Annotated in this window: 55 protein-coding genes and 2 tRNA genes (1 of these 57 running past the window's edge); 27 read left to right on the forward strand and 30 right to left on the reverse strand. The window is 64.3% G+C overall.

All coding sequences use genetic code 11. The annotated features are described in order from the left end of the window. The first annotated feature begins 81 nt into the window (after positions 1-81). Positions 82-987 carry a hydrogen peroxide-inducible genes activator gene (locus VSX77_RS00625; protein ID WP_338425748.1) on the forward strand — a complete coding sequence of 302 codons (906 nt, stop codon included), beginning with the start codon at positions 82-84 and terminating at the stop codon, positions 985-987. Between the two features lie 356 nt (positions 988-1343). On the opposite strand, the gene VSX77_RS00630 is transcribed toward VSX77_RS00625, so the two are convergent. Genes VSX77_RS00630 through pgsA form a run of 3 tightly spaced genes read right to left on the reverse strand, consistent with a single transcriptional unit; the run spans position 1344 to position 2622 of the window. Continuing rightward, positions 1344-1796 (reverse strand): molybdenum cofactor biosynthesis protein MoaE, encoded by a 453-nt coding sequence (locus VSX77_RS00630; RefSeq protein ID WP_338425749.1) that lies wholly within the window; start codon positions 1794-1796, stop codon positions 1344-1346. Continuing rightward, positions 1793-2050, reverse strand: coding sequence for a MoaD/ThiS family protein (locus VSX77_RS00635; RefSeq protein WP_338425750.1), 258 nt, complete (start codon positions 2048-2050; stop codon positions 1793-1795). The genes VSX77_RS00630 and VSX77_RS00635 overlap by 4 nt, the downstream gene beginning before the upstream one ends. Next, on the reverse strand, positions 2050-2622 hold the full coding sequence (gene pgsA / locus VSX77_RS00640; protein ID WP_338425751.1) for a CDP-diacylglycerol--glycerol-3-phosphate 3-phosphatidyltransferase: 573 nt from the start codon (positions 2620-2622) through the stop codon (positions 2050-2052). Before pgsA ends, VSX77_RS00635 begins: the two co-directional genes overlap by 1 nt. Positions 2623-2752: 130 nt before the next feature. On the opposite strand from pgsA, the gene VSX77_RS00645 reads away from it, so the two are divergent. Beyond that, on the forward strand, positions 2753-4048 hold the full coding sequence (locus tag VSX77_RS00645) for an MFS transporter (RefSeq protein WP_338425752.1): 1296 nt from the start codon (positions 2753-2755) through the stop codon (positions 4046-4048). A 3-nt stretch (positions 4049-4051) separates the two neighbouring features. Here the strand turns inward: VSX77_RS00645 and leuC are convergent, their stop codons facing one another. From leuC to VSX77_RS00665, 4 genes are all read right to left on the reverse strand, one after another. After that, positions 4052-5464, reverse strand: a complete 1413-nt coding sequence (gene leuC, locus VSX77_RS00650; RefSeq protein WP_338425753.1) for a 3-isopropylmalate dehydratase large subunit — start codon at positions 5462-5464, stop codon at positions 4052-4054. 8 nt (positions 5465-5472) lie between these two features. Then, positions 5473-6768, reverse strand: coding sequence for an acyl-CoA dehydrogenase family protein (locus VSX77_RS00655; protein WP_338425754.1), 1296 nt, complete (start codon positions 6766-6768; stop codon positions 5473-5475). A gap of 142 nt (positions 6769-6910) precedes the next feature. After that, a complete protein-coding gene (locus VSX77_RS00660; RefSeq protein WP_338425755.1) occupies positions 6911-8254 on the reverse strand; it encodes a phosphotransferase family protein in 1344 nt (447 codons plus the stop codon). 167 nt (positions 8255-8421) lie between these two features. After that, positions 8422-9315, reverse strand: a complete 894-nt coding sequence (locus tag VSX77_RS00665; RefSeq protein WP_338425756.1) for an EamA family transporter — start codon at positions 9313-9315, stop codon at positions 8422-8424. 147 nt (positions 9316-9462) lie between these two features. On the opposite strand from VSX77_RS00665, the gene VSX77_RS00670 reads away from it, so the two are divergent. After that, entirely contained in the window at positions 9463-10230 is a 768-nt protein-coding gene (locus tag VSX77_RS00670; protein WP_338425757.1) for a helix-turn-helix transcriptional regulator, read from the forward strand. Positions 10231-10245: 15 nt separating this feature from the next. On the opposite strand, the gene phhA is transcribed toward VSX77_RS00670, so the two are convergent. Further along, a complete protein-coding gene (gene phhA, locus VSX77_RS00675) occupies positions 10246-11085 on the reverse strand; it encodes a phenylalanine 4-monooxygenase (RefSeq protein ID WP_338425758.1) in 840 nt (279 codons plus the stop codon). A gap of 121 nt (positions 11086-11206) precedes the next feature. Between phhA and VSX77_RS00680 the strand changes: the two genes are divergently transcribed. The 4 genes from VSX77_RS00680 to kynU all read left to right on the forward strand — a co-directional run bounded on the left by VSX77_RS00680 (position 11207) and on the right by kynU (position 14586). Continuing rightward, a complete protein-coding gene (locus tag VSX77_RS00680; RefSeq protein WP_338425759.1) occupies positions 11207-11746 on the forward strand; it encodes an Lrp/AsnC family transcriptional regulator in 540 nt (179 codons plus the stop codon). A gap of 64 nt (positions 11747-11810) precedes the next feature. Then, the gene (locus tag VSX77_RS00685) at positions 11811-12728 is read left to right on the forward strand and encodes a tryptophan 2,3-dioxygenase (protein ID WP_338425760.1); all 918 of its coding nucleotides are present in this window, start codon (positions 11811-11813) and stop codon (positions 12726-12728) included. Further along, complete coding sequence (gene kynB, locus VSX77_RS00690; RefSeq protein WP_338425761.1) at positions 12725-13351, forward strand: arylformamidase; 627 nt, start codon at positions 12725-12727, stop codon at positions 13349-13351. The genes VSX77_RS00685 and kynB overlap by 4 nt, the downstream gene beginning before the upstream one ends. Further along, positions 13351-14586 carry a kynureninase gene (kynU, locus tag VSX77_RS00695; protein ID WP_338425762.1) on the forward strand — a complete coding sequence of 412 codons (1236 nt, stop codon included), beginning with the start codon at positions 13351-13353 and terminating at the stop codon, positions 14584-14586. The genes kynB and kynU overlap by 1 nt, the downstream gene beginning before the upstream one ends. 131 nt (positions 14587-14717) lie before the next feature. Here the strand turns inward: kynU and VSX77_RS00700 are convergent. Then, a tRNA-Trp gene (locus VSX77_RS00700) sits at positions 14718-14793 on the reverse strand. 94 nt (positions 14794-14887) lie between these two features. On the opposite strand from VSX77_RS00700, the gene VSX77_RS00705 reads away from it, so the two are divergent. Both VSX77_RS00705 and VSX77_RS00710 read left to right on the forward strand, forming a co-directional pair. After that, entirely contained in the window at positions 14888-15832 is a 945-nt protein-coding gene (locus tag VSX77_RS00705; RefSeq protein WP_338425763.1) for a DMT family transporter, read from the forward strand. Continuing rightward, a complete protein-coding gene (locus VSX77_RS00710) occupies positions 15829-16461 on the forward strand; it encodes a glutathione S-transferase family protein (protein WP_338425764.1) in 633 nt (210 codons plus the stop codon). The genes VSX77_RS00705 and VSX77_RS00710 overlap by 4 nt, the downstream gene beginning before the upstream one ends. Positions 16462-16521: 60 nt before the next feature. Here the strand turns inward: VSX77_RS00710 and VSX77_RS00715 are convergent, their stop codons facing one another. From VSX77_RS00715 to VSX77_RS00730, 4 genes are read right to left on the reverse strand one after another with little or no spacing between them, the layout of a single operon-like run. Then, the gene (locus tag VSX77_RS00715; RefSeq protein WP_338427179.1) at positions 16522-17262 is read right to left on the reverse strand and encodes a 3'(2'),5'-bisphosphate nucleotidase CysQ; all 741 of its coding nucleotides are present in this window, start codon (positions 17260-17262) and stop codon (positions 16522-16524) included. Positions 17263-17264: 2 nt separating this feature from the next. After that, complete coding sequence (cysN, locus tag VSX77_RS00720; protein WP_338425765.1) at positions 17265-19166, reverse strand: sulfate adenylyltransferase subunit CysN; 1902 nt, start codon at positions 19164-19166, stop codon at positions 17265-17267. Continuing rightward, a complete protein-coding gene (gene cysD, locus VSX77_RS00725) occupies positions 19166-20218 on the reverse strand; it encodes a sulfate adenylyltransferase subunit CysD (RefSeq protein WP_422397257.1) in 1053 nt (350 codons plus the stop codon). Before cysD ends, cysN begins: the two co-directional genes overlap by 1 nt. Continuing rightward, positions 20151-21053, reverse strand: a complete 903-nt coding sequence (locus VSX77_RS00730) for a LysR family transcriptional regulator (protein WP_338425767.1) — start codon at positions 21051-21053, stop codon at positions 20151-20153. Before VSX77_RS00730 ends, cysD begins: the two co-directional genes overlap by 68 nt. A gap of 100 nt (positions 21054-21153) precedes the next feature. Between VSX77_RS00730 and VSX77_RS00735 the strand changes: the two genes are divergently transcribed. The 7 genes from VSX77_RS00735 to VSX77_RS00765 all read left to right on the forward strand — a co-directional run bounded on the left by VSX77_RS00735 (position 21154) and on the right by VSX77_RS00765 (position 27921). Beyond that, entirely contained in the window at positions 21154-22323 is a 1170-nt protein-coding gene (locus VSX77_RS00735; protein WP_338425768.1) for an isovaleryl-CoA dehydrogenase, read from the forward strand. Further along, the gene (locus tag VSX77_RS00740; RefSeq protein ID WP_338427180.1) at positions 22323-22670 is read left to right on the forward strand and encodes a hypothetical protein; all 348 of its coding nucleotides are present in this window, start codon (positions 22323-22325) and stop codon (positions 22668-22670) included. The genes VSX77_RS00735 and VSX77_RS00740 overlap by 1 nt, the downstream gene beginning before the upstream one ends. Continuing rightward, positions 22667-22960, forward strand: coding sequence for a hypothetical protein (locus VSX77_RS00745; protein WP_338425769.1), 294 nt, complete (start codon positions 22667-22669; stop codon positions 22958-22960). The genes VSX77_RS00740 and VSX77_RS00745 overlap by 4 nt, the downstream gene beginning before the upstream one ends. After that, entirely contained in the window at positions 22957-24555 is a 1599-nt protein-coding gene (locus VSX77_RS00750) for a carboxyl transferase domain-containing protein (protein WP_338425770.1), read from the forward strand. Before VSX77_RS00745 ends, VSX77_RS00750 begins: the two co-directional genes overlap by 4 nt. 5 nt (positions 24556-24560) lie before the next feature. After that, positions 24561-26402 carry an acetyl/propionyl/methylcrotonyl-CoA carboxylase subunit alpha gene (locus VSX77_RS00755; protein WP_338425771.1) on the forward strand — a complete coding sequence of 614 codons (1842 nt, stop codon included), beginning with the start codon at positions 24561-24563 and terminating at the stop codon, positions 26400-26402. A 132-nt stretch (positions 26403-26534) separates the two neighbouring features. After that, complete coding sequence (locus VSX77_RS00760; RefSeq protein WP_338425772.1) at positions 26535-26981, forward strand: MaoC family dehydratase; 447 nt, start codon at positions 26535-26537, stop codon at positions 26979-26981. 88 nt (positions 26982-27069) lie between these two features. Then, the gene (locus tag VSX77_RS00765) at positions 27070-27921 is read left to right on the forward strand and encodes an HpcH/HpaI aldolase/citrate lyase family protein (protein ID WP_338425773.1); all 852 of its coding nucleotides are present in this window, start codon (positions 27070-27072) and stop codon (positions 27919-27921) included. Between the two features lie 99 nt (positions 27922-28020). On the opposite strand, the gene VSX77_RS00770 is transcribed toward VSX77_RS00765, so the two are convergent. From VSX77_RS00770 to hisI, 5 genes are all read right to left on the reverse strand, one after another. Further along, entirely contained in the window at positions 28021-29511 is a 1491-nt protein-coding gene (locus VSX77_RS00770) for a phospholipase D-like domain-containing protein (RefSeq protein ID WP_338427181.1), read from the reverse strand. Positions 29512-29557: 46 nt separating this feature from the next. Beyond that, a complete protein-coding gene (locus VSX77_RS00775) occupies positions 29558-31360 on the reverse strand; it encodes an acyl-CoA dehydrogenase C-terminal domain-containing protein (RefSeq protein WP_338425774.1) in 1803 nt (600 codons plus the stop codon). Positions 31361-31432: 72 nt separating this feature from the next. Beyond that, positions 31433-31858 carry a MerR family transcriptional regulator gene (locus VSX77_RS00780; protein ID WP_338425775.1) on the reverse strand — a complete coding sequence of 142 codons (426 nt, stop codon included), beginning with the start codon at positions 31856-31858 and terminating at the stop codon, positions 31433-31435. A 66-nt stretch (positions 31859-31924) separates the two neighbouring features. Then, the gene (locus VSX77_RS00785) at positions 31925-32458 is read right to left on the reverse strand and encodes a hypothetical protein (RefSeq protein WP_338425776.1); all 534 of its coding nucleotides are present in this window, start codon (positions 32456-32458) and stop codon (positions 31925-31927) included. Further along, a complete protein-coding gene (gene hisI, locus VSX77_RS00790; RefSeq protein WP_338425777.1) occupies positions 32445-32825 on the reverse strand; it encodes a phosphoribosyl-AMP cyclohydrolase in 381 nt (126 codons plus the stop codon). Before hisI ends, VSX77_RS00785 begins: the two co-directional genes overlap by 14 nt. 142 nt (positions 32826-32967) lie before the next feature. Here hisI and purF point away from each other — a divergent pair, with 142 nt between their 5' ends. Genes purF through VSX77_RS00805 form a run of 3 tightly spaced genes read left to right on the forward strand, consistent with a single transcriptional unit; the run spans position 32968 to position 35610 of the window. Beyond that, positions 32968-34425, forward strand: coding sequence for an amidophosphoribosyltransferase (gene purF, locus VSX77_RS00795; RefSeq protein ID WP_338425778.1), 1458 nt, complete (start codon positions 32968-32970; stop codon positions 34423-34425). Between the two features lie 4 nt (positions 34426-34429). Then, positions 34430-35164: an SDR family NAD(P)-dependent oxidoreductase gene (locus tag VSX77_RS00800; protein WP_338425779.1), complete on the forward strand. Its 735-nt coding sequence runs from the start codon at positions 34430-34432 to the stop codon at positions 35162-35164. A gap of 59 nt (positions 35165-35223) precedes the next feature. Continuing rightward, complete coding sequence (locus VSX77_RS00805) at positions 35224-35610, forward strand: hypothetical protein (protein WP_338425780.1); 387 nt, start codon at positions 35224-35226, stop codon at positions 35608-35610. Positions 35611-35645: 35 nt separating this feature from the next. On the opposite strand, the gene VSX77_RS00810 is transcribed toward VSX77_RS00805, so the two are convergent. The 5 genes from VSX77_RS00810 to VSX77_RS00830 form a co-directional block, all read right to left on the reverse strand. Continuing rightward, entirely contained in the window at positions 35646-36815 is a 1170-nt protein-coding gene (locus VSX77_RS00810; RefSeq protein ID WP_338425781.1) for a serine hydrolase domain-containing protein, read from the reverse strand. A 19-nt stretch (positions 36816-36834) separates the two neighbouring features. Next, on the reverse strand, positions 36835-38115 hold the full coding sequence (locus VSX77_RS00815; protein ID WP_338425782.1) for a cyclopropane-fatty-acyl-phospholipid synthase family protein: 1281 nt from the start codon (positions 38113-38115) through the stop codon (positions 36835-36837). 78 nt (positions 38116-38193) lie between these two features. Beyond that, entirely contained in the window at positions 38194-39150 is a 957-nt protein-coding gene (locus tag VSX77_RS00820) for a metal-dependent hydrolase (RefSeq protein ID WP_338425783.1), read from the reverse strand. 12 nt (positions 39151-39162) lie between these two features. After that, a complete protein-coding gene (locus tag VSX77_RS00825; protein WP_338425784.1) occupies positions 39163-40200 on the reverse strand; it encodes a 2-oxoacid:ferredoxin oxidoreductase subunit beta in 1038 nt (345 codons plus the stop codon). After that, a complete protein-coding gene (locus tag VSX77_RS00830) occupies positions 40197-42062 on the reverse strand; it encodes a 2-oxoacid:acceptor oxidoreductase subunit alpha (protein WP_338425785.1) in 1866 nt (621 codons plus the stop codon). The genes VSX77_RS00825 and VSX77_RS00830 overlap by 4 nt, the downstream gene beginning before the upstream one ends. A gap of 184 nt (positions 42063-42246) precedes the next feature. On the opposite strand from VSX77_RS00830, the gene VSX77_RS00835 reads away from it, so the two are divergent. Both VSX77_RS00835 and VSX77_RS00840 read left to right on the forward strand, forming a co-directional pair. Further along, positions 42247-43194: an alpha/beta hydrolase gene (locus VSX77_RS00835; protein WP_338425786.1), complete on the forward strand. Its 948-nt coding sequence runs from the start codon at positions 42247-42249 to the stop codon at positions 43192-43194. Then, positions 43191-43667 carry an RNA pyrophosphohydrolase gene (locus VSX77_RS00840; RefSeq protein ID WP_338425787.1) on the forward strand — a complete coding sequence of 159 codons (477 nt, stop codon included), beginning with the start codon at positions 43191-43193 and terminating at the stop codon, positions 43665-43667. The genes VSX77_RS00835 and VSX77_RS00840 overlap by 4 nt, the downstream gene beginning before the upstream one ends. Here VSX77_RS00840 and VSX77_RS00845 read toward each other — a convergent pair. Continuing rightward, positions 43628-44263 carry a uracil-DNA glycosylase gene (locus VSX77_RS00845; RefSeq protein WP_338425788.1) on the reverse strand — a complete coding sequence of 212 codons (636 nt, stop codon included), beginning with the start codon at positions 44261-44263 and terminating at the stop codon, positions 43628-43630. The genes VSX77_RS00840 and VSX77_RS00845 overlap by 40 nt on opposite strands. A 23-nt stretch (positions 44264-44286) precedes the next feature. Between VSX77_RS00845 and folK the strand changes: the two genes are divergently transcribed. Continuing rightward, complete coding sequence (gene folK, locus VSX77_RS00850; protein WP_338425789.1) at positions 44287-44808, forward strand: 2-amino-4-hydroxy-6-hydroxymethyldihydropteridine diphosphokinase; 522 nt, start codon at positions 44287-44289, stop codon at positions 44806-44808. 42 nt (positions 44809-44850) lie between these two features. Next, positions 44851-44926: transfer RNA gene (locus VSX77_RS00855), tRNA-Lys, on the forward strand. Positions 44927-44965: 39 nt separating this feature from the next. Here the strand turns inward: VSX77_RS00855 and ligD are convergent. From ligD to VSX77_RS00870, 3 genes are read right to left on the reverse strand one after another with little or no spacing between them, the layout of a single operon-like run. Next, on the reverse strand, positions 44966-47470 hold the full coding sequence (gene ligD / locus VSX77_RS00860; protein ID WP_338425790.1) for a DNA ligase D: 2505 nt from the start codon (positions 47468-47470) through the stop codon (positions 44966-44968). Next, entirely contained in the window at positions 47457-47591 is a 135-nt protein-coding gene (locus VSX77_RS00865) for a hypothetical protein (RefSeq protein WP_338425791.1), read from the reverse strand. Before VSX77_RS00865 ends, ligD begins: the two co-directional genes overlap by 14 nt. Then, positions 47591-48466, reverse strand: a complete 876-nt coding sequence (locus VSX77_RS00870) for a Ku protein (protein ID WP_338425792.1) — start codon at positions 48464-48466, stop codon at positions 47591-47593. The genes VSX77_RS00865 and VSX77_RS00870 overlap by 1 nt, the downstream gene beginning before the upstream one ends. A 227-nt stretch (positions 48467-48693) precedes the next feature. Here VSX77_RS00870 and VSX77_RS00875 point away from each other — a divergent pair, with 227 nt between their 5' ends. The 4 genes from VSX77_RS00875 to VSX77_RS00890 all read left to right on the forward strand — a co-directional run bounded on the left by VSX77_RS00875 (position 48694) and on the right by VSX77_RS00890 (position 53742). Continuing rightward, positions 48694-49068, forward strand: a complete 375-nt coding sequence (locus tag VSX77_RS00875; protein ID WP_422397258.1) for a BlaI/MecI/CopY family transcriptional regulator — start codon at positions 48694-48696, stop codon at positions 49066-49068. After that, positions 49068-50786 (forward strand): M56 family metallopeptidase, encoded by a 1719-nt coding sequence (locus VSX77_RS00880; RefSeq protein ID WP_338425794.1) that lies wholly within the window; start codon positions 49068-49070, stop codon positions 50784-50786. The genes VSX77_RS00875 and VSX77_RS00880 overlap by 1 nt, the downstream gene beginning before the upstream one ends. Positions 50787-50899: 113 nt before the next feature. Next, complete coding sequence (locus VSX77_RS00885; RefSeq protein WP_338425795.1) at positions 50900-51646, forward strand: hypothetical protein; 747 nt, start codon at positions 50900-50902, stop codon at positions 51644-51646. Then, complete coding sequence (locus VSX77_RS00890; protein WP_338425796.1) at positions 51643-53742, forward strand: TonB-dependent receptor plug domain-containing protein; 2100 nt, start codon at positions 51643-51645, stop codon at positions 53740-53742. The genes VSX77_RS00885 and VSX77_RS00890 overlap by 4 nt, the downstream gene beginning before the upstream one ends. A 79-nt stretch (positions 53743-53821) precedes the next feature. On the opposite strand, the gene trxB is transcribed toward VSX77_RS00890, so the two are convergent. The 3 genes in view from trxB to VSX77_RS00905 are tightly spaced (at most 8 nt apart) and all read right to left on the reverse strand, a layout consistent with a single transcriptional unit that may run on beyond the window. Then, positions 53822-54787 carry a thioredoxin-disulfide reductase gene (trxB, locus tag VSX77_RS00895; protein ID WP_338425797.1) on the reverse strand — a complete coding sequence of 322 codons (966 nt, stop codon included), beginning with the start codon at positions 54785-54787 and terminating at the stop codon, positions 53822-53824. Positions 54788-54795: 8 nt separating this feature from the next. After that, on the reverse strand, positions 54796-55410 hold the full coding sequence (locus VSX77_RS00900) for a peroxiredoxin-like family protein (protein WP_338425798.1): 615 nt from the start codon (positions 55408-55410) through the stop codon (positions 54796-54798). Next, positions 55407-55767 carry the final stretch of a hydantoinase B/oxoprolinase family protein gene (locus VSX77_RS00905; protein ID WP_338425799.1) on the reverse strand. Its footprint extends 1439 nt past the window's final position, so 361 of the gene's 1800 nt are visible here — the last part of the coding sequence; the start codon falls outside the window, past its right edge — the gene reads right to left on this strand; its stop codon occupies positions 55407-55409. Before VSX77_RS00905 ends, VSX77_RS00900 begins: the two co-directional genes overlap by 4 nt.

Here is a 55767-nt window from a genome sequence, read left to right on the forward strand (position 1 = left end):
CACGCGATGCGACCATATTGGCGGCGAATTTTAATCGCCTGACTTGTTCAAAATCGCTCGACAGATCACTATATTCGATCAATGCAAAACTACCTGCCCTCGCTCAAACAGATGCAATATCTCGTCGCGCTCCACGAGCACGGCCATTTCGGCCGCGCCGCAGATGCCTGCAACGTCACCCAATCGACGCTGTCGGCGGGCATCCGCGAGCTTGAGACGCTGCTGGGGCAAACGCTCGTCGAGCGCACGCGCCGCGTCGTGCGCTTCACCGCGCTTGGCGACAAGATCGTCGAAAAGGCGCACCGCGTACTGCGCGAGGCCGAAGAACTCGCCGACATGGCTGCTGCGGCCGCCGCACCGCTCGTCGGTGAATTGCGCATGAGCGTGATTCCGACGATCGCGCCGTTCCTCCTCCCCGACCTCCTCCCGCGACTGCGCAAGGAGCGCCCGTCGCTGAAGCTGTTCCTGCGCGAGGAGCCGAGCGCGCAGGCGTGCGAATCGCTCCATCACGGCGCCGTCGACTGCGTGTTGCTCGCACTCCCTTATGCGTGCGGCGACGTCGAGAGCGAGAATCTGTTCGACGACGCGCTGTTCGTCGCCTTCCCCGGCGATCAGTCCGAAAACCTGCCTGCGATGGTCAGCGCCGACCAGATCGATCCCTCGCAAATGCTGATGCTCGAGGATGGCCATTGCCTGAAGGACCACGCGCTCGCCGCGTGCAACCGCCCCGAATTGCGCGCCGGCGCGCGGATGATGGGCACGTCGCTGCATACGCTGGTGCAGATGGTCGATAACGGCCTGGGCATCACCATGCTCCCCCAGATGGCGATCGAGGCGGGCATCCTCGACCACACCGACATCGACACGCGCCCGCTCGATTCGGACCATGACTGGCGCACGATCGCGCTGGTATGGCGCAAGGGCAGCCCGCGCGCCGACGAATTCCGGATGCTCGCCGACATTTTTCGCAAGCATCAGGCGCGGTAGCGGGGTCGGGTTTGGACCAAACCTAGCCGTCGCCCCCGCGCAGGCGGGGGCCGCTGTCGGTTTACGCAGCGGCGCAGGAAAAGGCCGATTGCGGCCCCCGCCTTCGCGGGGGCGACGGTTTATTGAACGTTCGCTCCCCACCCCAAACCGGACACCCAAAAAAACCGCTGTCCTACATGACCCCGCTATGCCAGCCTTCACTCCTGTCCTTTGACAAGCTGGATAAGGCCAGTCGCGACGGCATGTATCGTTGCGGAGGGCACAGGCTCGCATATGCCCGCCGGACATGGCAAACCGGGCGCCGCACCAGGCTGACTTTTACTGACCTTTGGAAGCGTTCCGGGGCCGCTCGGCCTTTATTCCCCGCCCCGGTCCCAGCGCGCCGCGCGATCGCGATCCCCCGCGCGCTCCTCGACCCACGCGACGCGCCCGTCGGCAAACGTCTCGCGTTTCCACAGCATTACGTCGGTTTTCAGCCGGTCGATCAGATATTCGCACGCCGCCAGCGCCTCTGCGCGGTGACGGCTGCTTGCGAGCACGAGCACGATTGTCTCGCCCGGCGCCATCGCGCCGACGCGGTGGATCAGGGTCAGCGCCCCCAGCTTCCAGCGGTCGACCGCCGCGTGCGCCAGGCCCGCAAGCCCGGCCTCGGTCATCACCGGATGGTGCTCCAGAAACAATTCGGTCAGGTCGTCGTCGCCGCGCACGCGTCCGATGAAACTCGCGCTCGCGCCATGTCCGCCGGCATCGTGCAGGTCGAACTCGGTGCCGATCTCGATCGGCGTCGTCTGGACGAAAACGCGGATCATCCGCCCGTCACGGGCGGAAACAGCGCGACGTCGCGCGCGCGCGCCAGCGGTGCATCGGGGCCCATCATCACCCCGTCGATCGCGGCGCGAATGCGGTGCGGTTCGGCAAAGGCCGCGGCGCCCCGTTCGTCGCGCGCCGCGAGCCAGCCGAGCAGCCCTGCAACGTCGGCGATCGCGGGCGGCAGTTCGACCGTCTCGGCGGCGACGCCCATTCGCTCGCGGACCCAGGCGAAATAGGACAGGTCGAGCCTCATCAGTCCATATGCTTCAGGCCGACGCGCAGATAGTCCCAGCCGGTCACCAGCGTCAGTACCGCCGCCCCCCATAGCGAAACCAGCCCGACGGCCTTGATCCACGCCATCGCGGGCAAGGCCCCCGCAAAGATGAGCGCGCCAAAGGCGACGAGCTGAAACGCCGTCTTCCACTTGGCCAGCTGCGTCACCGGCATCGACACCTGCAAGGTCGCGAGGAATTCGCGCAGTCCCGACACGATGATTTCGCGCAGCAGGATTACCAGCGCCGCAATGACGTGCCAGCCGTCGATGTCGCGCGTGAAGACGAGCAGCAGGATCACCGCCGCGATCATGATCTTGTCGGCAATGGGGTCGAGGAAGATGCCCAGCCGCGACACGGTGCCGCGCGCGCGTGCAACATAGCCGTCAAAATAATCGGTAATGCCCATCAGGCAGTAAAGGCCGAAGGCCAGCGCATAATCGATCGGCTTGGGCTGGGGCGAACCTTCCGTCACGCCCGGCCACAACAGGAACAGCAGGATGGGAACCGCCAGGATTCGCGACAGCGTCAATATGTTCGGAAGGCTCAGCATGATCCCCGTCGACATGGCTGGTCAAAATGATCTTTGACCAGCGCCGCCCTAGCCGATAAGCCCCCCGGGCGACAAGCTGTTGCCCGCGAAATGCGTGCGAACCGACGATGCTGAAAAGAATGGACCACGCATGACCGGCTCCTTTGCGCTATTGAAGCAACGCCGGTTCCTCCCCCTTTTCGTCACCCAGCTGCTCGGCGCGTTCAACGACAATCTGTTCAAGAATGCGATGGTGCTGTTCGTCGTTTATGGCGTGTTCAACAGCGAGGAACAGGAAACGCTGTTCAGCGCGGTCGCGACCGGCGTTTTCATCCTGCCTTTCTTCCTCCTGTCGGCGCTCGCGGGACAGCTTGCCGACACGCGCGACAAGGCGCGAATCATCCGCATCGTCAAATTCTGCGAAATCCTCATCATGCTCGTCGGTGGTGCGGGCCTGGTCCTCGCCTGGCTCGGTTATGCGGTGCATCTGATCGCCATCCCGCTGATGATGCTCGCGCTGTTCGCGATGGGGGTCCACTCGACCTTCTTCGGCCCGATCAAATATGCGATCCTGCCGCAGCATCTGGAAAGCGACGAGGTGCTCGCAGGCACCGGGCTGGTCGAGGCAGGCACCTATATCGCGATCCTCGCCGGGACGATCCTTGCCGGGGTGATCGACGTCGAATGGGCCGCGCTCGGCGTCGTGCTCGTCGCCGCGATCGGTTATTGGACCGGGCGAAAAGTGCCCCCCGCGCCGCCCGAACATGCCGAAACGGGCATCGACTGGCATATCATCCGATCGTCGATCACGCTGGTCAGCGCGACGCTGCATATTCCGCGCCTTTTCCTCGCAATCCTGTCGATCAGCTTTTTCTGGACGATCGGCGCGGTGCTGTTCATCCAGTTCCCGCCGCTGGTGAAGAATATCCTTCATGCCGACAAAAGCGTCGCCAGCCTGTTTCTCGCCATCTTCTCGATCGGCATCGCGATCGGCTCGGTTGCGGTCAACCGCCTGCTGAAGGGTCAGGTTTCGGCGCGCTACAGCCCCGCCAGCGTGATCGTCATGGGGCTGTTCGTCGTCGCCTTCTATTGGGTATGCCGCAGCTGGGAGCATGATCCGTCGGGGGCGATGTATGGCATCGGCGGCTTTCTGAACCACGCCGACGTCATCCCGTTGCTCGCCGCGCTGCTCGGCATCGCGATCAGTGGCGGCATGTTCGTCGTCCCGCTCTATGCCTTTCTCACCACCACGGTGCCCAAGGATCAGACCGCGCGCACGGTCGCGGCGAACAATATCGTCAATTCGGGCGCGATGGTCGTCGGCTCGCTACTCGCCATGGGCCTCGGCCTCGCGGGCGTCGGAGTGGTCGATCAGCTGTTGATGAGCGCCGCGATGTGCCTCGTTTCGGCCTGGCTCGCGGTCAAATTGCACCGCGCCTGCGACTAGGGGCTAGCCCAGCATATCGGGCGAGGCGATCGCGCCCGCGATTGCGCTGGCCGCGGCAAGCGCCGGGCTCATCAGATGCGTCCGCCCGCCCTGCCCCTGCCGGTTTTCGAAATTGCGGTTCGACGTCGCGGCACAGCGTTCGCCGGGCGACAAGCGGTCGGCGTTCATACCCACGCACATCGAACAGCCCGGCTCGCGCCAGTCGAACCCGGCATCGCGGAGCGTCGCGGCGATGCCCTCGGCCTCCGCCTGCCGCTTGACCAGTCCCGATCCGGGGACCACCATCGCGCGGACGTGCGGCGCGATGCGGCGACCGCGCACGACGGCAGCGACCGCGCGGAGATCCTCGATCCGGCTGTTCGTGCAGCTGCCGATGAACACGCGGTCGAGCCGCTGTCCGGCGATCGGGCTGCCCGGCGTCAAATCCATATAGGCGAGCGCGCGGGTGGCCGCGGCGCGCGCGTCGGGATCGCCGAGCGCCGCCGGGTCGGGGATGCGCCCGTCGATCGGCACAACCTGCGACGGGTTGGTGCCCCAGCTGACCATCGGCCGGACGTCGCACGCATTGATCCGCATCTCGCGATCGAACATGGCGTCATTGTCGCTGGCGAGCGCCTTCCAGCGCGCAACCGCCGCGTCCCACGCTGCACCATCGGGCACCGCCGGACGGCCGTTCAGATAGGCAAAGGTCGTGGCGTCGGGCGCGATCAACCCCGCGCGCGCGCCCATTTCGATGCTGAGATTGCAGAGCGTCATGCGCCCCTCCATCGACAGCGCGCGCACCGCCGTGCCCGCATATTCGATGACATGCCCGCCCGCTCCATCGACGCCGATCGTTCCGAGCAGGTGAAGCGCCAGATCCTTGGCCTGGACATGCGGCGCCAGCGCCCCGTCGACGGTTACGCGCATGTTGCGCGCGCGGCGCTGGCGGATCGTCTGCGTCGCGAGCACATGCTCGACCTCCGACGTCCCGATGCCGAACGCGAGCGCGCCGAACGCGCCATGGGTCGAGGTGTGGCTGTCGCCGCAAACGATCGTCATGCCCGGCTGCGATCGCCCCTGTTCGGGGCCGACGACATGGACGATGCCGCCGCGCGGATCGCCCATCGGGAGATTTTCGATGCCGAAGCGGCGCGTGTTCGCGACCAGCGCCTCGAGCTGCGCGCGCGCCTCGGCGTCGGCGACGCCCGCCGGGCCAAGCGCCTGCCCCGCGGTGGGCACATTATGATCGGACAGCGCGAGCGCGCGTTCGGGGCGCCGCACCGGCCGTCCCGCCGCTGCAAGCCCCGCAAAGGCCTGCGGCGAGGTCACCTCGTGCAGCAGGTGCAGGTCGATATAGAGCAGCGTCTCGCCATCATCCTCCGCGACGGCGTGCGCATCCCATATCTTGTCGTACAGCGTGCGGGGCTGGTTCATCGGGCGCGTCAGATCCGCCCCAGCGTCTCGCGCCGCGGACCCAGATAGCCGAAGAGATAGGCCGCAACCTTGCGCATCTGAATCTCCTCGGCGCCTTCGGTGATGCGATAGCGGCGGTGGTGGCGATAGATATGCTCAAAGGGCTTGTGCCGCGAATAGCCGATGCCGCCGTGAACCTGCATCGCCCGGTCGGCGGCTTCGCAGACGAGGCGGTTCGCCCAATAATTGCACATGCTGACCTTGTCCGACAGCGTGCGCTCGATCTCCTTGTGCGGGGTGTTGTCCATGTCCCACGCGGTCTTGCGGATCAGCAGGCGCAGCATTTCGGCCTGTGTCGCCAACTCGACCAGCGGGAACTGGATCGCCTGATTCTTCGCCAGCGCTTCGCCAAAGGGTTTGCGCTCCCTTGCGTAGCGGACACTTTCCTCGATGCAGTAAACCGCCGCGCCCAGCGAACTCGCCGCCTGACGAATACGGTTCTGGTGGACGAAGCTCTGCGCAATCGACAGACCGCCGCCCTCGGGCCCCAGCCGCGCGCTGTCGGGCACCCACACATCGGTGAAGCTGACGCGCGGATGGTCGGTCGGCATGTTGAAGGTCCAGAGATATTCCTCGATTTTGAGCCCCGGCGACGGATTGGGGACGAGCAGGCATGTTATACCTTTCGCGTCGCCGTCATTCCCGCTCGTCCGGCAAAAGGTCGCGCAATGCGTCGCGACGTGCATCCCCGTCGTCCACATCTTCGCGCCATTGATGCGCCAGCCGTCGACGCCGTCGCGGGTTTCGCGCACCGCGCGCGTTTCCATATGCGTCGCGTCGCTGCCATGGTCGGGCTCGGTCAGGCCAAAGGCGGTGCGGCGCTTGCCTTCGAACCCGCCGAGGATGAATTCCGCCTTCTGTTCCTCGCTCGTCGCGAACTGTTCGAACATTTCGACGAAGGGGAAATTGCCGACGATACTGTGCTCGTTCTGCAAATCATTGTGCAGGCCCAGTCCCTTGGCGGCGAAATGTTCGCGGATCACCGCCATCCACAAATTGCTGCCATCCTTGCCGCCATATTTCTTCGGCGCGGAAAAGCGCCAGTGCCCCGCGGCGTCGGCCTTGCGCGTCGCGGCGCGCAGCAGTTCTTCCCACTCGTGGCGCGGCAGACCCTGATTGTCCCAGTCGGTGCGGCTGTGCTCGCGGCGATGGTCGAAAAAGCGGATATTGTCGTCCGCCATCTCCAGCGGCTTGATCTCGGTCGCGATGAAAGCGTCGAGTTCGTCCAGATAGGCCTGCAAATCGGCCGGAACCGCAAAATCCATCGTCTCTCTCCTGATCGTTACTTGTTTTCCCAACTCCGTTTGCCCTGAGCTTGTCGAAGGGCCGTTCTTTCTTTGCAGCGTCGAAAGAAAGAACGGTGCTTCGACAAGCTCAGCACGAACGGAAAAAGGGGACCCTGATTGCCTAATCGCCCCATTCTTCCTTCGCGCGGGACATTGCGGCATATTTCGGGCTGTCGACCGCGCATTTGTCGAGCACCGCGCGGCGAAGCTTTGCGAGCAAGCCGGGGCGCGCGAGCGTCGCGGCGCCCGACAGCAATTCATCCGCCAGCGCCTTGTCCTCGGCGCGCGTTCCGGCATCGAGGTCGCGCAGCACGATACCGAGCGCGTTCATCGCAACCACCGCCTCGAACTTGGCATGACCTGCCGCGTGCGGCTTGATCGCGCCTTCGATCCAGTCGCGCACCGCCTGCACCATCTCCCGGTTCGTCGGCTCGCCCGTCGGAGCAGGCGCGGCGGGCTGCGATGGTGGAAGCGGATGGGCGCGCTCGGCTTCGGGCGCCTCCGCCTCCAGCAGGCGGATCAGGTCCAGTTCCTGTTCGGCGGTGCGCCGCCCGACGACGACGCGCTCGACCGTGCGGTCGGCGCCGCTGCGCCAGGCCTCGCCCATCTGAAGGCAGCCCAGCGCCCACCAGAGCGTGCGATAGACCAGCCAGAAACGAAACCGGTCGCGATCGACGGGGCGGCCGCCCGCCGCTTCATAAGCGGCAAAATAATCGTCGACACTGCCAAGCCCGAACGCCGGCTTGTCGAGTCGGCCGAACCGCCACACCGTCATGCAACCAAAGGCCAGATCCTCGTGCGCGTCGCCGAGATGCGCGAGCTCCCAGTCGAGCACGGTCGCCAGACCATCGGCGTCGACCATGATATTGCCCATGCGATAGTCGCCATGGACGAGCACGGGATCGGCGGCCGCGGGAAGATGATCCTCGCACCATTTGATCGCGAGCGCGATCACCGGGCGGTCGCCGCCATAGTCAAGGAAGCGCGCTTTCAGCGTCGCCAGCGCCTCGCGCGTGTCCATATGCGGGATTGCCGGCGGGATTGTCGCCAGCGGCAGCGCGTGGATATGCGCCAGTTCGCGCCCCAGGTCGGCAAGGAGCGACGGCGGCGGATCGGCAAGGATTGCCGCGGGCGCCACCTCCGCCATCACGCGGCGCATGACATAGCCGGTACCAAGGCCGTCGGCATCGCCCAGCACGCCGACGACTTCGGGTGCCATCACCCCGCCCGTCCGCGCCGCGATCACCAGCGCGGCCTCATCGGCATGGCCAAAGGGGCGATCGGCCATATAGGCCGCCGACGGCGCGCGCCGCAGCACATAGGGTGCGGTGCGCCCGCCGCATCCCCATTCGAAAGCCCAGCTTTCCATATTCGCGCCGCCCGACAGGCGCGAAAGCGCGGAAAGGTCCCCCTCCCCTGCGAATCGCCGCATCGCCGCCGCCAGTTTTTCCGGAAAATCATTCATGCCCGCATCCCCCGCCGCGTGCGTTCAGACCATTCCGAAAATTCGCGCATTTGCAATCCCCGCGGGTCCAACCTGTCGCTTCCGACGGGCAGGATCCATTACTTAGTATTCTAATTATATAGAATGAACCGCGCGCGGGCAAGGGCTGCAAAGGTGGCGCGGTCTCGTCAGGGCGGAGGCTCGGCCACGGCTTCCTCTCGCGCCCCCGCCGCGGCGCCGATCGACGAGACCATGATGAGGCCGATCGCCAGCCATTGTGCTCCCGACAGCAATTCGCCGAGCAAAACCACGCCAATCAGCGCGCCGACCGCGGGTTCGGCGCTCAGCAACGTGCCGAACGTGCTGGGTGACAGGCGGCGCAGCGCGACCATCTCGAAACCATAGGGTATGGCGCTCGACACGAGGCCAACCGCGAGGCCCAGCGCCAATATCTCGGGCCGAAGCAGTGCCGCGCCCGCCTGGACGATCCCCACCGGGGCGGCCAGAACCGCCGCAACGACGGTGCCTGCCGCGGCCGCGGCGGGTCCATGCTCCACCCCCGCACGCTTGCCAAGCAGGATATAGGCTGCCCAGCAAACCCCCGCGAGCAGCGCCAGCGCCACCCCGCGCCAATCGAGCGCGGCGGCACTGTCGCGTAGCGGTAGCAGAAGGAGAAGCCCGGCCGCCGCAATCGCGATCCAGATGAGGTCGCTACGCCGGCGCGACGTAAACACCGCCACCCCCAAGGGTCCGATGAACTCGATCGCGATCGCGATGCCCAGCGGGATATAGGCGAGCGCGTGATAGAAGCTGAGGTTCATGACACCCAGCACGGCGCCATAGACAAGGATCGATCGCCAGCCACCGCGAAGGTCGAGCCGCCATGGTCGCAGCACGATCGACAGGAGCAGCGCACCGAAAACAAGGCGCAGCGCGGTCGCACCCGCGGGTCCGACGAGCGGAAACAGATTCTTGGCAAGCGCCGCCCCGCCTGTGACCGACACCAGGCCGATGAACAGGGCTCCTATCGCGAGCAGGTCGATACGGCCGGACGATGGGGGGTTAGCCGGGGAAATAGTCATCGATACTCGCTGTCATTGCAGGGCGCCTCGTTAAGCGGTCCGACATCGCGTGGGAAGCCGCCTGTTTGTCACAAAATGTCGATGCCGCGCCGCGAACGGGAATTTTCGGTTGCAGCCGAGGGTCTTGCCGGGCCAAGCTGTGGCCCCATGGCCCGCAAACGCATCGTTACCATCTCGCCCGAAATCACCTGCTTCATCGGTCGCGGATCGTGTGATCTGGCGGCGCTTCCGGCCGATCCGCTGATCCTGGGCTTCGGCGACATCGGTGAGCCCGCCGTCAGCGTGATGACGCCAAGGGCGCTCGACATCGAAGCGCATGACGACCTCGTCATCCTGGCGATCAACCGTGCGGCGTGCCGGCGACTTTTCGGCCTCGTCCCGAAGGCAAGCGGCCGCTGGTATCTGCCCGCCGATCTGCGCGGCGTCGGACGCGCTGTTGTGGCGGTCGAAGGCGACGGCGAGTCCGCCACGCTGTTACGGATTGCGCGCAGCCTGGAACTGCTTTGCCAGCTGTTTTCGGCGCTCAAGGCCGGACGCATGGTCGAGGCGCACGGAACCACCACGCTCAGCGAACGCGAGATTGCGCTGGTCGCCGCGGCGCACGAACTGGTGCTCGAAGGATGGCAGGACAAGCTGACAGTCGACGGCATCGCGCGCCGCTTCGGGCTGGGCAAGGCCAAGCTGACGCGGGGGTTTCGCGAACTTTATCAATGTACCGTCGCCGAAGCCGTCAGCGAACGCCGCCTCGAAAATGCGCGGCAATTGCTGGCGCAGAGCGACCTGCCGGTCGCCGTCATCGGCTATCGCAGCGGCTATACCAGCAACGCCAGTTTCACCCGCGCCTTTGCGCGACGATTCGGAATGGCACCGACCGAGCTGCGGCGCCGCGCGAATGACCGACACGGCACCGCATAAATGATCCGCGCACGCTCACGCGTCCAGCAAGACAGGCCTGTCGCCCGGACACGCCGCCCCAGGCGCGAACAGGGGGGCATCCCGCAGGCGCTGGTACACGGGCTCAAAGTCGGTTTCGGCGGTCACCTCGAGCAGATGATCGAAGCTCTCGATGACGAAATAGGAGCGTTGAAATTCGTCGAACAGATAGTCGGTCTGCATCACCCGTTCGAGATCGAAGGCGATCCTGCGCACATCCGGCGCCGTGACCGCATGAACGGCCTCGCTGATGCTCGATAGCAGCCCGGCACCGAAAGCACGCAAAGTGCCATGCTCCTGAATCAACCCGAACTCGACGGTATGCAGATAGAGCCGGCCCAGCGCATCGATCGCCCGGCACCGCTCGGCCTTCACGCCCGCTTTGCCATAGGCGACAAGAAACTCCGCAAAAATCGGATCGGTCAGCATGGGCAGATGCCCGAACAGGTCGTGAAACATGTCCGGCTCTTCCGAGTAATCCAGCGACTCCCCCGATCGCAGGAAATTCGCGGCGGGAAAGCGGCGCTCCGACAGGTGCGCGAAAAAGGCATCGTTCGGGATCACGCCGGGAACCGCCACCACGTGCCACCCCGTCGCGCGCGCGAGACGCGGGTTAAGTTCGTCAAAATCGGGAATCCCGGGCTTTGACAGTCGCAAAATATCCAGTCCGGTGAGGAAAGCATCGCAGGCCAGGCCGTCCAGCGCTTGCGACTGTCGCTCCACGAGCAGGTCCCAGGTGCGGTGTTCGGCATCAGTGAACTGGGCCCAGTCCTGCGGCATCGTCCAGTCGGCGGCCACACCTTCAGGGGGCCTTTCGTAAACATGCGACGCCGCCATCATCAACTCCTTCCCGGTCGGCGCAACCATAGGGCGGGTAGCGCAAAACATTGTCCCGAAGGCGGCGAAAAATAGCAGGAACTTCAGCACAATGTGCTATGGCGTGGACGCTATAAGGATGATGTTCCGGAAAAATCGGCAAAACTCGCCGAATGACCTGATTTACGGCGGCGCCGGAGAGGACGCGATGGACAGGATCGACTGGAAGATATTGGGCGAACTGGAAAGCGACGGCCGCATGTCCTTCGCCGACCTCAGCGACCGCGTGGGCCTGTCCAAATCGCCCTGCTGGTCGCGCGTGCGCGAACTGGAAAATGACGGAGTGATTCAGGGGTTCGAGGCGCGCATCAATCCCGCCGCACTGGGCCTCGTCGTGCAATGTTATGTCGCCGTCCGGATCAGCTTCGAGGCGCACGAGGCTTTCGAGGCGGCGGCAATTGCCCATCCCGCGATCATCGAATGCCATACGACCGCTGGCGACAGCGACTATTTGTTGCGCGTCTTCGCCCGGTCGGTCGAGCATATCGACGAATTGTTGCGGCACGACCTGTCGAAGCTTCCGGGCGTGCATCGGCTTTCGACCACCGTCTGCCTGAAAACGATCAAGGCGCGCGCGTCGCTTACGCAATGGGCGGCGGCGCCCGCCCAAGGATCGCAATGATGGGGATCGCAGGCGGCGGCGAGATCGCGGCGATCCTCTCGTCCTGCATCGAATGGGGAGCCGAATGACGATCCGCAAATACACCGAGGATGGTGTCGAGACGTTCGAGGCCCAGATCGACGGCGAAACGATCCAGTGGGACAAGGGGCTGTCCTATGCCCGGCACCTGCAAACCGAACGGCTGCTCTCGTCCCAGATTCCGGTTTCCGACAAGCCGGACGAAATGCTCTTCATCATCATGCACCAGACGATGGAGCTGTGGTTGAAGCTGCTCCTGCACGAAGCGCATCTGGTATTGGATGCGCTAAAAAGCGACGACCTCGACCATGCGGTGAAGACGCTCGACCGGATCGCGACGATCCAGCGCCACATGATCCACAGCTGGGAAGTGCTGGCGACGCTGACGCCGCACGATTTCCTCACCTTTCGCGGGTTTTTGCGCAAGGCTTCGGGGTTTCAGTCGCATCAATATCGTGAGCTCGAATTCCTGCTGGGTAACAAGCGGGAAGACCTGCTGCTCGTCCACGCCGACGAACCGGCGGTCCATGCAAGGCTGCTCGCGGCGCTCAACGCACCATCGCTTTATGACGAGATGCTGCGGCTGCTCGCACGCCGCGGCTTCGCCATTCCCGCCTCGCATCTCGATCGCGACTGGAGCCGCCCTTACGTTCCGGCCGACGCAGTCGAGGATGCCTGGCTTACGATCTATTCCGATGTCGAGGCGCACTGGGATCTCTACACGCTCGCCGAAAAGGTCACGGGGCTGGAATATTATTTCCAGGAGTGGCGCTTCAAGCACATGAAGACGGTCGCGCGGGTTATCGGACAGAAGATGGGAACGGGGGGCTCCTCGGGCGTCAACTATCTCGTCAAAGCGCTGAACCTCAGCTTTTTCCCTGAACTCTGGTCGATGCGGACCCGCATGGCCGCGGCCAAAGAGGGTCCAACCTACGCCAACGCTCCAGCGGGATCGGTCCTGTGAGGATCTGGGACATATCGCAAATCCTGCGCCCCGGTATGCCGCTCTGGCCCGGCGAGCCGCCGGTCGTCGTGCGCCGCGTTGCCGAAATCGACGACAAATGCCCGGTGAACATCGGCGCGATGGAGACGCCGCTGCACGCGGGAACGCATGCGGACGCGCCGTTTCATTATCATGCCGCGGGCGAATCGAGCGCCGAAAGCGCGCTCGCCCCCTATGTCGGTCCCTGTATTCTGGTCGACGTACGCCACGCGCGCGGCCGGGTGGAGAGCGGCGACATCGAGTGGGAAGCCCTATCCGGGTTCGAACGCATCCTGTTTCGCACTTACGATCGCTTTCCAACCGACCGTTGGGATCCCGATTTCACCGCGATCGCGCCCGACGTGATCGCGCGCCTGCGCAGCAATGGCGTGCGCCTCGTCGGCACGGACGCACCGTCGCTCGATCCTCAGGAATCGAAGACCATGGATGCCCATCACGAGATCCTCGCGGGCGACATGCGCATATTGGAGGGTCTCGTGCTCGATGGGGTGCCGGGTGGCCCCTATGAGCTGATTGCCCTGCCGCTTAAGATTGCCGGAGCCGACGCGAGCCCCGTGCGTGCCATTTTGCGGGAGTTGCTTTGATGATCCAGGAATTGGCGGACATCGCGGCGCTGGATGCGCAGGATCCGTTGCGCGGCTTTCGCGACGCGTTCCAGCTTCGCGAAGGGCTGATCTATGTCGACGGCAATTCGCTGGGGGCGGCGCCCCGCGCCACCGCCGAGCGGCTTGCCAGAACGGTGACGCAGGAATGGGCGGACGGGCTCATCACCTCCTGGCTGGGCGCCGAATGGTCGACCGCGCCGCAGCGTATCGGCGACAAGATCGCGTCGATCATCGGCGCCGATCCGGACGAAGTGATCGCGGCGGATTCGACATCGGTCAATATTTTCAAAGCGCTAACCGCCGCCCTGTCGTTGCGGCCGGAACGCGGCGTGATCCTGTCGGAGAGCGGCAATTTCCCGACCGACGTTTATATGATGCAGGGGATCGAGGCGTTCAGCGGTGGCCGCGTGCGCGCGCTGACCGTCGATCCGGAGACGGTCGTCGACCGGCTCGACGACGACGTCGCGGTGCTGCTGCTCACGCAGGTCCACTACAAATCTGGCCTCATCCGCGACATGGCGGAGGTAACGCGCCGCGCCCATGCAAAGAATGTGCTGGTCGTCTGGGATCTCAGCCACAGCGCCGGCGCGATCGAGGTCGACCTGAATGGCGCAAACGCCGATTTTGCCGTGGGCTGCGGCTATAAATATCTGAATGGCGGCCCGGGAGCGCCGGCTTTCCTGTTCGCGGCGCGCCGCCATCATCAGGCGCGCCCGGTCCTGTCGGGCTGGTTCGGCCATGCCAGTCCCTTCACCTTCGAAGAGGATTACCGGCCCGCGGAAGGGATAACCCGCTTCCTGTGCGGCACGCCGCCCGTTCTGGGACTCGCCGCGCTCGAGTGCGGGGTCGACCTGTTGAACCAGGCCGACATAGGGGACGTCCGCCGCAAGTCGATCGGACTGAGCAAGCTTTTCATCGAACGCATGGAGGCCCGCTGCGGCGAATTCGGCTTTCGACTTGCAAGTCCGCTCGATCCCACGCTCCGCGGCAGCCAGGTCTCCTATAGCCATCCCAATGGCTACGAGATCGTCCAGGCACTCAAGGCGCGCGAGGTCATCGGCGACTTTCGCGCGCCCGACGTCCTCCGGTTCGGCTTTACCCCGCTGTATCTTCGATACGCCGATGTTGTCGAAGCGGTCGAACGGCTGCGCGAGATCTGCCTGACGCGCGCCTGGGACAGGCCGGAATATCGCGTGCGCGCGGTCGTAACCTGAAAGGACCGGATATGATCGACCTGCGCCGATCGAAGGTCGCCGCCGTTCAGGACCGCGCCGGTCTTTCTCGAAACCGCCGCCACCGTCGACAGGCGTGGGCGCTGATCGGCTAACGCTTCTGGAACCCGGCCTGGCAGGGGCAGCAGGACTCGAACCCGCGACCCTCGGTTTTGGAGACCGATGCTCTACCAACTGAGCTATACCCCTAGGCCGGAGTGCGCCCCTAGCCCGATTGGCGTGGCGGGGCAAGGGGGATGACGGCTTGCGCGTACGGGCGGGGCTGATATGCGCTTGAGAGCTCATGAAAGCCGCCCGTCCCCTCGTCTCAGCCGATGGCCCGCCGCAGCATTATCTCGGCGGTATCGCGCTTCGGTTGCTGGCGATGGTCAGCCTTTCCTTCATGTTCGTGCTCGTCAAATATATCGATGCCGCGGGCGTCCATATCGTCGAAAGCCTGTTCTGGCGGCAGGCGCTCGTCCTGCCCGTCCTGCTGGCCTGGGTGATGGCAACGAGCGGACTTACGTCGCTCAGGACGCGGCGCATCGGCGCGCACGCGCGGCGTATGGTCATGGGGCTTGGTGGCATGGCGTGCAATTTCGGCGCGATGATCCTGCTGCCGATGGCCGAGGCGACGACGATCAGCCTGTCGGTGCCGATCTTTGCCGTGATCTTTGCCGCCCTGCTGCTCGGCGAAGTCACGGGGTGGCAAAGGTGGAGCGCGGTGATTGTCGGCTTCGTCGGCGTGCTACTCGTGCTCGATCCGCTGGCAAGTTTTGCCGGCGGGTTCAGCGGCGAGCATGGCACGGGCACGCTCGTCGCGCTGACGGGCGCTATCATGACCGCACTCATCACTATTGCGGTGCGCGACCTTGGCCGCACCGAAAATGCCGCGACGATCGTTTTCTGGTTCAGTTTTTTATCGTTAATCCCGCTCGGCATCGCTCTGCCCTTCGTCATCACGCCGCACGACACGCGCGAATGGCTGTTGCTCGCCGGGCTCGGCTTCCTCGGCACGGTCGTGCAGATGTCGCTGACGGGGGCTCTGCGGCTGGCGCCCGTGTCGGTCGTGATCCCGATGGACTATTCCAGCCTGCTATGGTCGATCGCCGCGGGCTGGTGGTTCTTTGGCACCTTGCCCGCTGACACGACGTGGATCGGCGCGCCGCTGATCGTCGCGTCGGGGCTCTTCATTGCCTGGCGCGAGCATCGGCGCCATATCGACCGGCCGAAGGAGGTTGCCGCATGACGCGTCCTGTCCTTTATCACTGTCCCGACGCTCGTTCGCTCCGCTGCCTGTGGGCGGCCGAGGAAGCCGGGATCGATGTCGATCTTCGCTTGCTCAAATTTCCGCCGCGCGCGTTCGAGCCCGATTACCGCGCGGTGAACCCGCTGATGACCATCCCCGGCTGGATCGAGGACGGCCGATTGATGACCGAATCGGCCGCAATCTGCGAACGCATTGCCGAGGGAACGCCGCTGGAGGTGCGACGCCACGAGGCGGATTATTGGGATTATCGCAACTGGCTGCACCGCAGCGACGCGACGCTGACCTTCCCGCTCGCAATCATGATCCGCTACACGCGCGTCGAGCCCGCGGAGCGGCGACTGCCCCAGGCTGTTGAGGATTATAAAGCCTTCTTCGGCGGCCGAGCCAAGAGCATCGAGGCGGCGCTGTCCGACGGGCGCGAATGGCTCGTCGCGGGACGCTTCACCATTGCCGACATCGCGACCGGCTACGCCGCCTTTCTTGCGACGACGCTGGGTGCCGACGATGTGCTGGGCGATGCGACAAAGGCGTGGCTGGCCCGATGCATGGCGCGCGACGGATTCCGCCGCGCCCGCGATCGACAGGCTGCCGTAGCAAACGGAACCTGATGCAACGAAAAGCGCTTCCGCCCACGGCAAGGGCCGGATCGACGAATCCGCTATCGGTCGTTAGCCGCCATACTCGCGCGCCAATCGCAACACCGCCTCCGCCAACTCCATGCGGCAGATCAGCAGGTCGGGAAGATAGGTGTCGCTATTGTTATAGCGCAGCGGCGATCCATCGGCGCGGCTCACGTGCAGCCCGGCCGCCGCGGCCACCGCGGCAGGCGCGCAATTGTCCCATTCATATTGGCCGCCGGTGTGCAGATAAATGTCAGCCTCGCCGCGCACGACCGCCATTGCCTTCGCTCCCGCCGACCCCATCGGAACCAGCTCGGCGCCCAGATTTTCGGCAACGAACACCGCTTCCGCGGCGGGGCGCGTGCGGCTGACCAGCATCTTTGGCGGGTCGTTCGGCGGTGCCAGCGGCGGCGGTGATCCCGAGGTAAGCGTCACGCCCAGCCCCGGCAGCGCCACCGCACCGACCGCGGCAATGCCGTCGATCGCCAGCGCGACATGCACCGCCCAATCGCTCCGCCCCTCGCCATATTCGCGCGTGCCGTCGAGCGGATCGACGATCCACACGCGCGACCGGGCGCAGCGTGCGACATTGTCTTTCTCCTCTTCGGAAAGGAGCGCGTCGTCCGGCCGTGCCGCGCGAATTTCGCGGCATAGCATCGCATTCGCGGCCTCGTCGCCCGCCTGCCCCAGCGCCTTGCCTTCGAACTCGCCGCGCGCGCGCAGATCGAGCAGGATTGCTCCTGCCGCTGCCGCGAGCCGTTGCGCCAGCTGTTCGTCGCTTTCCATCATGGTCACCCTAGCAGCCGATCGACGATCAGGTCCGCCGCGGCTTCGGGCGACATTGCCGTCGTGTCGATACGAATTTCGGGATTTTCGGGCGCCTCATAGGGGCTGTCGATCCCGGTAAAATTTTTGAGCTGGCCGCTGCGCGCCTTTTTATAAAGGCCTTTGACGTCGCGGCGCTCGGCTTCCTCCAGCGGCGTGTCGATAAACACCTCGACAAACTCGCCCTCGGGCAGCATCGCGCGCACCATCTCGCGCTCGGCGCGGAATGGCGAAATGAAGGCGGTGATGACGATCAGTCCGGCGTCGGTCATCAACTTCGCGACCTCGCCGACGCGGCGGATATTTTCGATCCGGTCGGCCTCGGTAAACCCCAGATCCTTGTTCAGCCCGTGGCGCACATTGTCGCCGTCGAGCAGGAAGCTGTGCCGGTTCATCCGGTGCAGCTTTTTCTCGACCAGGTTCGCGATCGTCGACTTGCCCGATCCCGACAGGCCGGTGAACCACAAAAGCGCAGGGCGCTGGTTTTTCAGGTTGGCGCGCATATCGCGGTCGATGTCGCTCGCCTGCCAATGGACATTCTGCGCGCGGCGCAGGCTGAAATGCAGCATCCCCGCCGCAACCGTCGCGTTGGTCAGCTTGTCGATCAGGATGAACCCGCCGAGCGTATGATTATCGGCATAGGCTTCGAAAACGATTGGCTTGTCGGTCGAGATTTCGACGACGCCGATCCCGTTCAGTTCCAGCGTCTTGGCCGCCAGATGGTCAAGCGTGTTGACGTTGATCTCATATTTCGGCGCCTGCACCGTCGCCGACACGCTCTGCGTCGCGAGCTTCAGCCAATAGGCGCGGCCGGGGATCATCGCCTCATCAGCCATCCAGACCAAGGTCGCCTCGAACCGGTCGGCTGCCTCGGGCGGATTGTCCGCCGCGGCGATCACGTCGCCGCGCGAGCAATCGATTTCGTCCGAAAGTGTCAGCGTCACCGACTGTCCCGCGACGGCCTCGGGCAAGTCGCCGTCGAGCGTGACGATGCGCTCCACCGTCGTCGTTTTGCCGCTCGGCAACACGCGAACCGCGTCACCCGGCTTGACCGAACCGCCCGCAATCTGCCCGGAAAAGCCCCTGAAATCGAGATTAGGACGATTAACCCATTGAACAGGAAAGCGAAAATCCGAATTTACATCACGCTGCGCGCCAACTTCGACACCTTCCAGATGCTCGATCAGCGCCGGTCCCTTATACCAGGGCATATTCGCCGACAGCGCCGTGATATTGTCGCCCTTGAACCCCGAGATCGGGATCGCGGTAAAGTCGGTAATGCCGATCTCACTCGCAAAGGCGCGGTAGGAGAGCAGGATGCGCTCGAACACCGTCTTGTCGTAACCGACGAGGTCCATCTTGTTCACCGCGAGCACAATATGCTTGATGCCGATCAGGTGCGCGAGAAAGCTGTGCCGCCGCGTCTGCGTCAGCACGCCCTTGCGCGCGTCGATCAGGATGACGGCCAGGTCGGCGGTCGAGGCGCCGGTGACCATGTTGCGCGTGTACTGCTCATGTCCCGGCGTGTCGGCGACGATAAACTTGCGCTTCTCGGTCGTGAAAAAGCGATAGGCAACGTCGATCGTGATCCCCTGCTCGCGCTCGGCGGCGAGTCCGTCGACGAGCAGCGCAAAGTCGATCTCCTGCCCCTGCGTGCCAACGCGCTTGCTGTCCGCTTCGAGCGCGGCAAGCTGATCCTCGAAGATCATCTTACTGTCATAAAGCAGCCGTCCGATCAGCGTCGACTTGCCATCGTCGACGCTGCCGCAGGTGATGAAACGCAAGAGCGACTTCTTCTCATGCCCCGAGAGATAGGCGTCGATGTCCTCGGCGATCAGCGCGTCGGTGACGTAAACAGGATCGGCCATCAGAAGTACCCCTCCTGCTTCTTCTTCTCCATCGATGCGTCGCCGCCATCCTTGTCGATGATGCGACCCTGCCGTTCGCTCGTCGTCGTCAGCAGCATTTCCTGAATGACTTCGGACAGCGTTGCCGCCTCGCTCTCCACCGCACCGGTAAGCGGATAGCAGCCGAGCGTGCGGAAACGCACCGAGCGGAGGACCGGCGCCTCACCCGGCAGCAGCGGGAAGCGATCGTCATCGACCATCAACAGCAACCCGTCGCGCTCGACCGTAGGTCGCGGCGCGGCGAAATACAGCGGAACGATCGGGATATTTTCGCGCGCGATATATTGCCAGATGTCCAGCTCGGTCCAGTTCGAGATCGGGAAGACGCGGATGCTTTCGCCCTTCGCCTTGCGGGCGTTGTAAAGGTTCCACAGCTCGGGCCGCTGCTTCTTGGGATCCCAGCCATGGCTCGCAGTGCGGAACGAGAAAATCCGCTCCTTCGCCCGGCTCTTTTCCTCGTCGCGGCGCGCGCCGCCGAAAGCGACGTCGAAGCCGTGGAGGTCGAGCGCCTGTTTCAGTCCCTCGGTCTTCCACATGTCGGTGTGCAGCGGGCCGTGGTCGAACGGATTGATCCCGCGCTCCTTGGCCTCGGGGTTCTGATAGACAATGAGCTCCATGCCGCTTTCCGCGGCCATCCGGTCGCGCAATTCGTACATCGCCTTGAATTTCCATGTCGTATCGACATGGAGCAACGGGAACGGCGGCGGCGAGGGATAGAAGGCCTTGCGCGCGAGATGCAGCATCACCGCGCTGTCCTTGCCCACGCTGTACAGCATGACGGGCTTGGCCGCATCGGCCATCACTTCGCGCATGATATGAATGCTCTCGGCCTCGAGCCGGTCGAGGTGGGTCAGCGTATCGGTCATTCCCTGCCCTTGCCGCCCCTCTATAATGCGATCAAGCTGTAAGGCCTTTTGACGATGCAAGCCAGACTTGTGAAGTGGGTCATATGGCAGCGTCGACCTTTGCGTGCCGCCACTCGGCTGCAATCGCGCCAATCGTTTCACGCGCATGGGCAAGCCGCGGTGTGATTTCTGGCAACGACGCCCAGGCGGGATCGGCGATCAGGCCTAGCTCACGGCGAAAGTCGTACCCCGCGACCTTCAGCGGCACGATCCCGTCAATCGCCAGCGATACCGGCGCGGTGGTGATGCCGATGCCCGCAGCAACCATCCTGAGGCAGCGATCATCGCTTTCGCTGCGTAGCGCGAAACGCGGGCGCACGCCATGGCGCGTGAAAAAACGGCTCGTCGCGACCAGAAATTCGCACGAGCGGCGTGCGATCATCGTCTCGGCCGCCAGTTCATCGGGCGTGACCTCGATCCGGCCGACAAGCGGATGATCGGCGGCAACGAACATCGTCAGCGGCTCGTCATAGAGCGGCGTGACATGATCGCCGCGCTCACCGGGACGCAGGCCCGCGATCGCCATGTGGATGCGCGCGCTTCCCAGCGCGGCGCGAAGCTCGGCATCGCTGCTTTCGACGATCTCGATCGCAAAGCTCGGGCGCAGCGCGGCGACGATCGCCTGCAACAGCTCGCCGGGCATCGACCGGATGACGCCCAGCTTCAGCTCGGCCGCCTGCCGGTCGCCGGTGCGGCCGAAATCGTCCGCCGCGCGAAATCCGCGGTCGAGATCGCGCGCGATCGGCAGAAAACGCCCGCCCGCCTCGGTCAGGCGAATCTGGCGGCGGTTGCGCAGGAACAGCGGCGTGCCGACCAGCCTTTCCAGCTCGGCGATCCCTGCCGACAGCGCCGGCTGGGTGACGCGGATGCGCAAAGCCGCCTGCGTGAAGCTGCCCGCATCGACGACGGCGAGGAACTGCCGGATATGCGCGCGTTTAATCATAGATTTTACTTATGCTAAACCGCGAGTGCTTTCAATTTCCATATGCTAGGATTTTGATGCACTATCCCGGACCATCCGGCCCTCGATCGACAGGTAACCCATGCGCGCCACCCCCGATTTCGACTTTGCCCTCGGTGAAACCGCCGACATGATCCGCGAAACCACCGCCCGCTTCGCCGACGAACAGATCGCGCCGCTCGCGGCAAAGGCCGACGCGGACGACTGGTTTCCGCGCGACGAGCTGTGGACGGCGATGGGCGCGCTCGGCCTGCACGGCATCACCGTCGAGGAGGAGTTCGGCGGCCTCGGCCTCGGCTATCTCGAACATGTGATCGCGGTCGAGGAAGTCAGCCGGGCCAGCGCCGCGATCGGCCTGTCCTATGGCGCGCATTCGAACCTTTGCGTCAACCAGATCCGCCGCTGGGGCAATGCCGAACAGAAGGCGAAATATTTGCCCAAGCTGATTTCGGGCGAGCACGTCGGCAGCCTCGCGATGTCCGAAGCGGGTGCGGGCAGCGACGTCGTGTCGATGAAGCTGAAAGCCGAGAGGGTTCAGGGCGGCTATGTCCTCAACGGTACAAAATTCTGGATCACCAACGCGAGCCATGCCGACACGCTGGTCGTCTATGCAAAGACCTCGCCCGACGCGGGATCGCGCGGCATCACCGCCTTTCTGATCGAAAAAGATATGCCGGGATTCAGCATCGGGCAGAAGATCGACAAGGTCGGAATGCGCGGCTCACCCACCGCCGAACTCGTCTTTACAGATTGCGAAGTGTCCGAAGAACAGGTGATGGGGCCGGAGAACGGCGGCGTCGGTGTGCTGATGTCGGGGCTCGATTATGAGCGCGTCGTGCTTGCTGGACTCCAGCTCGGCATCATGCAGGCGTGTCTCGACACGGTCATACCTTATGTTCGCGAACGCAAGCAATTCGGCAAGCCGATTGGCTCGTTCCAGCTGATGCAGGCGAAGGTCGCCGACATGTATGTCATGCTCCAGTCGGCGCGATCCTATGTCTACAACGTCGCCAAGGCGTGCGATGCGGGACAGACGACGCGCTTCGACGCCGCCGGTGCGATTCTGCTCGCAAGCGAAAGCGCGGTGAAGGTCGCGGGCGAGGCGATTCAGGCGCTCGGCGGCGCGGGCTACACAAAGGATTGGCCGGTCGAACGCTATTGGCGCGACGCCAAGCTTCTCGACATCGGCGCAGGCACCAACGAAATCCGCCGGATGCTGATCGGCCGCGAACTGATCGGCGCCGGCGCGTGATGTGGCTCTGGCTGTCGGCGGCGGGGATGACGGCAACGGCCCTTGTTCATGGCTATCTCGGTGAACGACGACTCGTCGGCCCACTGATGATGCTCGATCAGGGGATCATGGGCGTCGATCTGGCGCGGCGGGTGTTCCGCTTAGCGTGGCACGCGCTGTCGCTGCTGATGCTCGTCTCGGCGGCTTCGGTCGTGTGGCCTGAAACGCCGCGCGCATTGATCATGCTGATCGGCGCCGCCTGGCTCGCCACCGGTCTGTTCGACGCCGTGTATACCCACGGCAGGCATATCGGCTGGCCGACCCTCACTGCTTCAGGCGCCTTTGCGCTCATCGGAGCGGCGGCATGAACGACACTCTGCTCACCATTCTCCAATATTATGGCGCCGGCGCGGCGACGCTTGCCGCGCTGATCGTTTCGCTCAACCTTGGCCGTCGCACGACCGGCTGGGCCTTTGTCATCTTTGTGACCAGCAGCATCGCGCTGATCCTCTGGGGTTTCTGGCAACCCGACAGCGAAGGGATCGGTTGGCAGAATCTCGCGCTGCTGATCATCAATGCGATCGGCGTCTATCGTTATCTGATCCTGAAGGAAACGCCGGGTGATTCAGACGAAAAGCGGGGAGAGACTGAACAGTGAGCGCACCGGTTCTTGGCACCAATGTCGATCCCGACAGCGACGAATTTCGGATCCGCGCCGCGCACAACCGCGCACTGCGCGACGAACTATATACGCGCGTCGCCGAGGCGGCGCTGGGCGGCAATGAAAACTCGCGCGAGCGCCATGTCAGCCGCGGCAAGCTGCTCCCGCGCGAGCGCGTCGAGCGCCTGCTCGATCCAGGCTCGCCCTTCCTCGAGATTGGCCAGCTCGCCGCGTGCGACCTGTATGGCGGCGAAGTGCCGGGCGCCGGGATGATCGCCGGGATAGGCCGAGTGTCAGGGCGGCAGGCGATGATCGTCTGCAACGATGCGACGGTAAAGGGCGGCACCTATTACCCGATGACGGTGAAAAAGCATCTACGCGCGCAGGAGATTGCGCAGGAGAACCGCCTGCCGTGCATCTACCTCGTCGATTCGGGCGGCGCGAACCTGCCGCATCAGGACCAAGTCTTTCCCGACCGCGACCATTTCGGGCGCATCTTCTTTAACCAGGCGAATATGAGCGCGCGGCGCATCCCGCAGATCGCCTGCGTCATGGGAAGCTGTACCGCGGGCGGCGCCTATGTGCCTGCGATAAGCGACGAAACCGTGATCGTGCGCGGTCAGGGCACGATCTTCCTTGCCGGGCCGCCGCTCGTGAAAGCGGCGACGGGCGAAGAAATCAGCGCCGAGGATCTGGGCGGTGGCGACCTGCACGCCAAAAGATCGGGCGTCGTGGATCATCTGGCCGAGAATGACGAACATGCGCTGACGATCGTGCGCGACATTATGTCGCACCTTGGCGCCGATGACGGGTTCAAGGTTGAGGTGAAGGAGCCGCGCCCGCCCAAATATCACGCCGAAGACCTCTACGGCATCATCCCGCAGGACGTCCGCGCGCCCTACGACGTCCATGAAGTCATCGCGAGGATCGTCGACGGCAGCGAGTTTCACGAGTTCAAGGCGCAATATGGCAGCACGCTCGTCTGCGGTTTCGCGCACATCTGGGGCATCCCCGTCGCGATTCTCGCCAACAATGGCGTGCTGTTCAGCGAGAGCGCGGTCAAGGGCGCGCATTTCATCGAGCTGGCGCAGCAGCGCCGCATCCCCCTGCTCTTTCTTCAGAATATCAGCGGTTTCATGGTCGGCGGCAAATATGAGGCCGAGGGCATTGCCAAGCATGGCGCGAAGCTGGTGACCGCAGTCGCGACCGCGACGGTGCCGAAGATTACCGTGCTGATCGGCGGCAGCTTCGGCGCGGGCAATTACGGCATGTGCGGGCGCGCCTATAGCCCGCGTTTCCTGTTCACCTGGCCCAATGCGCGGATCAGCGTGATGGGCGGCGAACAGGCGGCATCGGTGCTGGCGACCGTTCACCGGGACGCCGAAAAATGGACGCCCGACGAAGCCGAAGCCTTCAAGGCGCCGATCCGCCAGAAATATGAGGATGAAGGCAATCCCTACCACGCGACCGCGCGCCTGTGGGACGATGGCATCATCGACCCCGCGCAAACGCGCGATGTGCTGGGGCTCGCTTTCGCGGCGACGCTGAACGCCCCGGTCGAGGACCGCGGGTTCGGCGTGTTCAGGATGTGATGACCATGATCCAATCTCTCCTCATCGCCAATCGCGGTGAAATCGCCTGCCGCATCACCCGCACTGCGCGCGAGATGGGCATACGGACTATTGCGGTATATTCGGATGCCGACGCCAAGGCTTTGCATGTGCGCGAGGCTGACGAGGCGGTGCATATCGGGCCGTCTCCGGCGCGCGAAAGCTACCTTGTCGGCGACAAGATCATCGCCGCCGCGAAGGCGACCGGGGCGGAAGCGATCCATCCGGGATATGGCTTCCTTTCGGAAAATGCCGAGTTCGCGCAGGCGGTCGCCGATGCCGGGCTCGTCTGGGTCGGGCCGAACCCTTCGTCGATCACCGCGATGGGCCTCAAGGACGCCGCGAAGAAGCTGATGGCCGAGGCCGGGGTGCCGGTGACGCCGGGCTATATGGGCGAGAACCAGGCCCCCGCCTATCTCGCCGAACAGGCCGCCGCGATCGGCTATCCGGTCCTCATCAAAGCCGTGGCGGGCGGCGGCGGCAAGGGGATGCGCAAGGTGGATAGCCCGGCGGATTTCGCCGACGCTCTCGCCTCGTGCCAGCGCGAGGCCGCCGCGTCGTTCGGCAACGACCATGTGCTGATCGAGAAATATATCCTGACCCCGCGCCATATCGAGGTGCAGGTCTTCGGCGACACCCACGGCAACGTCGTCCACCTGTTCGAACGCGACTGCTCGCTGCAGCGCCGCCACCAGAAGGTGATCGAGGAAGCCCCCGCCCCCGGGATGGACGAAGCGACGCGCGCCGAGCTGTGCGCCGCTGCGGTCCGAGCCGCAAAGGCGGTCGATTATGTCGGAGCGGGGACGATCGAGTTCATCGCTGACGCGTCGGAAGGCCTGCGCGCCGACCGAATCTGGTTCATGGAAATGAACACGCGGCTTCAGGTCGAGCATCCGGTGACCGAGGAGATCACGGGAATCGACCTCGTCGAATGGCAGCTGCGCATTGCGTCAGGCGAACCGTTGCCGCTGGCGCAGGACCAACTGGCGATCAACGGCTGGGCGATGGAAGCGCGACTTTATGCGGAGGATGCCGCCAAGGGCTTTCTGCCAAGCACGGGCAAGCTCGAACTTTTTCAGTTGCCCGAGCATTTGGGCCGCATCGACACCGGCGTCTATGAGGGCGCCGAAGTCTCACCCTTCTACGACCCGATGATCGCCAAGGTCATCGCGTGGGGCGAAGATCGCGAAGAAGCGCGTGAACTGCTGTCGGAGATGCTGGAGGAAAGCGCGATCTGGCCGGTCAAAACCAATTCGGCCTTCCTGATCAATGCGCTCGCTCATCCCGATTTCGTGGCGGGGACGGTCGATACCGGGCTGATCGGCCGCGATGGCGACAGCATGGCCGCCGAGCCGGAGCCTTCGGCGCAGGCGCTGACCAATGCCGCAATGGCGATGGTACCGCGCTCCTTCCAAGCGGGTTTTCGTCTCAACGCCCCAGATGTCCGCACTGCACCCTTTATGCTCGACGGCAAGCGGGTGGATGTTGCGCTCCACGGTCCCGGCGCTGACGAACCCGCCCCCGCGATGCTCGTCGCCGAGGCTGGATCGGTGTGGCAACTCTTGCCGTGGCGTGCCGAGGGCGGTGCTGCGGGCGCTGCGGGCGACGGCGCGATCCTCTCCCCCATGCCCGGCAAGATCATCGCGGTCGAGGTTGCCGCAGGCGACACGGTAACGAAGGGCCAGAAACTGCTCACGCTCGAAGCGATGAAGATGGAGCACAGCCTGCTTGCACCGTTCGATGGTGTGGTGGCCGAGCTCAATGCGGTGGCGGGCGCTCAGGTGCAGGTCGAGGCGCTGCTGGCACGGATCGAGGCGGCGAACGAATAGGCGCTATTCTTCGTCACGCTGAACTTGTTGCAGGGTTCATGGCTCGACGCTCTCATCGACGCCGCGCCAGACGAGAGAACAGACCATGGATGCTGAAACAAGTTCAGCATGACCTATTTTGGAGTTGGGATTATGGCCGGCAAATATTTCGACGAATGGACCATCGGCGACACGCTGACGCACGATATCCGCCGCACGGTGACCGAGACCGACAATCTGCTCTTCACCACGATGACGCATAATCCGCAGCCCCTGCACCTCGACATCGAGGCGGCGAAGGCGTCCGAATTCGGACAGATCCTCGTGAACGGTGCCTTTACGTTCAGCCTGATGGTCGGACTCTCGGTCGGCGATACGACGCTGGGAACACTCGTAGCGAACCTCGGATACGACAAGCTCGTCATGCCCAAGCCAGTGTTCATTGGCGACACGCTGCGCGCGACGAGCGAGGTGATCGGTCTCAAGGAGTCGAAATCGCGGCCGAATGCCGGTATCGTCACTTTTCTCCACCGCGCGATCAATCAGCGGGACGAAATCGTCTGCCACTGCGAACGATCCGCGCTGATTCTGCGAAAGTGATCAATTCCGTTCGGTTCGAGCGAAGTTGAGAACCGTTGGCCCTTTGCGTGTCTCGACTTCGCTCGACACGAACGGCATAGGTTATGAGATGAGACTGCGTTCCCTTCTTTTCGTCCCCGGCGACCGGCCTGAACGCTTTGCCAAGGCCGCGGCGTCGGGCGCCGATGCGATCATCCTCGACCTTGAAGATTCGGTGTCGCCCGCGAACAAGGAAACGGCGCGCCACGCCGTCGCCGACTATCTTGCGGGGCCCCGCGAAGTCGTGACGCTGGTGCGCGTCAACCCGCTCGACGGGCATATGACCGCGGCCGACATCGCCGCGGTGATCGGCGTACGCCCCGACGCGATCATGCTGCCCAAGGCCGAAGGCGCGCCGAGCATCCAGCAACTCGACACGATCGTGCGCAGCGAGACGGCGGATGACGCGTCGTTGCCCGCCATCCTGCCGATTGCCACCGAAACCCCCGCGGCGATCTTCACGCTTGGAAGCTACCGTGAAGTGAAGGACCGGCTGCTCGGGCTGACGTGGGGCGCCGAGGATCTGCCCGCCGCGATCGGTGCGACGACCAGCCGCGAGGACGACGGTGGTTACACCGAACCTTATCGCATCGCGCGCGCGCTCACCCTGTTCGCCGCACACGCGGCGACCATCGCCGCAATCGACACGGTGTTCCCTGCTATCAAGGACGCCGACGGCCTCACCGCCTATGCCGCCCGTGCGCGGCGTGACGGCTTCACCGGCATGATGGCGATCCACCCGTCGCAGGTTGAACCGATCAACGCCGCCTTTACTCCCAGTGCCGAGGAAGCCGCGCGCGCGCAGGCGATTGTCGATGCTTTTGCCGCCAATCCCGGCGCCGGCGTGCTGCAGGTGGACGGCAAAATGGTCGATGCGCCGCATCTGAAACAGGCGCGGCATATATTGTCGCTGGCGGACTGACCCCCCTACCCCTTGCCCGCTTGTGTCGAGCGAAGTCGAGACACGCTGAGCTTGCCAGTACCTTCGGGTGTCTCGACTTCGCTCGACACGAACGGAAATTCAGGTCGATTTACGACGAAACGGCCGGTGCCGCTTCATCCAGCTTTTTCCGCGCCGCCAGCTTTTCTTCAGGCCGCGTTCGGAAAAGCTTTCGAACATCGCATCGGGGCTCGTCGGGTCGAGCAATTCATTGTCGGCGATGAAGTCGTCCATCGGTCCCGGCGCGACCAGATCGAGCAGTTCGAGCGAGCGCCCCGGCCCGCGGAGTCCCTCGATCGCGGCGATCAGCGACCCCGAGACGTCAAAGGCGCGGGCGACCTCCGCCGTGTCAACGTCCAGATGCTCGGCGATCAGCGATTCGCGCAGCCTGCGGATCACCGGCTCGGCGCCGCGATTTGCGGGGAGCGCCGTATCGATCGTGACGTCGCATTCGCTGTCGAGGCCCATCGACCGGTTGTTCATGTTCGACGATCCGACGCGCAGCATCCGATCGTCGACGACCGCCGTTTTGGCGTGGACATAGATGGGGTCACCGCCGGCCGTATGCGGGACATAGATGCGCAGCCGATCGCCGTGCTTCGCCTCGGCGATCGCGCGCACCAGCTTCACCCGCGCCGCATCCATCGCCATTTGTTCGAGCCAGCCATCGGCGGTTTTCGGCATCACCATGACGAATTCGGGCGCATCGTCCTCGTCCAGCCGCGCGGCGATCGCTGCGGCGATCTTGCCGCTCGTGAAATATTGATTTTCGAAATAGATGAAGCGCTTCGCCGCGGCGATCATGTCGAGATAGAGCTGCTCGATCTCGCGCACCTCGGGATAGCCATTATATTCGGCGCGCGATCGCGAAATGGCGACATCGACATCGGTAAAATCGGGGTCGAGCGCGTCGGGCCAGGCCTCGCCGTCGCCCTCGACATCGCGGAGTTCCTTGTTCGTCGCGCGCTGCCAGCGTTCGTTGCCCAGCTCGGCGAGCGCGCGCCCAACGTCCCCGGCCAGAATCATCGTCGAGTCGTGCCACGGCATATAGGCTTTGCCGTCAGGGTTGGACCGCCGCGGGTCAGCATCCTTGTGCCCGCGCGTGTCCCAGCGCGATGCGGCGACGTCGATTCCGCCGCACACCGCCAGATGATCGTCGAATACCGCCACCTTCTGATGATGGCTGCACCCCGCCGGATGCGCGCTGTCGAGGCGGAAGCTGATCGACCGCGTCGCTTTCCAGCGCAGGATCATCATCACGATGCTCGGCACCAGAAAATGCTTCAGCCCGCCGAAATTCCAGCGCAAAATGTCAATATCGCGATCGGGCTTCGCGTGCGCCAGCGCCAGCAGATAATGGCCGAGCGATTGACCCTTGCCGTGGTCATCGGGCACCAAAGCAATACGCGGATCGAAATCCCAACCAATCAGCAGGATGCGCTCTTTCGCGCCTTCCATCAGCTCTTTCAGCAGTTTGAAATAGTCGGCGGCGTCGACGATCATCCGCGCCTTGTCAGCGCGCTCGATCCGCCAGCAATTGCGGCCTTCGACGACGATCGGCGTTATCCCCATCGCCGCCGACACGCTTGGCGGCGGCGATGGTTGCGTCGGCACCGCGTCAGGCCGCGAAGAATTGTTCGGGGGTCAGCGCCATCATCGTTTCGCTGCCCGCCTCGATCTTGCGGCGGAGCGATCCGGCGTCGGGCAGGAAGCGTTCGCCGAAGTGGCGCGCGGTTACGATCTTGGCATTCAGAAAATCCTGGGCGCCGCGCCCTTCGTCGAGCGCCTTCTGCGCCGCCTCGGCCATGCGCAGCCACATCAGCCCCAGCGCAACGATGCCGGTGATGTGCATATAATGATGGGCACCAGCGCCGACGTTGTTCGGGTTAGTCATGCCGTTCTGCATGAACCACATAGTCGCGGCTTTCAGCTCGCCATTCGCCTTTTCCAGCCGCCCCGAGAAATCGGCGAGCGCGGGCTTGTCCTTCGCCGCGGCGCATTCGGCATCGACGATCGCGAACAGTGTCTGGATCGCGCGGCCGCCATTCTGCGCGAGCTTGCGGCCAACGAGGTCCATCGCCTGCACGCCGTTCGCGCCTTCGTAAATCATCGTGATGCGGGCATCGCGGACATATTGGCTCATGCCATGTTCCTCGATGTAGCCGTGGCCGCCGAACACCTGCTGCGCGTTGGTCGCGACGTCATAGCCCTTGTCGGTGCCATAGCCCTTGATGACGGGGGTCAGCAGGCTGACGAGATCGTCGGCGAGCTGCCGCTCCTCCTCGGTCTCGGCCACATGCGCCAGATCGACCTGGAGCGCGCCCCACAGGCACAGCGCGCGCAGCCCTTCGACGGTCGCCTTGGCGTCCATCAGCATCCGGCGCACATCGGGGTGGACGAACAGCGGATCGGCCTTTTCCTGCGGGTCTTGCGGCCCGGTCAGCGCGCGGCCCTGCCGCCGGTCCTGCGCATAGGCGACGGCATTCTGAAAGGCGACGTCGGCCTGCCCCAGCCCCTGAATCCCGACGCCCAGCCGCGCGGCGTTCATCATCACGAACATCGCGGCAAGGCCCTTATTCTCCTCGCCGACCATCCAGCCCTTCGCGCCGTCATAGTTCATGACGCAGGTCGAATTGGCGTGGATGCCCATCTTGTGCTCGATCGACCCGCATTGCAGCGCGTTGCGCTCACCCAGCGAACCGTCTTCGTTGACGAGAAACTTCGGCACGATGAACAGCGAGATGCCCTTGACGCTGTCGGGCGCGTCGGGGGTCTTGGCAAGGACGAGGTGGATGATGTTGTCGGTCAGGTCATGCTCGCCCGACGAGATGAAAATCTTGGTCCCCGTGACGTCATAGCTGCCGTCGCCGTTCGGCACTGCGCGCGTGCGGATGAGGCCAAGGTCGGTGCCGCAATGCGGCTCGGTCAGGTTCATCGTCCCGCCCCATTCGCCCGACACCATCTTGGGAACGTAAAGCGCCTTCTGCTCGTCCGATCCCTTCACCAAAATCGCCGCGACCGCGGCCTGCGTCAGCCCCGGATACATGGCAAAGGCCTGGTTCGCCGCCATGCGATATTCCTCGACCGGAAAGCCGACGACGTGCGGCAGCCCCTGTCCGCCGAATGCTTCGGGCTGCGTCAGCAGCGTCCAGCCGGCCTCGCAATAGGCCTTATACGCCTCTTTGAACCCTTTGGGCGTCGTCACCGAGCCGTCGTCGTGGCGCGTGCAACCTTCAAGGTCGCCCGACTGGTTGATCGGAAACAGCACCTCTTCGCAGAATTTGCCGGCTTCGGTCAGCACCGCCTCGATCATGTCGGGGGTCGCGTTGGCAAAGCCGGGCAGGTTCGCATAGCGTTCGATGCCAAGCACCTCGTTGAGGAAGAACAGGCTGTCCTGCACGGGGGCGCGATAGACGGGCATGGGAAATCCTTCTGAAAAAGCAATTGATCGGATCAAACTTGCCTGGGGAGAGGCCAGATGCGGGTCGGCCGACTACGCCTTCCGGGCGTCGACCTTTTTCACCATATCGATGAAACGTGACAGCTCATCTACAGCGCTGTCAATATCGTCGCGCTGACGGCGGAGCAACGCGATGCGTTCCTCGCACTTTTCGATCGTCACCTGCCGCTGCAGCTTGCGACCGTCGCCGACGTCATACAGGTCGATCATTTCGCGAATGTCGGCCAGGCTGAACCCCGTCCGCTTCGCGCGCAAGATCCAAGCGAGCCGCGCCCGGTCGCGCTTCGAATAGATGCGTGACAGCCCCTTGCGCGACGGACTGATCAGCCCCTCATCCTCATAAAAGCGCAGCGCGCGGGCGGTGACGCCGAACTCGGTCGACAAGTCGGTGATGCTGAACTGCTCGCGCCCGAGATGATCGGGCGTGTCGATATGCGAGTGGCCGTAATGGTCGGTCATGCCGACGAAACTAGTTTCCGTTGACGTGAACGTCAATAGCGCCAGAGCGCCGCGATTCCAGGCACTTCAACCTGCGCAAGGCCGGACGATATTGCCGCGCCCGTCGGCAATCCGCAAGCCCCTTGCATCGTCCGCCGACCAGCTCGCACGCGGCAGGCGCAGGCCCGCCAGCGACGCGCGAGCAGGGCACAGCTGCGCGCATTGCGACGGCAGGCGTCCCGGCAGGCGCAGCTCGTCATCCTGCTCATGCACAAGCGCCTCGCAGCCGTCCGCGCCGGCAAAGCGCATCCGCCACCCGGCGCCCTCGCGCGTCATCGTCCCCTGCGCGGTGCAGGACAGGGTGGTGCCAAAGGCGGCCGTCACCGCAAAGCGCCATTGCCCCGCGCCGTCGGTCACCACGCACATCGCATCGCGGCCAAGGTCGTGCGCGCGCTCGAACACGCCGACCGGCGTTTCGGCTTCGGGGCGCACGACGCCGCGTTCGCGCGCCGCCATCTCGAGCGGATTCCCCGCATCAATCGTCTCATCGTCGCCCGCCCCGCGCTCGCATCCCGCGAGCAGCAGCGTCGCCAGCACGAGGGCAGCGCTAACCCTGCGCATCGTCCGCAAGAAACGTCAGCCGGCCATCATCTTCGACCCGGCGGTAAAAGCACGACCGCCGCCCGGTGTGGCATGCCGGTCCCGCGGGCTTCACGCGCAGCAGCAGCGCGTCCTGATCGCAATCGACGCGCATCTCGACGAGCGTCAGCCCGTTGCCCGATGTCTCGCCCTTGCGCCACAGCGCAGCGCGCGAGCGCGACCAGAAGTGCGCCTGTCCCGTCGCGCGCGTCGCCTCGATCGCCGCATCGTTCATATGCGCGACCATCAGCAGCGCCTGCGTATCGGCATCGACGACGATCGCCGTCACCAGCCCGGCGGCGTCGAAACGCGGAAAAAATCTGTCGGTCGTATCGCGCGGCTCATCCATGCCCGCCGCTTTAGAGCAGGATCGAAGCCGCTGTCACCCCGCGCTTCGCCGCCGATGTGACAATATCGTGATTAGGGGGGCGACAATCGGCTTTGCCCTCCCTATATGCGCCGCAGTCACTGCCCCCTGCCGCTGGAACGACATGCTGACGACCCATCCTTTCGACGACGACAAGCTCCGCGAGGAGTGCGGCGTCTTTGGCATTCATGGCGCCGACAGCGCCTCCGCGGTCGTCGCGCTGGGGCTGCACGCGTTGCAGCACCGCGGACAGGAAGCCGCGGGCATCACCGCGTTCGACGGCAAGGAATTTCATACTCACCGCGCGATGGGTCATGTCGCGGGCAATTTCGATCGCGACGAGATCATCCGCCAGCTGGACGGTGCGTCGGCGGTCGGCCATGTCCGCTATTCGACGACGGGCGAGACCGCGCTGCGCAACGTCCAGCCGCTGTTCGCCGACCTGTCGACCGGCGGCTTTGCGGTCGCCCACAATGGCAATATCTCGAACGCGACCGCGCTGAAAAAGCTGCTCGTCCGCCGTGGCTCAATCTTTCAGTCGACAAGCGATACCGAGGTCATCATCCACCTCGTCGCAACATCGAACTATCGCTCGCTGCTCGACCGGTTCATCGACGCGCTGAAGCAGGTCGAGGGCGCCTATTCGTTGATCTGCTTGACCGCTGAGGGCATGATCGGGTGCCGCGACCCCCTCGGCATCCGCCCGCTGGTGATCGGCAAGCTCGGCGACGCACATATTCTGGCATCCGAAACCGTGGCACTCGACGTCGTCGGCGCCGAGTTCCTGCGCTCAGTCGAACCGGGCGAGCTCGTGATTATCCGCGACGGCCAGCTGACCTCGCACCGGCCCTTTGCCGAACAGTCGGCGCGGCCGTGCATCTTTGAATATGTCTATTTCTCGCGCCCCGACTCGATTGTCGACGGAACCAGCGTCTATTCGGTGCGCAAGGCGATCGGCGCCGAGCTGGCGCGCGAAAACCCCGTCGATGCCGACCTGGTTATCCCCGTCCCCGATTCGGGCACGCCCGCGGCGATCGGCTACGCGCAGGAATCGGGCATCCCGTTCGAGCTTGGCATCATCCGCTCGCATTATGTCGGGCGCACCTTCATCCAGCCGGGTGACAAGGTCCGCCATCTGGGCGTCAAGCTGAAGCACAATGCCAACCGCGCGCTGATCGCAGGCAAACGGATCGTGCTCATCGACGATTCGATCGTTCGCGGCACGACCAGTCTCAAGATTGTGCAGATGATGCGCGATGCCGGCGCCGCCGAAGTGCATATGCGCATCGCGAGCCCGCCGACCCAGCATAGCTGCTTCTACGGCGTCGATACGCCCGAGCGCGCCAAGCTGCTCGCTGCGCAGATGAGCATCGGCCAGATGGCGAACTTCATCAACGCCGACAGCCTCGCGTTCCTGACGATCGACGGCCTCTATCGCGCGCTGGGCGAAGCCGAACGCACGCACGACGCGCCCCAATATTGCGACGCCTGCTTCACCGGTGACTATCCGACCACGCTCACCGACTTCGACGAGCATGGGCTGGAAGATCAATTTTCGCTGCTGGCCGAACGGGTTGTCTGACAATATGGTTACAAGGTCTGAAGAATTGGCGGGCCAGGTTGCGCTCGTCACTGGTGCGAGCCGCGGTATCGGCGAGGCCATCGCCGAATCGTTAGCCGCGCGCGGAGCGCACGTCGTCATCACCGCGCGGACCGCGGGCGGGCTCGAGGAGCTCGAGGATCGCATCCACGCTGCGGGCGGCAGCGCGACGATTGCACCGCTCGACCTGACCGACGGCGACAGCATCGCCCGCCTCGCCAGCGCGATGGCCGAACGCTGGCAGCATCTCGACATGCTCGTGCTCAACGCCGCGATGCTCGGCACGCTGACCCCCGTCGCTGCGATCGACGGCAAGGAATTCAACAAGCTGCTGACGCTCAACCTGATCGCGCAGCAGGCGCTGATCGCCAATTTCGACCCGCTGCTGCGCCGCGCGGCAAGCGCCCGCCTGCTCGCGCTGTCGAGCGGCGTCGCACGGACGCCACGCGCCTATTGGGGCGCCTATGCCGCGTCCAAGGCGGCGTTCGAGGTGCTCGTGACCAGCTATGGCGCCGAAATGCGCAATATCTCGGGGCTGCGGACCGCAATCCTCGACCCCGGCGGGACACGCACGCAGATGCGCGCACGCGCCTATCCCGGCGAGGATCCACGGAGCATCAAGGATCCCGATGCGGTCGGCGAATATGTCGCCGATCTGATGGTAAAGGGCTTCGACAGCACCGACTTCCATGCCCTGCCCAAGGTCATGGAAAAAGCTTAACGCCATCTTCGCTTTCCTGCGCTAAGACGCTCGCAAAACAGGGTTTGCGAGGGCGTGGAATGACGAAAGATTTTTTACGGTCGGCGATTGCCGCGGTGGTCGGCATCCTCGTGGCGTTCGGGCTGGTTTGGCTCGCGCAATATGCCGGCAGCGAAATCGCCCCCGCCGAATATGACCCGGCCACGGGCGAGATACTTATCCCGGTCGGCTCCACGATCGCACTGATCGTCGGCTGGTTTATCGCCACCTTTGCGGGCAGCTGGCTTGCCATGCGTATTTCCGGCGGGACCGGCGCGGGATGGGTCGTCGCTGGGGCCGTGATCGGCGCGGCGCTCTATACCGCCATCGACTTTGCCGACACCTGGTGGATGATGGCGCTGGGCGTTGCCGTCCCGCTCGCCGCGGTTTGGCTCGCGCAACGGGCTGCAAGCGTAATCTCGGAATAATCGTCGCTCCCGCCTTCCCGGGGGCGACGCTTTTCCTATTCCGCCTCGCGATCCACTGCCGCCTGCACAGCCTTGTAAAACGTCTCGCGTGCCGCGCCGACGCCTTCGGGATCGGTCGCGGTCGGCCAGTTGCTATTCGACGCGATCACCAGCTTGCGCTTGGGATCGATGAAAATGCCCTGCCCGAAGATGCCCTGCGCGGCAAAACTGCCATCGTCGTTCGTCCACCATTGATAGCCATAGCCGCGGCCCGGCACCCCGATGTCGGCTTGCTTGGTGGTCGCGGCGGCGAACCAGTCGTCGGGAACGACCCTGGCGCCGCCAGCGACCCCGCCGCTCAGCACAAATTGCCCCAGCCGGGCATAGTCCCTGAGGCTCGCCGATATGCAGCACCCGCTGATCTCATGCCCGGTGGCCCCGAGCATCCAGACCGCATCCTGCTCCATGCCAAACGGCTTCCAGATCTTTTCCGACAGATAGGCCGACAGCGTCTTGCCAGTCGCACTGGACACCAGAACCCCGATCAGGTTGGTTTCTCCAGTGCTGTAGAGCCACTTCGAACCCGCGGGAACATCGCGCGGCAAGGTTTTCATATAACTGACCGTAACGTCCTCACCTGCAACCGGTTTTTGCAGGTTGAACAGCGCGACGTCGGATTTGGGATCGGTATAATCCTCGTTCCATTTGACGCCCGATTTCATGGTCAACAGCTGGCGCACGGTCACATCGTCATAGGCCGACCCTTTCAGGCCGGGGACATAGCCGCTGACCTTGTCGTCGAGGCTTTTGATATAACCATCCTTCACCGCGGCGCCGACCAGCGTCGAGGTGAAGCTTTTGGCCACCGAAAAACTCGTCCAGCGGCCCGCGGCGCCATAACCGAGCGCATATTTTTCGAGCCGGACCTTGCCATCCTGGACGATAATCAGCCCCGCGTTGCGCTGCTTCGCCATATGGGCATCGACGTCGAGGCCAAGGTCGATCGGCTCGCCCGGCGGCAACGGATAGACGGCGTCGCCCGCCTCGACCGTGTTGACGACGACCTTGGGCACCGTCTCCATCGTCCGGAAAGCAAGGTCGCGTTGATCCTGGGTCCAGAAAAGCACGTTCAGATCCTTTGGCAATTGGTCGGTCGTTTGCGTCGTCGCGGGCGCGCTGCACGCCGCCGCGGTGCCGAGCAGCACCGCCGCCAAAAATCTTCGCATCTTGTTTCCTCCCCCGTTGTCAGGCCGGTTTTTCAAGCGTGACTTGCGCGACGTCGATCCCGCCGCCGCGAAAGCCCCCCTCGCAATATTGCAGATAATAGCGCCAAAGCCGGACAAAACGCTCGTCAAACCCCGCGGGCAGCTGATCGGCGGTGACCGCCGCATCGAACCGCTCGCGCCACTGGCGCAGCGTTTCGGCATAATCGCCGCCAAAACGATGGGCATCCCGCCAGATCAGCCCCCTTTCCTCGGCAAGCGCGCGGAAGCGGCTTTCGGACAGCAGGCAGCCGCCGGGGAAAATATAGGCCTGGATGAAATCGCTGCTCGCGGCATAGCGCTCGAACAGCGCGTCGTTGATCAGGATATACTGGATCGCGGCCTTGCCCCCCGGCCGCAGCAGCCGCGCGATCGCATCGAGATAGGCTGGCCAATAGGCCTGCCCCACCGCCTCAACCATCTCGACGCTGGCGATCGCGTCATACGGCCCCTGCGCGTCGCGATAGTCGCAAAGCTCGATTCGCGAGCGGCCCGACAGATCGACCGCCGCCAGCCGCGCATCGGCGACTTCCGCCTGCGCGGGCGACAGGGTGATGCCGGTATAAATGACGTCGTGCCGCTCGACTGCGCGCTCGGCGAGCGCGCCCCAGCCGCAGCCGATTTCGAGCAGCCGGCTTCCCGAGCGGAGGTCGAGCCGGTCGAGAATCGCGTCGACCTTTGCCGCCTGCGCCTTCTCCAGCGACTGCGCCGGATCGGCGAACAGTGCGCTCGAATAGTTCATCGCATGATCGAGCCACAAGCGATAGAAATCATTACCTAAATCATAGTGCGCATGGATATTGCGGCGCGCCCCGCGCCGGTGGTTGCGGTGGAGCGCGTGGATTGCCCGGTTCAGCCAGCGCGACGGCCCGTGCGCGCGCCCGACATCGCCGAGCGCCTCGCCGTTACGCATGAACAGGTCGAACAGCGGGACCGGATCGGGCGAGGTCCATTCGCCCTTCTCCCATGCGCGGTACCAGCCGACCGACCCCGACAGCGCCAGCCGCGACAGTGCCGCCCAGCTGTGCAGATGGACGACCGCCGTCGGTCCCCTGCCGCGGCCGCCGAGTAACCGCACGCTGCCGTCGGGCAAATGCCCCTCGATCGTGCCGGCGACCAATCCCGCGTCGACGCGGTCGAGCAGCCGGTGGAACAGCGAGCTCGGCGCCAGTCCGATCAGCCGAGCCGCCAGCCCGCCCGCGCGATAGGCACGGTCGGCGCGGAGCAGTTCCTTGCCGCGGCGGGGGCTGACATGCGTGTTCATAACCCCTTCCTGCCCCAAAGGCGCGCGGCTGACAATTGCCTCAAACGCGCGCTGTCATGACGTCATGAGCGCGCCGCGCTATTCGCGCGCGCTTGCGGTAGGTGCCGCCAGCCGTACCTGGAAACGCTCCGCGGCCAGCGGATGCATGAAGCGCTGATCGCGCAATAATATGGCATCGCCGTCGCGCTCGGCCACCGGCATCCGCGCCCACAACAGAAAGGCGCGCGCAGCAGGGTCGGCCTTGACCCATTCGGCAAGCCTTGGATCGTCCATGCCTGTCGGCGCCCCGGTCAGGTCCAGTTGGCCGCCGACGCCCGGCGTGAAGCTGGCGGTGCCAAAGCGGTCTGCGGTGCGCCAGAAAATCTCGCGTTGCCAAAAGGCGAGCGGCGGCGGACTCGCCACGACCAGTGCGTCCGACTTACCCGCTGCGGCGAGCGCGTCCGACGCCATGCGCTCCGCAGCGCCGGTGATCAGCCCGTTCGCGAAGATATAGGCCGAAACAGCCGCAAAACCGATCCACGCAGGGCGTTGCCAGTGCACCGCGCTGCGGCGCTCGCGCCGCAGCGACAGCCAGAGCGACATCCCCAGCGCGATCCATATCCACAGGTCGATGATGAAGAGGCTGTCGCCATAGAACCACCGCGAGGAAAAAGGTTCGAGCAGGCGGATGCCATAATTGTTGAGCCAGTCGAGCGCCGGATGGCTGATGCAGCCCATGTAGGCGAGCGCCAAGAGCCAGCCGCGATGGGCCGGAAGGCGATCGGCGGGGCGCTTGCCGCGCCGTTCCTGCCAGCGGTCGAAGGCGAGCATCGCCGCACATAACAGGATCGGCAGCACCAGCATCGCGATCGGCCCGTGCGTGATCCCGCGCCGAAAACCCAGATGCTCGACACCATCGAGCCAGAGCAGGCACGCCGCGTCGACATCGGGCAGGTTAGCTGCCAGAACCAGCGTCGGGATCGCCAGCCCCGTCTTCTTCTTGAGCCCCATCTGCCCCAGCAGGGCACCGACGAGGCTATGCGTCAGATTATCCATGACGGAGTAAGGTCAGAGCTCGGGCCCGCTTTCGGTCACGGTCCAGGTCTGCCCTTTCTTGAGCAGGCCCTGCAGATCGGCCGTTTTGCCTTCGGCTGCCGCCTGGTTCTGCCGCACCACGTCGGCCTCGAACGTCGGCCGCGGATCGTCGTAGAGCACGCCCAGCGCCATCGGGAACTCGCCGAAACGCATCTCGACAAGCATGTGCGCCACACTGCGATTGGTCACATCGTGGACGATCACCCCCGCCGCCTGCCAGTCGCCATCGACGACATCGACGGTCTTGAGGTGCAGCGCCTCGGCGTCGAGCGCGATGCCCTTGGTGCCTTTGGCATAGAGCATAGGTTCGCCATTCTCGAGCCAGAGCTGGCGATCCTCGGCGCCCTTCGGCGCCGCGAAATCCTCGAACACGTCTTTATTATAGACGATACAGTTCTGGAAAATCTCGATAAAGGCCGCGCCCTTATGGGCGTGGGCCGCCTTCAGCACCTCGGGCAGCTTCTTCGACACGTCGAACCCGCGCGCGACGAAGCGCGCACCCGCACCCAGCGCAAAGGCCGCGGGCTGCGCGGGGCGATCGACCGAGCCATAGGGGGTCGAGGGGCTGGTCGTGCCGACGCGGCTGGTCGGCGAATATTGGCCCTTGGTCAGCCCGTAAATCTCGTTGTTGAACAGCATGATCTGACAATCGAGATTGCGGCGGATCAGGTGCATCGTGTGGTTGCCGCCGATCGACAACCCGTCGCCGTCGCCGGTGACGATCCAGATATCGAGCCCCGGATTGGCGAGCTTCAGCCCCGTCGCAAAGGCCGGCGCGCGGCCGTGGATGGTGTGAAAGCCATAGGTTTCCATATAATAGGGAAAGCGCGACGAGCAGCCGATGCCGCTGATGAATACCGTGTTTTCAGGCGCGGTACCGATTTCGGGCATGGTGCGCTGCACGGCTTTCAGGATCGCATAGTCGCCGCAGCCCGGGCACCAGCGGACTTCCTGATCGGTTTCCCAATCCTTGAGCGTCGTCGTGCGTGCGATGGTGGTCATCTCGTTCATGCGAGCGCTCCTTCGATCGCGGTCTCAATCTCCGCAATGGTGAAGGGCTGACCCGACACCTTGTTAACGGGCTTGGCATCGACGAGATACTGATCGCGCAGCACCGTCTTCAATTGCCCGGTGTTCATCTCGGGCACGATCACCTTGTCGTAGCTTTTCAAAAGCTCGCCCAGATTGGCGGGCAGCGGCCAGATATGGCGGATGTGGACGTGGCTGACATCCAGACCCTCGGCACGCTTGCGCCGCACCGCCTGGTGGATCGGACCAAAGGTCGAGCCCCAGCCGACGACCGCAAGCTTGCCGCCCTCGGCGCCCAGTTCGACGATCTGGTCGGGCACCTTGATGCCGTCGATCTTCGCCTTGCGAATATCGGTCATCGCCTGATGGTTGGCCGGGGCATAGTTGATGTGGCCGGTATCGAGTTCCTTTTCGATGCCGCCGATGCGGTGAAGCAGGCCGGGGGTGCCGGGCTTGACCCATGGACGCGCGAGCTTGTCGTCGCGGCCATAAGGTTTGAAGCCGCCCTCGGGCACCTCGGTCAGGAATTCGACCGGGAAGGCTTCGTAAGTCGCCAGGTCGGGCACCGCCCACGGCTCGGCGGCGTTGGCGATATAGCCGTCGGTCAGCAGCATCACCGGCGTCATATATTGCACCGCGATGCGTACCGCCTCGATCGCGCAATCGAACGCATCGCCGGGCGAGCGCGCGGCAATCACCGGCATCGGCGCGTCGCCGTTGCGGCCATAGACCGCCTGATACAGATCCGACTGCTCGGTCTTGGTCGGCAGGCCGGTCGACGGGCCGCCGCGCTGCGAATTGACGATGACCAGCGGCAGCTCGGTCATGATCGCCAGACCCATCGCCTCACCCTTCAGTGCGATACCGGGGCCCGACGATGACGTCACACCGAGCGAGCCGCCATAGCTCGCGCCGATCGCCGAACAGATCGCCGCAATCTCGTCCTCGGCCTGAAAGGTCGTGACGTCATATTCCTTGAGCCGCGACAAATGGTGCAGGATCGCCGACGCCGGGGTGATCGGATAGCCGCCGAAAAACATCGGCAGCCTGGCGAGCTGCGCGCCCGCGACGAGGCCAAGCGCGATGCCCTCGGCGCCCGTCAGCGTGCGATAGAGGCCCGGCGCCGCGGGCGCAGGATCGACATGATGCTGTTTGAGCGGCCCCGCCAACTCGGCGGTCTCGCCATAGGCGTGCCCGGCGTTGAGCGCCGCGACGTTCGCCGCGGCGAGCTCGGGCGCCTTTGCGAATTTCGCGTTGAGCCAGTCGATCAGCGGCTGGCGGTCGCGGTCAAACATCCAGAGCGCGAGCCCCAGCGTCCACATATTCTTGCAGCGCAGCGCTTCCTTGTTGCCGAGCCCGAAGGGCTTCACCGCGTCCATCGTCAGCTGGCTGATATTGAGCTTCAAAAGCTGCCATTTGGCGAGGCTGTCATCCTCGAGCGGGTTCGCGTCATATTTCGCCTTGGCGAGATTGCGGTCGTTGAATTCGCCCTCGTCGGCGATGATCAGTCCGCCGGGCTTCAGCGCCGGAACATTGGTTTTGAGCGCTGCCGGGTTCATCGCAACGAGTACGTCGGGCGCGTCGCCCGCGGTATCGATCGCCGACGATCCAAAGTTAATCTGGAACGCCGACACGCCGAACAGCGTCCCCTGCGGCGCGCGGATCTCGGCTGGAAAATCCGGGAAGGTTGCAAAGTCGTTGCCCGCCAGCGCCGAAGACAGGGTGAATTGCCCTCCAGTCAACTGCATCCCGTCGCCGCTATCGCCGGCAAATCGAACCACCACTGCATCCGAAAGGGGGGACTGCCGCTCGCCGTCGGCCTTGTCCTCTACCGCTGTCGCCATTTTTTCTTCTGCCTCAAATCTTGCGAACCTGTGACATGGGCCTAGGCCTGTGCGGAGCAAGCCGCAATTGAGAAAAAATTGTGCGCTGCAAAGGACAGGGTGTCACTCGGTTTCGATTTGCGATTGAATTTGCGCCGCCGATGCCGAATAGCATGGCGAAAATCGCAATCAGGGAGAGACGCAGATGACCGATGGCCCCACCCATTTTACGCGCCCCGACGTGGCAGCTTTCCTTGCCTTCCTGAACGCGCAGGAAGGCCCGAAGATGGAGGAGATGCCGCCCGAAGGCGCGCGCGAGATGTTCCGGATGATGGGCCAGCTCGCCGATGTCCCGCGCGGCGAAATCGCGCATGTCGAGGATCGCACGGTCCCCGGTCCCACACGCGATATTCCGATCCGCATCTATGACAATCGCCCGGCCCGCGAACCCGGACCGGTCATGGTCTTCTATCACGGCGGCGGCTGGGTGATCGGCGACCTCGACACGCACGATCCCTATTGCGCCGAGGCCGCGCGGCTGCTCGACATGCCGGTGATCGCGGTCGACTACCGCCTCGCCCCCGAACATCCCTTCCCTGCCGCCCCAGAGGATTGCGAAGCGGCAACGCGCTGGGTCGCCGACACTATCCCCTGCACCGGGCTTGTCCTGTCGGGCGAAAGCGCGGGCGGCAATCTGACGATCGCGACCGCGCTGACGCTGCGCGACAAACCCGCGTCGAAACCGGTGATTGCGATCCATCCCATCTATCCCGCCGTGACGACGCACGACGACTGGCAAAGCTATCGCGATTTCGGCGAGGGCCATTTGCTCACCAAAGGCAGCATGACCTGGTTCGCCAATCATTATGCCGCGGACCCCGCCGATTACCGCGCCTCGCCGCTCGATTTCCCCGCGGAAGGCCTGCCGCCGACGCTGCTGATCACCGCGGGGCTCGACCCCCTGCGCGATCAGGGCCGCGCCTATGCTGCCAAGCTCATCGAAGCCGGCGTCCCGACGACCTATCGCGAGGCCAAGGGCAATATCCACGGCTATATCAACCTAGCGCAAGGCATCCCCAGCGCGAAGGACGATATTCGCGGCGCCCTCACCATATTGAAAGCGATCGTCGCCGAAGCTAACGCCGCGGCATGATCGACCATGACAAGCTCCCCTATCGCCCCTGCGCGGGCGTGATGCTCGCCAACCGCGACGGCCGCATCTTCGTCGGCCAGCGGCTCGATACGTCGAGCGAAGCCTGGCAGATGCCGCAGGGCGGGATCGATGCGGGCGAAGATGCCGAAGAGGCGGCGATCCGCGAGCTTGGCGAGGAAACCGGCATTCACGGCGGGTTGGTCGACATCATCGCGCGCAGCCGCGAGGAATATTTCTACGACCTGCCCGACCATCTGATCGGCAAGATGTGGGGCGGCAAATATCGGGGCCAGCGCCAGCACTGGTTCCTGATGCGCTTCATGGGCGACGATGGCGACGTCAACATTCACACCGACCATCAGGAATTCCGCGCGTGGCGCTGGGCCGAACTTGATGAGATCGAGAAGCTGATCGTCCCGTTCAAACGCGCGCTTTACCGCGGACTGATCGAGGAATTCGGCCCGCTCGTCTGATCCCTCAGCGCGATCGCCGTGCGAAAGACGTCGGCGAACATCTCCGGCGTCAGCCGCCCGGTGTTCGTGTTGTAGCGCGAGCAATGATAGCTATCGACCAGATGCCGCCCATCGGGCAGCGCATGGACCGCGCCATGCGCGATCCGTCCAAGCGCGACGATCACGCGCACCTTCGGCAGCGCAGCCAGCTGCCGCTCGAAAAAGGGCCGGCAATTCGCGATCTCCGCGGGTGTCGGCTTGTTCTGCGGCGGCAGGCATTTGACGCTGTTGACGATGATCGCGCCGTCGAGCGCCAGCCCGTCGTCGATCCGCGCATCATAATCGCCCCGGCTCAGCCCGAACGCGGCAAGCGTCGTGAACAACAGGTCGCCCGCATAGTCGCCGGTGAACGGCCTGCCCGTCCGGTTCGCGCCATGCTTGCCCGGCGCAAGCCCCGCCAGCGCCAGCCACGCATCGGGATCGCCGAAGGCATAGACCGGGGCGTTCCACCAATCGGGATACTCCGCCTGACATTCGCCTCGCAGCGCGACCAGCCGCGGGCAGCGCGGACAATCGCTTGGCGGCTCGGTTCCGGGCAACGGGCTATCAATTTCCATGCGGCTGCGATAGGCGCGCGGACATGAGCAACGCAATGCCGCTGCCCCTCTATGCGATCGGCCTCGGATCGAACCGGCGCCATGCGCGCCATGGCGACCCGCGCGCGGTGCTGCTCGCCGCGCTTTCCGCGCTGGAGAGCGACGATATCGAGGCGGTCGACGCCAGCCCGATCATCGCCAGCGACCCCGTCGGTCCTTCCCGGCGCCGTTACGCCAACGCCGTCGCGCTCGTCGCATCGGAGCTGAGCCCGCCTGAAATGCTCGAACGGTTGCAGGCAATCGAGGCGCGTTTCGGCCGCCGCATGGGCCAGCGCTGGGGTGCGCGCACGCTCGACCTCGACATATTGCTCTGGTCGGGCGGCGCCTGGTCCGACGCGGCGCTGACCATCCCGCACCCTGCGCTTGCCGATCGCGCCTTCGTGCTCGGCCCGCTTCGCGCGATTGTGCCCCAATGGCGCCACCCGCTCCACGCGCGCAGCATCCGCCAGCTCACCGCGCGGCTCGTCCGCCCAAAGCCGGTTGACCGGCGCGCCGCAGCGCACTAGGGCGACGGCTCACTTCGCGCGCCGCGGTAATCGGGCGCCGATGGGCCCTTAGCTCAGTCGGTAGAGCAACTGACTTTTAATCAGTAGGTCGCTGGTTCGAACCCAGCAGGGCTCACCATTACGAATGTGCCATTTTCGGTGCTAATGCCTCTCGTCTCTAAATGGACGGGAGCGACTGGCTTGCGAAACCCCAGCCCTTGAGGTCCGGCCCTGCCGCGCGGTCGAGCAACTCGTCCGCGTCCGCGATCGTCCACGCACCGGCCTTGTCGACATCGGCGAGCGCGTCCCAGCCGATGGGCACCGCGACCGGCGCGTCTTCGCGTGCACGCGCCGAATAGGGCATGACCGCGGTGCTGCCGCGTTGGTTGCGGAGATAATCAATGAAAATCTTGCCCTTGCGTTTCGCCTTGCTCATCGTTGCAACATAGCGGTCGGGTTCAGCGAGGCTCAGCGCCTCGGCAAAGCGTTTCGCGAAATCCTTGTGCGCGTCCCAGTCGTGGCTGGGATCGAGCGGCACGACGACATGTACCCCCTTGCCGCCCGACAGCATCGCGAAGCTGACGAGGCCAATGTCCGCGAGCTGGCGGCGAATGTCGAGCGCGGCCTTTTTGACGTCGGCGAAGCGCAGCCCTTCGTCGGGATCGAGGTCGAAGACCATGCGGTCGGGCCGCTCGAGCGCACCGACATGGCTGCCCCAGCCGTGGAATTCGATCGTTCCCATCTGGACGCAGGCGAGGATGCCATCGGCATCGTCGACATAGAGATAATCCTCATGCCCTCCGTCCTTCTCCTCGATCGGGACGTGGTGGACATGCTCGCCGAAGCTGCCCGAGTCATGCTTTTGGAAAAAGCATTTCTTCGCGCGTCCCTGCGGACAGCGAACGAGGCTGATCGGGCGGCGCGCCATGTGCGGCAGCATCAGCGGCGCGATCGCGGCGTAATAGTCGGCAAGGTCGCCCTTGGTCGCTTTCGCTTCGGGAAAGATGATGCGGTCGCGGCTGCTGATCTTCACATCGCTCGCGGGCTGGGGCGCGGGCTGTTTCGTTTCGGGTGCCACCTGTTTGGCCTCCTTGTCGCTACGCAAGCCGAGGAAGCTCGCGTGCCGTACCGATCCGCTCGCGGTAAACTCGGCAAAGGCGATTTCGGCAACGAGGTCGGGCTTGAGCCAGTGAACCTTGCGCGCGACCGCCGCCTCGACTTCAAGCCCCGGAGTCTTCCGTTCGAGCCGCGCGAACTTCTTTGCCAGCCCGGCCATCGTATCGGCGTCGAAACCCGTGCCGACATTGCCCTTGTAGACGAGCCTGCCCTTTTCATGCTGCGCGAGGAGAAGCGACGAGAAAGGGCGCGCCTTTGTCGAAGAGGGGTTCCAGCCTACGATGACGAACTCCTGCCGCCGTGTGCATTTGATCTTCACCCAGCTTTTGGTGCGGCGCCCTGCATAAGCCGCGTCGGCGCGTTTCGAAATGATGCCTTCCTGTCCGGCGTCGCACATTGCGGCGTAAAGCTTTTCGCCCGCGCCGATGACATGGTCGGCGACCGCGACAGGGGGCTGGGCGTGGCGGAGCAGGGCTTCGAGCCGTTCCTTGCGTTCGAGATTGCCCAGCCGCGCAAGACTTCTGCCGCCTTCCTCGAGCAGGTCGAAAGCAAAGAAATGAAGGTCGGTCGTATCGTCCTGCGCCCCGTGGCCGCGCTTGAGCACCGCTTGCAGCGAAGAAAAGTCGGGATTGCCGTCCTTGTCATAGGCGACGATCTCGCCGTCGATCAGCGCGGGCGGCAGATCGAGCGCGGCAATATGGCGCACGAGCGGCGCGAACTTGTCGGTCCAGTCGAGGCCGCTGCGCGTATAGATACGCACGTCGCTGCCCGATGCGGCGACCTGGGCGCGATAGCCGTCATATTTGATCTCATGGAACCAGCCGTTTCCCGACGGCACCGCATCGACGAGCGTCGCAAGCTGGAGCGGGCGAAATTTGGGGAGCTTGGCTTTCGGTTTTGCTTGGGCGACCTTGCGGTTGTGCGCGGCGGCAGCGGCCATCTTCTTCGCGAAGGTTTCGCCCTTCGCACCCTTTAGCGATTGTTCACCGCCCTCGTCGCCTGCGATCTCCGCCATGGTACGGCCGGTGAGAACGCTCGTGAGCTGGCGCGCGACGAGATCGTCGCTGCCGCCCGAATAGGCGTCGTCCACTTTCCGTAGCAGCCAGTTCTCGCGCTTTTCGCCCGGACGCGGCTTCATACGAACGAGCAGCCATTCGCCCTTCATCCGCGTCCCGTCGAGGGTGAAATGAAGATGGCCTTTCTCGATATCCTTCGCGCTCTTGCCTTCGATCGGCGCCCATGTGCCTCGATCCCACAACATGACACTGCCGCCGCCATACTCGCCCTTGGGGATCACCCCCTCGAAATCGGCGTAGCTCAACGGATGGTCTTCGGTGCGCACCGCGAGCCGCTTGTCGGCAGGATCGGCGCTGGGGCCCTTCGTCACCGCCCAGCTTTTGAGCACGCCATCGACCTCCAGCCGGAAATCATAATGGAGCCGCGTCGCGTCGTGCTTCTGGACGATGAAGCGGTTTCCGGTTTCCTTCCGCACCTTGCCCGCGGGTTCGGGGGTCAGCTTGAAATCGCGCTTGGCATTATATTGGGCAAGCGGATCAGCGCGGGACATTGGCATTTCCACTCTCAAGGACGCCTTTCTCACCTTTAGGCAGGCGACGTTCGATTAAGCGCAGCAGAGTGAAATATAAGGGCAAGCCCGAGCAGCAGCCGAGCGCGGCGTTATGTTCCATCAGGCGCGCCTTCGGGCTGGCGCTTTTTTGGCCGGCGCCTTTTTCGCGCGCGCTGTCTTTGCTTCGGCAGCGGGGGCCTTTTTCTTGCCGTCGACCGAGGCCTTGAGCGCTGCCATCAGATCGATCACGTTCGAACCGGAGCGCGTCGGGCCGGGTTCCTCGACGTCCTCGAGCACGCGTTTTCCCTTGGCCTTCGCCTTTTTGGCGATCACGCGCTTGATCGCATCGACATAATGATTGTGATAGTCCGACGCGTCGAACTTGCCCGATTTCTTGTCGATCAGCGTCTCGGCGAGGTCGAGCAGGTCGGCGTCGGGTTTGCTATTGCCGACATCGCGAAAATAATTGGCAGCCTTGTTCACTTCGTCGGCGTAGCGCAACACTTCGAGCACGAGCCCCTTGCCGCAAGGGCGCAACGCGACGAGTTGTTCCTGCCCGCGCACGGAGAGCTGACCGAGCCCGACTTTCTTCGTGCGCTTCAACGCTTCGCGCAGGACTATATAGGCTTCTTCGGCGAGTTCGTCCGCGGGGACGACAAAATAAGGCTTGGCATAATAGAGGATGTCGATGTCGCCCGCATCGACGAACTGGAGCAGCTCGAGCGTCCGTTTGCTCTCCAGTTTAACCGCCTCGATCTCATCTTCGTCGAGCAGGACATAATTGCCTTTCGACGTCTCATACCCCTTTACGATGTCGTCGTTATCGATCGGCCCGATGCCGGGGACGATCTTTTCATATTTGATCGGCTTGCCGCTCGGTTCGTGAATCTGGCGAAAACTGATCGCGGCGCCCGATTTGGTCGCGGCATAGATTTCGACGGGAATCGATACCAGCGCGAGGCGGATCTGTCCCTTCCAATAAGCGCGTGCAGCCATCGCATTCCTCACTTTCAACGGAGAAAATGCTTAAATCCGATGCGCGTTCCACCGTGATGCCAGCCCACGCAAAATGCCGGGAACGAATGTTGGCGGCGAGCATCAAGGCGAGCGTCTTCGCTCATGCGGCACTTCATGCCACCCTTTTGTTCTGCTGAAATTATATCCCTTGCCAAATACGCGCTACAAATGTAGCACGCTACAAATGTAGCGCAAAGGTGAGTCGCATGTTGTCCAGTCTGCCCCCCCGAGAACGCGAGATCGTGGACATTCTTTATGAGCGCGGCGCATCGACCGTGACCGAGATCGGCGAGGCCCTCGCCGACGAACTTTCGGGTTCGGCGATCCGCGCCATGTTGAAGCGGCTCGAGACAAAGGGCTTTGTCGCCCGCGAACATTCGGACCGCGGTTTTGTTTACGCACCGAGCGTGTCGGACAAGACCGCGCGCAAGTCGGCATTGTCGCAGGTCGTGCGCGTGTTCTTCAACGGGTCCGCGACGAGTGCCGCCGCCGCGCTGCTCGGTATGCAGGACAAGATGAGCGCCGCCGAACTTGATGAACTCGAACAGATGATCGCCAAAGCGCGCGAAGGGAAAGCCTGATGTTATCGACCGCCATGTTGCTGGGCCTGGCCTGGAAATCCGTCGTCGTCGCGGCGCTTACGCTTGGCCTGCTCCGCCTGGCGCGGTGGCGCTCGGCTGGCGAGCGGTCGATGATCGCGCACGCCGGGTTGACGGCGTTGCTCGTGCTGCCAGCGGCGACATTGCTGCTGCCGCAATGGGCGCCGCTTCCTGCGGCATGGTCCTTCGAACCGGTCGCACCGCTCGTTCAAACTATCACAACGGGGGGATCGGCGATCGATCCGGCACCCGCCGCGACACCAGTCCCTGTCGCTGCGGATAGTGCCGGGTCGACGCCGGTCGGCTTTCCGTGGAGCGCCCTCGGGCATATTCTCTATCTTGTCCCGCTCGCGCTGTTGTCTGGAGTGATGGCGCTTGCCGTCTTGCGGCTGTTCGCGATGCGCGGGCGTGCGGAAATCCTTGTCGAGCGGTCGTGGCTCACGGCGCTGGCCGAGGCGCAGCGGCGCATGGGTTTCAAACATGGCACCGCGCTGCTGGTGAGCACCGAATTGCGCTCACCGATCAGCTGGGGCGTGTTGCGCCCGACCATCGTGCTGAGTCCCACCGCGGTTGCCGCCTCGGATGAGGCGGAGGCGATCATCGCGCACGAGCTGGCGCATGTCGCGCGGCTCGACTGGGCAAAACTGCTTGGCGCGCGCATCGCCTGCGCCGTCTTCTGGTTCAATCCGCTGGTCTGGGTACTGGCGCGCGAAAGCCATCAATTGCGCGAAGAAGCCGCCGACGACGCGGTGCTGATGGCCGACATCGACGGTCCCGACTATGCAACGTTGCTGGTTGGCGCGGCGCGGCACGACAATCAGGGGGCATTGCTCGCGGCACACGGCGTCGCACCGGGCAAGGACAGTCTGAAACGCCGGATCACCCGGGTGCTCGACGGCAGCCTGAAACGAGGCCCGGCGAGCGCGAGCTGGATGCTGATGAGCCTGGTGATACTCGCGGGAATCACCGCGCCGCTCGCCGCCTTCTCGGCCACGGCGAAGCCCGGAGTGGCCACGGACGTCCGCACCCTCGTCGTCTCGCCTTCTGGACAGACGGCCGTCACGACATCCACGTCGATGGTGACCACGAGCGATGGTCAGGCTGGTGGCGCCGCCGCGACGTCAAAACCGCTGACCGCCGAACAGCTCGTGGGTATGCGCGCGGTCGGCGTGACCCCCGAATATGTCGAAAAAATCCGCGAAAGCGGCGGATCGATGACCGCCGACGACATCATCTCAGCAAAAGCGAGCGGGATCGACCCCGCTTATATCCGGCAGATGCGCGGCATCATTCCCGGCGCCGATTTCGACGATCTGGTCGGCGCTCGGCATGTGGGTGTGGACGCCGCCTTCGCCCGCGACATGAAATCGCATTTCCCCGACATTGGGATCGACGACCTCGTCGCGCTCAAGACGGTGGGAGTCGATCGCGACTTCGTCGCCGCCATGCAGCGATCAGGGGTAAAGATGCGCGATGCCGACTACGCGATCGAATTGCGTGCAATGGGTGGATTTCGCCCGGCAGAAAAGCCTCGCCCGCCAACGACGCCGCGCCGGGTTGTAAGGGCGGTGCGCGGCAACAATGTCGCGGTCGTCGATATGGAACGCGGCATCGTCGAGGCGCGGCGTGCAGACGGCCGGACCGCACGCGTCGAATTCCCCGTGTCGCCGGAACCGCCCGAACCGCCCGTCCGCGACTGACGCCCGGACGTTCGTCCGCAGCGACCGACGATTAATCGAAACCTGATTCAAAATTGCCGCTGCGGCGGCGAGCGATGCCGCTCGTCCGGCGCACGGAGGGAGGAGTGCACCAAATGAAAGCCCTGTACGTTGCGGGCGCCACGGCGCTGCTGTCGATCCTCGCCTGTTCGGCGCCGACCATCGCCACCGACCCGCTCGTGCTGAGCGACATCCGCTGGACCGCCGAGCCCGCAAGCGGAAATAAGGGGGCGCCGCGCGTCCGCATCCGCCACCAACATTCGAACAGCGACCATAGTTTCGACGGCTCGCGTCCCTATTTCGCTACCGCAGAGGCCGCACTCCGCCGGACCACACCGGGGCCGGTCAGTTTTACCGTGACGCATGACGCGGGAACACTCGCCTGCACCGGCACGCTGGCGGGCGCATTCGACGGCAAGGGCGAATGCCGCTTTACCTCCGATCCTGCCTTCGAACATGCGCTTGGCAAGCGCGGACTGTCGCCCGACCGGCGCTCGACATTGCTTGCGATGCTGCTCGTTGATGCGACCGTCGCCCTGGCCGACGGGCTGACGCGCGAGGGGGTGCGGCCCAAGGATGCCAGCGACCTGATCGCGGCGGCCGCGCTCCAGGTGCGGCCAGAATATATCCGCGACCTCCGATCCGAAGCGCTGATCCTCACCGACGTCGAGGACGCGATCGCGTGCAAGGCGCTCGGCGTCGACGGCGCCTATGTGCGCGGCCTCGCCGCGGCCGGATACAGGAAACTCAGCGCCGACGAGGTGGTCGGCATGAAAGCAATGGGCGTGACGGGCGAATATGCGCAGGCGATGAACCGCGCTGCGGGGGGAGTATCCAAGTGAAGCGACCGACCAGCCTAATCGCCTTTGCGGCAGCGCTCTCCACGCCTGCGCTGGCGCACGAGACGGCGGCGCCGACCGGCGACACGCCGCCGCCCTCGCCCACCCAAGCACCCGCGGGCGGGATCAGCAATGCGGCGCGCCAGGTCTATACCGCCGCGGACTTCGCACGCTACGCACCCAACAATGCCTATGACATGCTGAGCCAGGTTCCCAGTTTTCAGATCCGCGACAATGAGAATCTGCGCGGGCTGGGACAGGCGACGGGCAATGTGCTGTTCAACGGGGAGAGGCCCTCAAACAAGGGCGACGACATGTACACCCAATTGTCGCGCATCCCCGCGGGCAATGTCGAACGTATCGAGATCGTCGACGGCGCGACGCTCGATATTCCGGGGCTGTCGGGGCAGGTCGCGAATGTCGTCTATCGCGCCGATGGGTTTTCGGGCCAATTCTCGTGGAAGCCCGAATTTAGAGCCCATTACACCGACCCGCTGTTCACCCGCGCAGACGTATCGGTGCGTGGCCGCACCGGGACGGTCGAATATGAGGTCGCGCTCAACAATGACGATTCGGCGCGCAGCGGCGCGGGCGGCCCGACTTTGATCTACGACGGCGCGGGCAATATCACCGAACGGCGCAAGGACATCTGGAACACGCATTACGATACGCCGAAGCTGTCGGGGCGGATCAGCTGGGATCCCGCTGGCGATACGGCCCTAAACCTTGGCGGCCATTACCAGCGCAAATATGATCGCTATTATGAGGATGGCCTGCGCACCAGCCCCGGCATGCCCGATCGCGTCCGCACCGTATATGAAAACGCCGACAGCTGGAATTACGAGATCAGCGGCGACTATCAGTTCGGGCTCGGACCGGGCAAGCTCAAGCTGATCGGCCTCCGCCGATTCAGCCACGAACCCTACCGCCAGGAAATCATCACCACGCCCGACGGCGGCGTCCCGACAGGCGATCGCTTTGCCCAGACCGGCGATATCGGCGAAACGATCGGGCGCGGCGAGTATCAGTGGAAGATGTTCGGCGGCGACTGGCAGCTATCGGGCGAAGCCGCGTTCAACACGCTCGACAATGTCGCGTCGATCGCGGTGCTCGATCCGTCGGGCGCGTGGGTCGACCAGCCCTTCGAAGGCGGGACCGGCGCGGTAAGCGAAGACCGCTACGAAGGCCTGCTCAGCTTCGGGCGCAAGCTGACCGACAAGCTGAATTTCCAGATCATCGCCGGCGCTGAACATTCGACGATCACGCAGACGGGGATCGACGGCCTGACGCGCAGCTTTTTTCGGCCCAAGGGCTCGATCTCGCTAGCGTGGACGCCATCACCCGGTTTCGACGTCTCGGTGAAGCTCAGGCGGCGCGTGCTCCAGCTCAGCTTTTATGACTTTCTCGCGCGCGCCTTTCTCAACGACGGCAATCAGAACGCGAGCAACAACGACCTGCGGCCGCAGCAGGACTGGACCTATGAGGCCGAAATCAACAAGACGTTCGGTGCATGGGGCTCGACCAAAATCCTGTTGATCTATCGCGACGTCGAAGATCGCGTCGATGTGATCCCGATCGGGACCGATGGCGAAGCAGTCGGCAATATCGCGAAGGCGAAGGCGGGCGCGATCGACTGGACTGCGACGATCAACCTCGACCCCGCCGGAATCAAGGGGATGAAACTGGAACCCAGGATGCTGCTGCAAAAGAGCTCGCTGCGCGATCCCTTCACCGGCGAGAAAAGGCAGTGGAGCGGCTTTACCGATACGGTCATCAGCCTCGGCCTGCGCCACGATCTTCCGGCCAGCGATTGGGCGTGGGGTGGCGATGTCGAATATTCGCACTATCAGCCCAATTACCGCCGCAACCAGACCGACAAGGTCTGGGAAGGACCCGTCTGGGCGTCGGTTTTCGTTGAGCACAAAGATGTGCTCGGCCTCACCGTCCGGGCGTCGGTCCGAAACATCGCCAACGCGCGATCGAAACGCGACCGCACCGTCTACACGGACGTCCGCGGCGAAAGCCCGGTCAGCTCTGTCGAGGAACGCGACCGGCTGATCGGCCCGATCTTTTCCTTTTCGGTGCGCGGAAAATTCTGACAGCTGGAAGGCCCGGATGCCGACCCAATCCGCACCCCATGGCCGGACGGTGCCATTTGCGGTGTGCTTCATGGCCGTTTCAGCCGTCGACCAATGCGTGATATTCGGCTTCGGCGAGGAAGCGTTCGGCGTCGAGGGCGGCCATGCATCCCATGCCGGCGGCGGTGACGGCCTGCCGGTACAGCTTGTCGGTGACGTCACCCGCGGCGAAGACGCCGGGGATCGTGGTCAGCGACGTGCCGGGCGTGACCTGAAGATAGCCATCGTCGTCGAGCGGCAGCTTGCCCTTGAACAATTCGGTCGCGGGGCTGTGGCCGATCGCAACGAAGCCGCCATCGGTCGGCTCGTGGCTCGCGGCGCCGGTGACGGCGTCGATCAGGTCGACGCCGACCAGACCCGACACGCCCTCGCCCGCGACGAAGCGTTCGACCTGCTTGTTCCACAGCACCTTGATCTTCGGATTGGCGAACAGGCGGTCCTGCAGGATCTTTTCGGCGCGCAGCGAATCGCGGCGATGGATCAGCGTCACATCGTCGCTGTGGTTGGTAAGGTACAGCGCCTCCTCGACCGCGGTATTGCCGCCGCCGATGACGACGACCTTCTTGCCGCGATAGAAAAAGCCGTCGCACGTCGCACAGGCCGACACGCCCTTGCCGCCGAGTTCCTGCTCGCCGGGAACGCCGAGCCATTTCGCCTGCGCACCGGTGGCGATGACGAGCGTTTCGGCAAGATAGACGTCGCCGCCGTCGCCGGTCAGGCGGAACGGCCGCTCCGACAGGTCGACGTCGACGATCGTGTCCCAGATCATCGACGTGCCGACATGCACCGCCTGCGCCGTCATCTGTTCCATCAGCCAGGGCCCCTGGATCACCTCGGCGAAACCCGGGTAGTTTTCGACATCGGTGGTGATCGTCAGCTGGCCGCCGGGTTGCAGCCCCTGCACGACGATCGGCTGCATCCCGGCGCGCGCGGCATAGATGGCGGCCGACAGCCCCGCAGGGCCGGACCCCAGAATGAGCATCTTCGTGTGGTGGGTGGCGGGCATGATGATCTTCAACCGGCCCTTGCCGACCGCGCGATCTCGAGCAGGTCATCGACCTCCCACTGGTCGTCGACATGCGCCCCATATTTTATCGCGACGACGCGTCCGTCGCGATCGATCAGCACGTCGGCGGGCAGGCCGTACCGCCCGCCAGCCGGAATAAGCGGCGGCGTAGGCCTTCCGCGCATTATATCGACCAGTCCGCCCGCGACGGCGCGCAATATCTTCGGCCACCCGCGCGGGTCGAGCAAAGCCCGGACGCCGGCTTCGACCCCGAAGGCGCGATAGTAACGCTTGGTCGGATCGGCGACGATCGCGAACGGCAGGTCGGCTACATATTTTCGAAGCTCTGCCTCGGTCGAATGAAAAAAGACGATCTCGCGAATATCGGCGGCCTCGATATCGGCATACCGCCGGGCAAATGACCGGAGGTGGACGTTACACACCGGACAGCCAGCAAAACGCCTAAACTGCAAATGAGTAAGACGCTGCGGGTGCGGGACAGCGACGCTTGACCCATCGACTGCGACGAGGTCCAACCGCCCCACCCTGTGCCCCGTGTCGATGCGTCCGACGATCGCCGCGTCCTTCGGCCTATCCCCATCCCCCGCGGCATCGCGCGTCATGCCTGCGCTCCTCGGGCAGCTCCGTCATCGCCCGATCGCAGTTTAGCAGTCGCCGCCTGATCGACTCTGCCCTGTCCGTCGAGCTCGACGCGATAGACGTCGCGTGCCACCGCTTCCGAAACATAGCCTTCGCGAACGTCGCGCGCGACAAGCGCCGGATCGCGCTCGATCGGCGGGCCGAACCCGCCGCCGCCGCCAGCGCGAAGCAAAAAGGCATCGCCGGCTTTCAGCTGAACATTGCGAATCTTGGAATTGGCGCTGGCGACTTCTGCGCCGTCGATCCGCACGGTTGCCCGGTTGCCCATCCCTTCATGGCCGCCGTGCAAGCCCCATGGTGCGCAATGCATCCGGTCGGAA

Source organism: Sphingopyxis sp. TUF1, from assembly GCF_036687315.1.
Taxonomy (GTDB): domain Bacteria; phylum Pseudomonadota; class Alphaproteobacteria; order Sphingomonadales; family Sphingomonadaceae; genus Sphingopyxis; species Sphingopyxis kveilinensis.

Coding starts and splice junctions, on each gene's coding strand:
- VSX77_RS00625 (WP_338425748.1), top strand. CDS start 82: ATGCAAAACTACCTGCCCTCGCTCAAACAGATGCAATATCTCGTCGCG.
- VSX77_RS00630 (WP_338425749.1), bottom strand. CDS start 1,796: ATGATCCGCGTTTTCGTCCAGACGACGCCGATCGAGATCGGCACCGAG.
- VSX77_RS00635 (WP_338425750.1), bottom strand. CDS start 2,050: ATGAGGCTCGACCTGTCCTATTTCGCCTGGGTCCGCGAGCGAATGGGC.
- pgsA (WP_338425751.1), bottom strand. CDS start 2,622: ATGCTGAGCCTTCCGAACATATTGACGCTGTCGCGAATCCTGGCGGTT.
- VSX77_RS00645 (WP_338425752.1), top strand. CDS start 2,753: ATGACCGGCTCCTTTGCGCTATTGAAGCAACGCCGGTTCCTCCCCCTT.
- leuC (WP_338425753.1), bottom strand. CDS start 5,464: ATGAACCAGCCCCGCACGCTGTACGACAAGATATGGGATGCGCACGCC.
- VSX77_RS00655 (WP_338425754.1), bottom strand. CDS start 6,768: ATGGATTTTGCGGTTCCGGCCGATTTGCAGGCCTATCTGGACGAACTC.
- VSX77_RS00660 (WP_338425755.1), bottom strand. CDS start 8,254: ATGAATGATTTTCCGGAAAAACTGGCGGCGGCGATGCGGCGATTCGCA.
- VSX77_RS00665 (WP_338425756.1), bottom strand. CDS start 9,315: ATGACTATTTCCCCGGCTAACCCCCCATCGTCCGGCCGTATCGACCTG.
- VSX77_RS00670 (WP_338425757.1), top strand. CDS start 9,463: ATGGCCCGCAAACGCATCGTTACCATCTCGCCCGAAATCACCTGCTTC.
- phhA (WP_338425758.1), bottom strand. CDS start 11,085: ATGGCGGCGTCGCATGTTTACGAAAGGCCCCCTGAAGGTGTGGCCGCC.
- VSX77_RS00680 (WP_338425759.1), top strand. CDS start 11,207: ATGTTCCGGAAAAATCGGCAAAACTCGCCGAATGACCTGATTTACGGC.
- VSX77_RS00685 (WP_338425760.1), top strand. CDS start 11,811: ATGACGATCCGCAAATACACCGAGGATGGTGTCGAGACGTTCGAGGCC.
- kynU (WP_338425762.1), top strand. CDS start 13,351: ATGATCCAGGAATTGGCGGACATCGCGGCGCTGGATGCGCAGGATCCG.
- VSX77_RS00705 (WP_338425763.1), top strand. CDS start 14,888: ATGAAAGCCGCCCGTCCCCTCGTCTCAGCCGATGGCCCGCCGCAGCAT.
- VSX77_RS00710 (WP_338425764.1), top strand. CDS start 15,829: ATGACGCGTCCTGTCCTTTATCACTGTCCCGACGCTCGTTCGCTCCGC.
- VSX77_RS00715 (WP_338427179.1), bottom strand. CDS start 17,262: ATGATGGAAAGCGACGAACAGCTGGCGCAACGGCTCGCGGCAGCGGCA.
- cysN (WP_338425765.1), bottom strand. CDS start 19,166: ATGGCCGATCCTGTTTACGTCACCGACGCGCTGATCGCCGAGGACATC.
- cysD (WP_422397257.1), bottom strand. CDS start 20,218: ATGCGCGTGAAACGATTGGCGCGATTGCAGCCGAGTGGCGGCACGCAA.
- VSX77_RS00730 (WP_338425767.1), bottom strand. CDS start 21,053: ATGATTAAACGCGCGCATATCCGGCAGTTCCTCGCCGTCGTCGATGCG.
- VSX77_RS00735 (WP_338425768.1), top strand. CDS start 21,154: ATGCGCGCCACCCCCGATTTCGACTTTGCCCTCGGTGAAACCGCCGAC.
- VSX77_RS00740 (WP_338427180.1), top strand. CDS start 22,323: ATGTGGCTCTGGCTGTCGGCGGCGGGGATGACGGCAACGGCCCTTGTT.
- VSX77_RS00745 (WP_338425769.1), top strand. CDS start 22,667: ATGAACGACACTCTGCTCACCATTCTCCAATATTATGGCGCCGGCGCG.
- VSX77_RS00755 (WP_338425771.1), top strand. CDS start 24,561: ATGATCCAATCTCTCCTCATCGCCAATCGCGGTGAAATCGCCTGCCGC.
- VSX77_RS00760 (WP_338425772.1), top strand. CDS start 26,535: ATGGCCGGCAAATATTTCGACGAATGGACCATCGGCGACACGCTGACG.
- VSX77_RS00765 (WP_338425773.1), top strand. CDS start 27,070: ATGAGACTGCGTTCCCTTCTTTTCGTCCCCGGCGACCGGCCTGAACGC.
- VSX77_RS00770 (WP_338427181.1), bottom strand. CDS start 29,511: ATGGGGATAACGCCGATCGTCGTCGAAGGCCGCAATTGCTGGCGGATC.
- VSX77_RS00775 (WP_338425774.1), bottom strand. CDS start 31,360: ATGCCCGTCTATCGCGCCCCCGTGCAGGACAGCCTGTTCTTCCTCAAC.
- VSX77_RS00780 (WP_338425775.1), bottom strand. CDS start 31,858: ATGACCGACCATTACGGCCACTCGCATATCGACACGCCCGATCATCTC.
- VSX77_RS00785 (WP_338425776.1), bottom strand. CDS start 32,458: ATGCGCAGGGTTAGCGCTGCCCTCGTGCTGGCGACGCTGCTGCTCGCG.
- hisI (WP_338425777.1), bottom strand. CDS start 32,825: ATGGATGAGCCGCGCGATACGACCGACAGATTTTTTCCGCGTTTCGAC.
- purF (WP_338425778.1), top strand. CDS start 32,968: ATGCTGACGACCCATCCTTTCGACGACGACAAGCTCCGCGAGGAGTGC.
- VSX77_RS00800 (WP_338425779.1), top strand. CDS start 34,430: ATGGTTACAAGGTCTGAAGAATTGGCGGGCCAGGTTGCGCTCGTCACT.
- VSX77_RS00805 (WP_338425780.1), top strand. CDS start 35,224: ATGACGAAAGATTTTTTACGGTCGGCGATTGCCGCGGTGGTCGGCATC.
- VSX77_RS00810 (WP_338425781.1), bottom strand. CDS start 36,815: ATGCGAAGATTTTTGGCGGCGGTGCTGCTCGGCACCGCGGCGGCGTGC.
- VSX77_RS00815 (WP_338425782.1), bottom strand. CDS start 38,115: ATGAACACGCATGTCAGCCCCCGCCGCGGCAAGGAACTGCTCCGCGCC.
- VSX77_RS00820 (WP_338425783.1), bottom strand. CDS start 39,150: ATGGATAATCTGACGCATAGCCTCGTCGGTGCCCTGCTGGGGCAGATG.
- VSX77_RS00825 (WP_338425784.1), bottom strand. CDS start 40,200: ATGAACGAGATGACCACCATCGCACGCACGACGACGCTCAAGGATTGG.
- VSX77_RS00830 (WP_338425785.1), bottom strand. CDS start 42,062: ATGGCGACAGCGGTAGAGGACAAGGCCGACGGCGAGCGGCAGTCCCCC.
- VSX77_RS00835 (WP_338425786.1), top strand. CDS start 42,247: ATGACCGATGGCCCCACCCATTTTACGCGCCCCGACGTGGCAGCTTTC.
- VSX77_RS00840 (WP_338425787.1), top strand. CDS start 43,191: ATGATCGACCATGACAAGCTCCCCTATCGCCCCTGCGCGGGCGTGATG.
- VSX77_RS00845 (WP_338425788.1), bottom strand. CDS start 44,263: ATGGAAATTGATAGCCCGTTGCCCGGAACCGAGCCGCCAAGCGATTGT.
- folK (WP_338425789.1), top strand. CDS start 44,287: ATGAGCAACGCAATGCCGCTGCCCCTCTATGCGATCGGCCTCGGATCG.
- ligD (WP_338425790.1), bottom strand. CDS start 47,470: ATGTCCCGCGCTGATCCGCTTGCCCAATATAATGCCAAGCGCGATTTC.
- VSX77_RS00865 (WP_338425791.1), bottom strand. CDS start 47,591: ATGGAACATAACGCCGCGCTCGGCTGCTGCTCGGGCTTGCCCTTATAT.
- VSX77_RS00870 (WP_338425792.1), bottom strand. CDS start 48,466: ATGGCTGCACGCGCTTATTGGAAGGGACAGATCCGCCTCGCGCTGGTA.
- VSX77_RS00875 (WP_422397258.1), top strand. CDS start 48,694: ATGTTGTCCAGTCTGCCCCCCCGAGAACGCGAGATCGTGGACATTCTT.
- VSX77_RS00880 (WP_338425794.1), top strand. CDS start 49,068: ATGTTATCGACCGCCATGTTGCTGGGCCTGGCCTGGAAATCCGTCGTC.
- VSX77_RS00885 (WP_338425795.1), top strand. CDS start 50,900: ATGAAAGCCCTGTACGTTGCGGGCGCCACGGCGCTGCTGTCGATCCTC.
- trxB (WP_338425797.1), bottom strand. CDS start 54,787: ATGCCCGCCACCCACCACACGAAGATGCTCATTCTGGGGTCCGGCCCT.
- VSX77_RS00900 (WP_338425798.1), bottom strand. CDS start 55,410: ATGACGCGCGATGCCGCGGGGGATGGGGATAGGCCGAAGGACGCGGCG.